Annotated in this window: 55 protein-coding genes, 1 tRNA gene and 1 pseudogene (2 of these 57 cut by a window edge); 31 read left to right on the forward strand and 26 right to left on the reverse strand. The window is 70.3% G+C overall.

Features of this window, described 5'->3' with window-relative positions:
* Together ACTIMO_RS03560 and ACTIMO_RS03565 are read right to left on the reverse strand one after the other, a co-directional pair.
* Positions 1–62, reverse strand: partial view of a GntP family permease gene (locus ACTIMO_RS03560; RefSeq protein WP_055766091.1) — the 5' end (the start) only. It extends 1,339 nt beyond the left edge of the window; 62 of the gene's 1,401 nt are visible here — the first part of the coding sequence; its start codon is at positions 60–62; its stop codon lies beyond the left edge, outside the window.
* Positions 63–95: 33 nt separating this feature from the next.
* Entirely contained in the window at positions 96–614 is a 519-nt protein-coding gene (locus tag ACTIMO_RS03565) for a gluconokinase (protein WP_448181510.1), read from the reverse strand.
* A 221-nt stretch (positions 615–835) separates the two neighbouring features.
* On the opposite strand from ACTIMO_RS03565, the gene ACTIMO_RS03570 reads away from it, so the two are divergent.
* Positions 836–1,555, forward strand: coding sequence for a FadR/GntR family transcriptional regulator (locus ACTIMO_RS03570; RefSeq protein ID WP_055766085.1), 720 nt, complete (start codon positions 836–838; stop codon positions 1,553–1,555).
* 89 nt (positions 1,556–1,644) lie between these two features.
* Here the strand turns inward: ACTIMO_RS03570 and ACTIMO_RS03575 are convergent, their stop codons facing one another.
* Both ACTIMO_RS03575 and ACTIMO_RS03580 read right to left on the reverse strand, forming a co-directional pair.
* Positions 1,645–2,379 carry an ANTAR domain-containing protein gene (locus ACTIMO_RS03575; protein ID WP_448181511.1) on the reverse strand — a complete coding sequence of 245 codons (735 nt, stop codon included), beginning with the start codon at positions 2,377–2,379 and terminating at the stop codon, positions 1,645–1,647.
* A gap of 228 nt (positions 2,380–2,607) precedes the next feature.
* Positions 2,608–3,102, reverse strand: coding sequence for a Dps family protein (locus ACTIMO_RS03580; RefSeq protein ID WP_055766079.1), 495 nt, complete (start codon positions 3,100–3,102; stop codon positions 2,608–2,610).
* Between the two features lie 215 nt (positions 3,103–3,317).
* On the opposite strand from ACTIMO_RS03580, the gene ACTIMO_RS03585 reads away from it, so the two are divergent.
* On the forward strand, positions 3,318–3,857 hold the full coding sequence (locus ACTIMO_RS03585) for an SRPBCC family protein (RefSeq protein WP_321166889.1): 540 nt from the start codon (positions 3,318–3,320) through the stop codon (positions 3,855–3,857).
* Positions 3,858–3,935: 78 nt separating this feature from the next.
* On the opposite strand, the gene pstS is transcribed toward ACTIMO_RS03585, so the two are convergent.
* The 4 genes from pstS to ACTIMO_RS03605 form a co-directional block, all read right to left on the reverse strand.
* The gene (pstS, locus tag ACTIMO_RS03590; RefSeq protein WP_448181512.1) at positions 3,936–5,036 is read right to left on the reverse strand and encodes a phosphate ABC transporter substrate-binding protein PstS; all 1,101 of its coding nucleotides are present in this window, start codon (positions 5,034–5,036) and stop codon (positions 3,936–3,938) included.
* Between the two features lie 100 nt (positions 5,037–5,136).
* Entirely contained in the window at positions 5,137–5,358 is a 222-nt protein-coding gene (locus ACTIMO_RS03595; RefSeq protein WP_055766069.1) for a hypothetical protein, read from the reverse strand.
* 100 nt (positions 5,359–5,458) lie between these two features.
* Positions 5,459–6,256, reverse strand: a complete 798-nt coding sequence (locus ACTIMO_RS03600) for an SDR family oxidoreductase (protein WP_448181513.1) — start codon at positions 6,254–6,256, stop codon at positions 5,459–5,461.
* A gap of 186 nt (positions 6,257–6,442) precedes the next feature.
* Positions 6,443–6,516 (reverse strand) — tRNA-Val (locus tag ACTIMO_RS03605).
* Positions 6,517–6,674: 158 nt separating this feature from the next.
* On the opposite strand from ACTIMO_RS03605, the gene ACTIMO_RS03610 reads away from it, so the two are divergent.
* The 6 genes from ACTIMO_RS03610 to nhaA all read left to right on the forward strand — a co-directional run bounded on the left by ACTIMO_RS03610 (position 6,675) and on the right by nhaA (position 12,075).
* Entirely contained in the window at positions 6,675–6,926 is a 252-nt protein-coding gene (locus tag ACTIMO_RS03610; RefSeq protein WP_055766063.1) for a DUF2630 family protein, read from the forward strand.
* A complete protein-coding gene (locus ACTIMO_RS03615) occupies positions 6,926–7,594 on the forward strand; it encodes a haloacid dehalogenase type II (protein ID WP_448181514.1) in 669 nt (222 codons plus the stop codon). Before ACTIMO_RS03610 ends, ACTIMO_RS03615 begins: the two co-directional genes overlap by 1 nt.
* Positions 7,595–7,661: 67 nt before the next feature.
* The gene (locus ACTIMO_RS03620) at positions 7,662–8,270 is read left to right on the forward strand and encodes a flavodoxin family protein (RefSeq protein WP_448181515.1); all 609 of its coding nucleotides are present in this window, start codon (positions 7,662–7,664) and stop codon (positions 8,268–8,270) included.
* Positions 8,271–8,423: 153 nt separating this feature from the next.
* Positions 8,424–9,806, forward strand: a complete 1,383-nt coding sequence (locus ACTIMO_RS03625; protein WP_055766054.1) for a TrkH family potassium uptake protein — start codon at positions 8,424–8,426, stop codon at positions 9,804–9,806.
* The gene (locus tag ACTIMO_RS03630) at positions 9,799–10,497 is read left to right on the forward strand and encodes a potassium channel family protein (RefSeq protein WP_235498623.1); all 699 of its coding nucleotides are present in this window, start codon (positions 9,799–9,801) and stop codon (positions 10,495–10,497) included. Before ACTIMO_RS03625 ends, ACTIMO_RS03630 begins: the two co-directional genes overlap by 8 nt.
* A 144-nt stretch (positions 10,498–10,641) precedes the next feature.
* Positions 10,642–12,075, forward strand: coding sequence for a Na+/H+ antiporter NhaA (gene nhaA / locus ACTIMO_RS03635; RefSeq protein WP_448181516.1), 1,434 nt, complete (start codon positions 10,642–10,644; stop codon positions 12,073–12,075).
* Between the two features lie 16 nt (positions 12,076–12,091).
* On the opposite strand, the gene ACTIMO_RS03640 is transcribed toward nhaA, so the two are convergent.
* Positions 12,092–12,340, reverse strand: a complete 249-nt coding sequence (locus ACTIMO_RS03640; protein WP_055766047.1) for a hypothetical protein — start codon at positions 12,338–12,340, stop codon at positions 12,092–12,094.
* On the reverse strand, positions 12,340–13,176 hold the full coding sequence (gene ku / locus ACTIMO_RS03645) for a non-homologous end joining protein Ku (protein ID WP_055766044.1): 837 nt from the start codon (positions 13,174–13,176) through the stop codon (positions 12,340–12,342). Before ku ends, ACTIMO_RS03640 begins: the two co-directional genes overlap by 1 nt.
* A gap of 69 nt (positions 13,177–13,245) precedes the next feature.
* Between ku and ACTIMO_RS03650 the strand changes: the two genes are divergently transcribed.
* The 4 genes from ACTIMO_RS03650 (at position 13,246) to ACTIMO_RS03665 (ending at position 19,256) form a co-directional block, all read left to right on the forward strand.
* Positions 13,246–13,734, forward strand: coding sequence for an SRPBCC domain-containing protein (locus ACTIMO_RS03650; RefSeq protein ID WP_055766042.1), 489 nt, complete (start codon positions 13,246–13,248; stop codon positions 13,732–13,734).
* A gap of 82 nt (positions 13,735–13,816) precedes the next feature.
* Complete coding sequence (locus ACTIMO_RS03655; protein WP_448181517.1) at positions 13,817–16,324, forward strand: ATP-dependent DNA ligase; 2,508 nt, start codon at positions 13,817–13,819, stop codon at positions 16,322–16,324.
* A gap of 48 nt (positions 16,325–16,372) precedes the next feature.
* Positions 16,373–18,757, forward strand: a complete 2,385-nt coding sequence (locus tag ACTIMO_RS03660; protein ID WP_448181518.1) for a phosphoketolase family protein — start codon at positions 16,373–16,375, stop codon at positions 18,755–18,757.
* A 34-nt stretch (positions 18,758–18,791) separates the two neighbouring features.
* Entirely contained in the window at positions 18,792–19,256 is a 465-nt protein-coding gene (locus ACTIMO_RS03665) for an SRPBCC family protein (protein ID WP_448181519.1), read from the forward strand.
* A 188-nt stretch (positions 19,257–19,444) separates the two neighbouring features.
* Here the strand turns inward: ACTIMO_RS03665 and ACTIMO_RS03670 are convergent, their stop codons facing one another.
* Complete coding sequence (locus ACTIMO_RS03670) at positions 19,445–20,146, reverse strand: FadR/GntR family transcriptional regulator (RefSeq protein ID WP_448181520.1); 702 nt, start codon at positions 20,144–20,146, stop codon at positions 19,445–19,447.
* 139 nt (positions 20,147–20,285) lie between these two features.
* Between ACTIMO_RS03670 and ACTIMO_RS03675 the strand changes: the two genes are divergently transcribed.
* The 3 genes from ACTIMO_RS03675 to ACTIMO_RS03685 are packed head-to-tail and all read left to right on the forward strand — an operon-like array spanning position 20,286 to position 24,422.
* Positions 20,286–21,650 carry an SLC13 family permease gene (locus ACTIMO_RS03675; protein ID WP_448181521.1) on the forward strand — a complete coding sequence of 455 codons (1,365 nt, stop codon included), beginning with the start codon at positions 20,286–20,288 and terminating at the stop codon, positions 21,648–21,650.
* Between the two features lie 40 nt (positions 21,651–21,690).
* A complete protein-coding gene (locus tag ACTIMO_RS03680) occupies positions 21,691–22,914 on the forward strand; it encodes a CaiB/BaiF CoA transferase family protein (RefSeq protein ID WP_055766024.1) in 1,224 nt (407 codons plus the stop codon).
* A complete protein-coding gene (locus tag ACTIMO_RS03685) occupies positions 22,911–24,422 on the forward strand; it encodes a carboxyl transferase domain-containing protein (RefSeq protein WP_422390966.1) in 1,512 nt (503 codons plus the stop codon). Before ACTIMO_RS03680 ends, ACTIMO_RS03685 begins: the two co-directional genes overlap by 4 nt.
* A gap of 30 nt (positions 24,423–24,452) precedes the next feature.
* On the opposite strand, the gene ACTIMO_RS03690 is transcribed toward ACTIMO_RS03685, so the two are convergent.
* A complete protein-coding gene (locus ACTIMO_RS03690; RefSeq protein WP_055766018.1) occupies positions 24,453–25,562 on the reverse strand; it encodes a GTP pyrophosphokinase in 1,110 nt (369 codons plus the stop codon).
* Between the two features lie 65 nt (positions 25,563–25,627).
* On the opposite strand from ACTIMO_RS03690, the gene ACTIMO_RS03695 reads away from it, so the two are divergent.
* Complete coding sequence (locus ACTIMO_RS03695; protein ID WP_422390967.1) at positions 25,628–26,497, forward strand: alpha/beta hydrolase; 870 nt, start codon at positions 25,628–25,630, stop codon at positions 26,495–26,497.
* 60 nt (positions 26,498–26,557) lie between these two features.
* Here ACTIMO_RS03695 and ACTIMO_RS03700 read toward each other — a convergent pair whose 3' ends face one another.
* The 3 genes from ACTIMO_RS03700 to ACTIMO_RS03710 are packed head-to-tail and all read right to left on the reverse strand — an operon-like array spanning position 26,558 to position 28,966.
* The gene (locus ACTIMO_RS03700; protein WP_422390968.1) at positions 26,558–27,346 is read right to left on the reverse strand and encodes an isocitrate lyase/PEP mutase family protein; all 789 of its coding nucleotides are present in this window, start codon (positions 27,344–27,346) and stop codon (positions 26,558–26,560) included.
* A complete protein-coding gene (locus ACTIMO_RS03705) occupies positions 27,339–27,980 on the reverse strand; it encodes an alpha/beta hydrolase (RefSeq protein WP_422390969.1) in 642 nt (213 codons plus the stop codon). Before ACTIMO_RS03705 ends, ACTIMO_RS03700 begins: the two co-directional genes overlap by 8 nt.
* A gap of 8 nt (positions 27,981–27,988) precedes the next feature.
* The gene (locus ACTIMO_RS03710; protein ID WP_055766010.1) at positions 27,989–28,966 is read right to left on the reverse strand and encodes a ring-cleaving dioxygenase; all 978 of its coding nucleotides are present in this window, start codon (positions 28,964–28,966) and stop codon (positions 27,989–27,991) included.
* 162 nt (positions 28,967–29,128) lie between these two features.
* Here ACTIMO_RS03710 and ACTIMO_RS03715 point away from each other — a divergent pair, with 162 nt between their 5' ends.
* Positions 29,129–29,611 (forward strand): PGPGW domain-containing protein, encoded by a 483-nt coding sequence (locus ACTIMO_RS03715; protein WP_055766007.1) that lies wholly within the window; start codon positions 29,129–29,131, stop codon positions 29,609–29,611.
* A gap of 15 nt (positions 29,612–29,626) precedes the next feature.
* Here the strand turns inward: ACTIMO_RS03715 and ACTIMO_RS03720 are convergent.
* A pseudogene (locus tag ACTIMO_RS03720) lies at positions 29,627–29,683 on the reverse strand (hypothetical protein); the annotation flags it as partial.
* Between the two features lie 105 nt (positions 29,684–29,788).
* Between ACTIMO_RS03720 and ACTIMO_RS03725 the strand changes: the two are divergent.
* The 4 genes from ACTIMO_RS03725 to ACTIMO_RS03740 all read left to right on the forward strand — a co-directional run bounded on the left by ACTIMO_RS03725 (position 29,789) and on the right by ACTIMO_RS03740 (position 33,049).
* Complete coding sequence (locus ACTIMO_RS03725; RefSeq protein ID WP_055766002.1) at positions 29,789–30,709, forward strand: carbohydrate kinase family protein; 921 nt, start codon at positions 29,789–29,791, stop codon at positions 30,707–30,709.
* Positions 30,710–30,755: 46 nt separating this feature from the next.
* Positions 30,756–31,283 carry a YbhB/YbcL family Raf kinase inhibitor-like protein gene (locus ACTIMO_RS03730; protein ID WP_055765999.1) on the forward strand — a complete coding sequence of 176 codons (528 nt, stop codon included), beginning with the start codon at positions 30,756–30,758 and terminating at the stop codon, positions 31,281–31,283.
* A 133-nt stretch (positions 31,284–31,416) separates the two neighbouring features.
* On the forward strand, positions 31,417–32,226 hold the full coding sequence (locus tag ACTIMO_RS03735; protein ID WP_055765996.1) for an HAD family hydrolase: 810 nt from the start codon (positions 31,417–31,419) through the stop codon (positions 32,224–32,226).
* The gene (locus tag ACTIMO_RS03740) at positions 32,204–33,049 is read left to right on the forward strand and encodes a glycerophosphodiester phosphodiesterase family protein (protein WP_448181522.1); all 846 of its coding nucleotides are present in this window, start codon (positions 32,204–32,206) and stop codon (positions 33,047–33,049) included. Before ACTIMO_RS03735 ends, ACTIMO_RS03740 begins: the two co-directional genes overlap by 23 nt.
* Positions 33,050–33,290: 241 nt before the next feature.
* Here ACTIMO_RS03740 and ACTIMO_RS03745 read toward each other — a convergent pair whose 3' ends face one another.
* The 3 genes from ACTIMO_RS03745 to ACTIMO_RS03755 all read right to left on the reverse strand — a co-directional run bounded on the left by ACTIMO_RS03745 (position 33,291) and on the right by ACTIMO_RS03755 (position 37,274).
* Positions 33,291–34,757, reverse strand: coding sequence for a glycoside hydrolase family 43 protein (locus tag ACTIMO_RS03745; RefSeq protein WP_448181523.1), 1,467 nt, complete (start codon positions 34,755–34,757; stop codon positions 33,291–33,293).
* A gap of 158 nt (positions 34,758–34,915) precedes the next feature.
* A complete protein-coding gene (locus tag ACTIMO_RS03750) occupies positions 34,916–35,917 on the reverse strand; it encodes a hypothetical protein (RefSeq protein WP_448181524.1) in 1,002 nt (333 codons plus the stop codon).
* A 28-nt stretch (positions 35,918–35,945) separates the two neighbouring features.
* Positions 35,946–37,274: a uracil-xanthine permease family protein gene (locus ACTIMO_RS03755; RefSeq protein WP_448181525.1), complete on the reverse strand. Its 1,329-nt coding sequence runs from the start codon at positions 37,272–37,274 to the stop codon at positions 35,946–35,948.
* A gap of 97 nt (positions 37,275–37,371) precedes the next feature.
* On the opposite strand from ACTIMO_RS03755, the gene ACTIMO_RS03760 reads away from it, so the two are divergent.
* Both ACTIMO_RS03760 and ACTIMO_RS03765 read left to right on the forward strand, forming a co-directional pair.
* Positions 37,372–38,226, forward strand: a complete 855-nt coding sequence (locus ACTIMO_RS03760; RefSeq protein ID WP_448181526.1) for an SDR family NAD(P)-dependent oxidoreductase — start codon at positions 37,372–37,374, stop codon at positions 38,224–38,226.
* On the forward strand, positions 38,223–39,698 hold the full coding sequence (locus ACTIMO_RS03765) for an aldehyde dehydrogenase family protein (protein WP_448181527.1): 1,476 nt from the start codon (positions 38,223–38,225) through the stop codon (positions 39,696–39,698). The genes ACTIMO_RS03760 and ACTIMO_RS03765 overlap by 4 nt, the downstream gene beginning before the upstream one ends.
* On the opposite strand, the gene pgm is transcribed toward ACTIMO_RS03765, so the two are convergent.
* Positions 39,614–41,245, reverse strand: coding sequence for a phosphoglucomutase (alpha-D-glucose-1,6-bisphosphate-dependent) (gene pgm, locus ACTIMO_RS03770; protein WP_055765987.1), 1,632 nt, complete (start codon positions 41,243–41,245; stop codon positions 39,614–39,616). The two genes, ACTIMO_RS03765 and pgm, sit on opposite strands and share 85 nt — an antisense overlap.
* Before the next feature lie 109 nt (positions 41,246–41,354).
* On the opposite strand from pgm, the gene ACTIMO_RS03775 reads away from it, so the two are divergent.
* Together ACTIMO_RS03775 and ACTIMO_RS03780 are read left to right on the forward strand one after the other, a co-directional pair.
* Complete coding sequence (locus ACTIMO_RS03775; RefSeq protein ID WP_157365700.1) at positions 41,355–41,522, forward strand: hypothetical protein; 168 nt, start codon at positions 41,355–41,357, stop codon at positions 41,520–41,522.
* Between the two features lie 97 nt (positions 41,523–41,619).
* Positions 41,620–42,870, forward strand: a complete 1,251-nt coding sequence (locus ACTIMO_RS03780) for a glycerate kinase (RefSeq protein ID WP_448181528.1) — start codon at positions 41,620–41,622, stop codon at positions 42,868–42,870.
* Here ACTIMO_RS03780 and ACTIMO_RS03785 read toward each other — a convergent pair.
* The 3 genes from ACTIMO_RS03785 to ACTIMO_RS03795 all read right to left on the reverse strand — a co-directional run bounded on the left by ACTIMO_RS03785 (position 42,867) and on the right by ACTIMO_RS03795 (position 47,451).
* Entirely contained in the window at positions 42,867–44,390 is a 1,524-nt protein-coding gene (locus ACTIMO_RS03785) for a long-chain-fatty-acid--CoA ligase (protein WP_448181529.1), read from the reverse strand. The genes ACTIMO_RS03780 and ACTIMO_RS03785 overlap by 4 nt on opposite strands.
* A gap of 145 nt (positions 44,391–44,535) precedes the next feature.
* Positions 44,536–45,999 (reverse strand): peptide MFS transporter, encoded by a 1,464-nt coding sequence (locus tag ACTIMO_RS03790; protein WP_448181530.1) that lies wholly within the window; start codon positions 45,997–45,999, stop codon positions 44,536–44,538.
* Entirely contained in the window at positions 46,000–47,451 is a 1,452-nt protein-coding gene (locus ACTIMO_RS03795; RefSeq protein WP_448181531.1) for an amidase, read from the reverse strand.
* Positions 47,452–47,550: 99 nt separating this feature from the next.
* On the opposite strand from ACTIMO_RS03795, the gene ACTIMO_RS03800 reads away from it, so the two are divergent.
* The 4 genes from ACTIMO_RS03800 to ACTIMO_RS03815 all read left to right on the forward strand — a co-directional run bounded on the left by ACTIMO_RS03800 (position 47,551) and on the right by ACTIMO_RS03815 (position 50,299).
* On the forward strand, positions 47,551–47,877 hold the full coding sequence (locus tag ACTIMO_RS03800) for a rhodanese-like domain-containing protein (protein ID WP_422390979.1): 327 nt from the start codon (positions 47,551–47,553) through the stop codon (positions 47,875–47,877).
* The gene (gene pheA, locus ACTIMO_RS03805) at positions 47,874–48,812 is read left to right on the forward strand and encodes a prephenate dehydratase (RefSeq protein WP_448181532.1); all 939 of its coding nucleotides are present in this window, start codon (positions 47,874–47,876) and stop codon (positions 48,810–48,812) included. The genes ACTIMO_RS03800 and pheA overlap by 4 nt, the downstream gene beginning before the upstream one ends.
* Before the next feature lie 71 nt (positions 48,813–48,883).
* Positions 48,884–49,858 (forward strand): DNA topoisomerase IB, encoded by a 975-nt coding sequence (locus ACTIMO_RS03810; protein ID WP_422390981.1) that lies wholly within the window; start codon positions 48,884–48,886, stop codon positions 49,856–49,858.
* A gap of 93 nt (positions 49,859–49,951) precedes the next feature.
* Complete coding sequence (locus ACTIMO_RS03815; RefSeq protein ID WP_055765965.1) at positions 49,952–50,299, forward strand: hypothetical protein; 348 nt, start codon at positions 49,952–49,954, stop codon at positions 50,297–50,299.
* On the opposite strand, the gene ACTIMO_RS03820 is transcribed toward ACTIMO_RS03815, so the two are convergent.
* Positions 50,296–51,429 carry a diacylglycerol/lipid kinase family protein gene (locus ACTIMO_RS03820; RefSeq protein ID WP_055768932.1) on the reverse strand — a complete coding sequence of 378 codons (1,134 nt, stop codon included), beginning with the start codon at positions 51,427–51,429 and terminating at the stop codon, positions 50,296–50,298. The two genes, ACTIMO_RS03815 and ACTIMO_RS03820, sit on opposite strands and share 4 nt — an antisense overlap.
* Positions 51,430–51,496: 67 nt before the next feature.
* Here ACTIMO_RS03820 and serS point away from each other — a divergent pair, with 67 nt between their 5' ends.
* Both serS and ACTIMO_RS03830 read left to right on the forward strand, forming a co-directional pair.
* Positions 51,497–52,777 (forward strand): serine--tRNA ligase, encoded by a 1,281-nt coding sequence (gene serS / locus ACTIMO_RS03825; RefSeq protein WP_055765961.1) that lies wholly within the window; start codon positions 51,497–51,499, stop codon positions 52,775–52,777.
* 44 nt (positions 52,778–52,821) lie between these two features.
* On the forward strand, positions 52,822–53,658 hold the full coding sequence (locus ACTIMO_RS03830) for an HAD family hydrolase (RefSeq protein WP_055765959.1): 837 nt from the start codon (positions 52,822–52,824) through the stop codon (positions 53,656–53,658).
* Between the two features lie 143 nt (positions 53,659–53,801).
* Here ACTIMO_RS03830 and ACTIMO_RS03835 read toward each other — a convergent pair whose 3' ends face one another.
* Positions 53,802–54,431, reverse strand: a complete 630-nt coding sequence (locus ACTIMO_RS03835) for a hypothetical protein (RefSeq protein ID WP_448181533.1) — start codon at positions 54,429–54,431, stop codon at positions 53,802–53,804.
* 143 nt (positions 54,432–54,574) lie between these two features.
* Positions 54,575–54,842, reverse strand: partial view of an inorganic diphosphatase gene (locus tag ACTIMO_RS03840; RefSeq protein ID WP_055765953.1) — the 3' end only. The gene runs 299 nt beyond the window's last position; 268 of the gene's 567 nt are visible here — the last part of the coding sequence; the start codon falls outside the window, past its right edge; the stop codon is at positions 54,575–54,577.

Genomic DNA, 54,842 nt, shown 5'->3' on the forward strand with positions numbered 1-54,842 from the left:
GCTGCGGCGATCAGGAGGAGTGGACCGGCGGTGAGGCTCTGGGTCCAGCCTTCGATGGGCATGGTGGTTCTCCGTTGAACGGGGTGGGTGGGGGACTAGGTGCTGTGCAGGTCGAGCCGGGTGATGACCTCGGCGACGACCTCGGCGGGCGTGCCGGTGTTCTCGATGCGCACGCCCTGCTCGTCGGGCTCCAAGGGCTCGAGGGTGCTGATCTGCGAGGGCAGGAGCGACTCGGGCATGAAATGGCCGCTCCGCGTCTTCATCCGATCCAGGATCAGGTCGGTGTCGCCGAGGAGGTGCACGAAGCGGACGTCGCCGTCCGCCCCGGTGAGGACGTCACGGTAGGACCGTCGGAGGGCCGAACAGGTCACGACGGTGCTCAGCCCCGCGTGTGCCTGCTCCGTCAGCCATGCCCGCATCGACTCGAGCCACGGCCAGCGGTCCTCGTCGGTGAGCGCGGTGCCCGACGTCATCTTCGTGATGTTCGCTGGTGGGTGGAAATCATCCGCCTCGGCGAAGACCCAGCCGAGCTGTTCGGCCATCCGGGTGGCGATGGTCGTCTTGCCGGATCCGGAGATCCCCATCACGACCACGTGGTTTGGGTGCGCGTCCATACTGACTCCCTCGTCGATGCGGTGCGGTGCGGTGCGGTGCGGTGACCTGCTGTGCGGCTCCGCCGCGGCGAACCCTGGCGAGCCGTGTGCGGCAGGTCACGGCTCCGCGTGGTGCACAGCAAAGGTAACACCTTTGGGCGAGTAAAGGTACTACTTTTGTTCGGTCGTGCGCTCTAGAGTGGGACGACCGGCGGAGCCGCCGGAGCACATCGAGGAGGACCATGACGGCGCAGCCGGTTCCGGCCGGGAGGAACGCGGGTGCGGCGACCGTCCTCACCACCCACATCATCGACGCGCTCGGACAGGACATCACCGACGGCGTGCTGGCCGAGGGCGCCCGACTGACCATCGAGGGTCTCCAGCAGCGGTTCGGCGTCTCCCGCACCGTCGTGCGCGACTGCATGCGGGTCCTGGAATCGATGCACCTGATCGTGCCGAAGCGACGGCTCGGACTCGTGGTCCAGGCTCCGGCGAGCTGGAACGTCTACGACGCCAGGGTGATCCGGTGGCGCCTGAACGGACCGGGCCGCGCCGGCCAGTTCCGCTCGCTGACGCATCTTCGCCGCGCCGTCGAACCCGTGGCGGCAGCGCTCGCGGCAGAGCATGCCTCGTCCGACCAGCGGCTGCGACTCCTGGACCTCGGACGCGACCTGCGCCGCCTCGGCGAGAACGGCGACCTCGAGGAGTTCCTGGCCGTGGACATCGAGTTCCACACGCTCATCCTGGAATCCAGTGGCAACGAGATGTTCCTCGCCCTCCAGGGGGTGATCGCGGAGGTGCTCTCCGGCCGGACGCATCAGGGACTCATGCCGCACCATCCCAAGGAACATGCCCTCCGGACCCACGAGCAGGTGGCCGAGGCGATCAGCAGCGGTCATCCGACCGCGGCTGAGACAGGAATGGCGTCGCTCCTGGCCGAAGTGCGCAGCGCCATCGAGTAGGGCCTCGATCGGGGTCGATTTCGATCGAGACCGATGCGGGCACGAGGTCCGGACAAAAGGACGCCGGACGGGCCTCGGACGGCGGACCCTCACGGGTCGAAGTGGGTCTTCGGTTCCACCTGCCCGATCGAGGCGACCACCGAGGCGGCGATGTCCCGGACCTTCTGGTTGCGGCTGCTGGACACCGCCGTCAGGATGGCGAAGGCCTCCGCCTGGCTGCACCGGTTCTGGGCCATGATGATGCCGATCGCGATGTCGATCGCCGTGCGGGACTTCATCGCGGACTTCAGGTCGGACACGGAATCGGCGTGCTGCGCGAGCCGCACCGCAAGTGTCAGCGCCTTCGAGGTCTGGGCGACGAAGGCCTCGGCCGTCGCGACGTCCTCGGCTGCGAAGCCGCCCCGGTCCGCCGCGTACACGTTCAGCGCGGCACGAGCACCGGATCGGAGGGTGAAGGGCACGGCCAGGATCGAACCGACGCCCCGCCCTGCGGCCTGCGCGAGATAGTCGCTCCACCGTTCGTCGGTGCTTGTATCGGCGACCAGGACGGTCCGCTGCTCGTCGCAGGCCGTGAGGCAGGGCCCTTCACTGAACGAGGCCTGGAGTTCGTCGAGTTCCCGGGCCTGCGCGTTGCTGCTCGCGACGGTGCCGGCATGCTTGTTGCGGAGCAGCGTGATGCCGCACGGGGTCTCGGCGGCTCCTTCGAACAGTCGGGATGCCGCGAACCGCGTGAACTCGCTCAGGAACTCCTCGACGTCGTCGCTGACGAGGAGGAGGTCCTGGAGGTGATCGGTGAGGTTCTGCCCGGCGACCTGGTCGGCCATGGATTCTGATCCCGTTTCGTCCAGCCACCGGGCGGCATGTGCATCGCACCCGTCGAGGGCGTCCGGACGACCTCCGGAACCGAGACACAGCCCCAGGGCATGTGTGATCGGCCTTCTGCTAGACCATTAGTCAGCCTACATAGTACAAGAGGCAGGCCCCCGCGCCCCGACAGGGGAGGGGAGGCACCGATGGGTGCCTCCCCTCCTGACGGGACCGGGTCCTGCGGGTCAGACCGTGGCGTGATCCGTACCGACCGGCGTGACGACCTCGGCGGTGGGTTCCATGTTCTCGGCGTCGACCATCCACGCATACTGCTCGAGCTTGGCGATGAAGCCGTGCAGCAGGTCCGCGGTGGTGGGATCCTCCTCGTCGATCTGGTCGTGCACATCGCGCATCGTCTTCACGGAGGCGTTCAGCATGCGCACCACGAGACCCACGGTGTCCTTCGTGGAGACGAGGCCGGCCGGGAAGGGATCGATCTTGGTACCCTCGGCGACGGCGACGCTGCGTCCGTCGGGAACGGCGTGCAGCGCACGCATGCGCTCCGCCATTTCGTCGGCGAAGGCGCGGGCGTCGTCGATGATCTCGTCCAGCTGCAGGTGGAGGTCGCGGAAGTTCTTGCCGACCACGTTCCAGTGGGCCTGCTTGCCCTGCAGGTGGAGCTCGATGAGGTCGACCAGGACAGCCTGCATGTTGTCTGTGAGGGTGGGTGAAGCCTTCATGAATCCTCCAGTGCTAGAGAAATATCCGCCTCCCGCAGGCGCATCGGACGTGCCGATTCCTGCCGGGTGGACTCCTTTCACACTAGCCCCGCGCGTTGGCCAAATCCAACCGATCTGCCTACGCTAAGGGAACTTACGGTTCGGCCGTGCGCTGTACCCGAAAACGGGTTATGCACGGCCCCCGGAGTCTACGAAGGAGGAACGCTTTGGCTTCAGTGCAGGAATCTATCGACGTAGCAGTACCGGTCAGCACGGCCTACAACCAGTGGACGCAGTTCGAGAGCTTCCCGCAGTTCATGGGGGGCGTCGATTCCATCACGCAGACCTCGGACACCCACACCCACTGGGTGACGAGCATCGGCGGCGTCAAGCGCGAGTTCGACGCGGAGATCACCGAGCAGCACCCGGACGAGCGCGTGGCGTGGAAGAGCACCGACGGCGAGTCCCATGCGGGTGTGGTGACCTTCCACCGCCTCGACGAGAACACCACACGCCTCATGGTGCAGATCGACTGGCACCCGGAGACCTTCACCGAGAAGATCGGTGCGGTGGTCAACGCCGACACCGCGCAGGTGAAGGGTGATCTCAAGCGCTTCAAGGAGTTCATCGAGAAGAGCGGCGGCGAGACCGGCGCATGGCGCGGGGACGTCGAGGCTCCGCCCACCGGCGGGACCACGGACGCGATCCCGGCGAACAGCACGCTGCCGGACACGTCCACGAACGACCCGGATTCGGGCGGCCCGCGCGTCGGCTGATCCGGGAGGACGGCCGCAGGAACTGCGGTGCTGCACGGCGAAAGGGCGGATCCCCCGGGGGTCCGCCCTTTCGTGCGGCTAGGGGATCTCCCCGACCTCGATCGTGGCGATGGCCTCGGTGGCCTGCCGCGACAGCTCGGCCGAGAGCGGGGAGCTCTTCGCGGCCTCGGCGGCCTCGGCCTGGCCCTCCGGACTGACGGCGTACGTCCCGAAGGCGCGCACGACATCGGCGGTGGCCTGGTTCTCGTAGCGGCTGCAGTACACGTGGTACGAGACCAGGACGAGCGGGTAGACACCCGCGGCGGTGGTGGTGCGGTCGAGGTCGAGGGCGACATCGTGGTCGGCCCGGCCCGGGACGCGTGCGGCGAGGTCGACGGCGGCGGCCGCGCCTTCCGCACTCACGGGGACGTAGTCGTCGCCGACCTTCAGCGCCACTCGGCCGAGCGGAGCACCGACGGAGGAGTCGTCGGCGTAGGTCACTGCACCGACGGTCCCGGCGACGGTGCTGACCACGCCGGCGTTGCCCTTGGCGTTCTCGTTGTCGAGTCCCGAGGGCCAGGCGCCGTCCGGCTCGTCGGTCCAGATCCCGGGCACCACGGCGTGCAGGTAGTCCGTGAAGTTCTCGGTGGTCCCGGAGTCGTCGGACCTGCTGACGGCGGAGATCGGCAGGGACGGGAGGGCGACGTCGTTCTGCGCGGCGATCGCCGGATCGTCCCAGGTGGTGATCTCCCCCCGGAAGATCCGTGCCACTGTGTCGGCGTCGAGGTCCAGCTGGGTGATGCCGGGCAGGTTGAAGCCGATGCTGATCGGGGAGACGTAGGCGGGGATGTTGAAGGCTCCTTCCGGACCGCACGCCTCCACGGAGTCCGCGAGCTCCTCGTCGCTCAGGTAGGCGTCGGAGCCGGCGAAGCCGACGGCCCCCGCGAGCAGTGCACCGCGGCCCGCACCCGAGCCGTCCGGGGAGTACTGCACCTGTGCCTTCGGGTAGAGCGTGGCGAAGCCCGAGCGCCAGGCGTCCATCGCCGGTCCCTGCGCGGAGGACCCGGAGGCGGTCACGGCGCCCTGCAGGCTCGCATCCCCACGCTGCGCCGCTGCTTCCTGCTCCGCACCCAGCGGGTAGTCGGAACCGCAGGCGGCCGATCCGACGACGACGGCGACGGCGACGATGGGCAGGGACATGGCGCGGCTTCTCACCGGAGCTACGTTACAGGTGGCGGGAAGGTTGCCCCAAGGTGGACGGCAGGTGGACGGGGAGGTCGACCGCGGCCCTCCCGGGGCGTCAGCCCCGGTGCAGCCGGTAGCCGTCGGCCCGGTGAACGAGTCGTCTTCCGGCGCCGTCATTGAGGTGGATCCAGACGATGGAGGCGTCGTCGGTCCGCATGTCCAGGACGCCGCGGAGCTGGGTGCCCGCCGGGTGGTGCAGGGTGATGCGTTCACCTCGCCTGAAGCCGGACCAGTCCTGGGCCTCGGGCTCGGTGGCGGGGATGGGCGAAGTGTCCATGGCGTGGCCTTTCGGGTGGCGGGATCCCCACGGTAGCCAGGGCCGCTGAACGCGGCATGAACGCACCCTGAAAGTTCTTCCTCCACCTGCCCCTGCGTGGTCAGAGCGTGCGCCACTCCCCGCTGGTGAGGTGTGAACCGGCCTGCGGTCCCATGAGGAGCATCCCGCCGTCCACGACGAACGAGGCGCCGTTGACGTAGCTGGAGGCGCCCGATGCGAGGAAGGCGACGACGTCGGCGATCTCCTCGGGCGCTCCGGGCCGGCCGAGCGGGATACCCGGGCGATCCATGGTGCGGGGGTCCTGGTCCTCGGAATCGTTCATGGGGGTGTTGATCTCGCCCGGCAGCACGGCGTTGGCGGTGATGCCGCGGTCGGCGAGTTCGAGGGCGATGGTCCGGATGAGGCCACCGAGGCCGTGCTTGGAGGCGTCGTACGCGGCTGATCCGACGCGGGGCTGCTCCTGGTGCACGCTCGTGACGGCGATGATGCGCCCGCCCCGCCCGCCGTCGATCATGTGCCGGGCGGCCCGCTGGATGCAGACGAAGGCTCCGTCCAGGTTCGCGCCGAGGGTGCCGCGCCAGGTGTCCCAGTCGGTCTCCATGAACAGGGTGCCGTCGTTGACGCCGGCATTGTTGACGAAGACGTCGAGGCCGCCGAGCTCTCGCGCCAGCTGGTCGACGACGTCCCCGCAGGCAGGTGCATCGGTGGTGTCCAGCTGCGCGACGGCGGCCGTGACGCCCTGCGCCCGGACGAGCCGCGCGGTCTCCTCGGCGCCTTCCTGGTCGGAGTGCCAGGTGACGCCGACGTTGCATCCCGCCGTCGCGAGGGCGACGGCGGTGGCGCGGCCGATCCCCGAGTCGGAGCCGGTGACGATTGCTGAGCTGGGTGTGAAGTTCATGCTCCATCCTCTGCACGGCTGCGGAGGGCCCGCAAGGAGAATCTCCGGGGCGCGGCAGGACACCCGGAATGGTTGCCCGGGGTACTGGGGTGGGGACAGCGAGGTGTTCGCCGGGGACGAACGGGGGTGGATACGCGGAAGACCCGCACCGACGGATCGGTACGGGCCTTCTGCTGGATGTCCTCGTGCCTGCGCGGGGCCTCGATCCCCGGGCCTTCCGCGTGTGAAGCGGATGCTCTACCAGACTGAGCTACACAGGCAATTGGTTCTCCAACAGCTTAGGGCATCGCGGCGTGGCGCCAAATTCCGCCCGGCCCGGCCGCGGCGGCCCGGCGGATGCTGGTCATCGTTCCGGGCCGTCAGTAGCCTGAACAAAAGGCCGGCCGTGCCGGCGCTCCGACCACGAAAGGACTTCACCATGGACGACCAGGACATCCTCCAGCGCATCCAGGCACTCGTGCAGGAGGAGCACGAGCTCCGCGACCAGCCCCAGGACGCCGGTGACGGCGCAGCGCACCAGGACCACGCGACGCGGCTGAAGAAGGTCGAGGAGGACCTGGACCAGTGCTGGGACCTCCTCCGGCAGCGGCGCGCCAAGGCCGACGCCGGGGAGAACCCCGCCGACGCCGATGCCCGGCCCGTCAGCCAGGTGGAGGGGTACCGCCAGTAATGGCCCTGCCCCTCGTGCTGTTCGACGTCAACGGGACCCTCTCCGACATGGGCCGGATGACCCAGCACGTCGAGGAGATCGGAGCGCCGCCGCAGCTGGCGGGGCTGTGGTTCGCCACCGTCCTCCGTGACGGGTTCGCGCTCACGGCGGCGGGGGAGAACCCCGCCTTCCGTGCTGTCGCGGAGGGCGCCCTGCGGGTGGTGCTCGCGGATCAGGTGCTCAACCGGGACGTCGACGACGCCGTGGCCCACATCCTGACCGCGATGCAGCAGCTGCCCGTCCACCCCGACGTCGTCGAGGGCATCCGCGGTCTCGAGGAGGCCGGTCTCGAGCTCGCCACCCTGACCAACGGTGCGGCGGCGACGGCGTCGAACCTGCTCGGGCGCGCCGGTGTCCGGGACGCCTTCTCGGCGGTCCTGTCCGTCGAGGACGGGCCGGGCTGGAAGCCTGCCGCGGGCGCCTACACCCATGCCCTCGCCGCCCTGGGACGGCGCGCGGACGAGGTCGTCCTCGTCGCCGCGCACCCCTGGGACATCGACGGCGCCTCGCGCGCCGGCCTCCGGACCGCCTGGCTGAACCGCGATGCCGCGCACTACCCCTCCGCCATGGTGCCCCCGGATCACGAGGTGACGCAGCTCGCCGATCTGCTGTCGGCCCTCCGCACCTGACACCGGCCTCCCCGCCCGTGGCCGACGCAGCGGCTCGGACCCGGTCCGCATCCTTCGAAGGAGAACCATGAGCGACCTCACCGCATTCGCCCTCGTCTGCAGCCTCACCCCGTCTCCCGAGCCGTCGAGCTCCGACCTCATGGCCCAGCACATCCTGGACCAGTTCGCGGCCCGCGGCATCGGGACCTCGAGCGCCAGGGTGGTCGACCACCACGTGGCGCCGGGAGTCCTGAAGGACATGGGCGACGGCGACGAGTGGCCGGTGCTGCGGGAGAAGATCCTCGCCGCGGACATCCTCGTGCTGTCCACGCCCATCTGGGTGGGGCACCCCTCCAGCCTCGCGCAGCGCGTCATTGAGCGGCTCGATGCGGACATCGCCGAGACGGACGAGGAGGGCCGGCCCGTCATGGCCGGGAAGGTGGCCGTCGTCGCGGTCGTGGGCAACGAGGACGGCGCCCACAAGACGATCGCCGACATGATGCAGGGCCTCAACGACATCGGGTTCTCGCTCCCGTCGCAGGGTTCGACGTACTGGGTGGGCGAGGCGATGCAGGCCGACGACTTCAAGGACCTCGCACACGTGCCCGATGCCGTCGCCATCACGACGGCGGGCGTGGTGCGCAACGCCCAACACCTCGCCACCCTGCTGCGCCGGGAGAACTTCCCGCTCGAGTAGGCGGTATCAAGAACGCGTAAAGAGGCGGGCCGGAGGGACCCGCGTCGGGTTGACTGGGCGACTGGTGCGGAACGTCCGCGGCAGTCCCATGAACCCGGAAGGCCCGAGTATCCCGTGAGGTCGAGCAGAGAGATCCTCAGGGACGCCGCCGCAGTGGTCGCCTCGGGTGCCCGCCCCTTCCTTCGGGGTGCCGCTGCCCGGGCCGCGCAGCTCGCCCCCCGTCATCCGGCCCAGGTGATCGTGCTCGGGTTCGCCGGCGCCGTCCTCGTCGGCACCCTGCTGCTGATGCTGCCGACGTCGAAGGGGGGCGCCGGCGGTGCCACGTTCCTCGAGGCCCTGTTCACCGCGACGTCGGCGGTGTGCGTGACCGGCCTGATCGTCGTGGACACGCCCGTGTACTGGACCGGCGCCGGACACGTCATCATCCTCGCCCTCATCCAGCTGGGCGGTTTCGGCATCATGTCCTTCGCCTCGCTCCTCGGCGTCCTCCTGGCCCGCCGCATGGGTCTCCGGTCCCGGGTGTCTGCGGCTGCGGAGACCCGGAGCGTCGGCTTCGGCGACGTCCGGAACGTGCTCCTCGGCGTCCTGCGCATCACCCTGCTGGTCGAGTTCGTCACCGCCGTGGTGCTCGCCGTGCGGTTCGCGCTCCGCTACGGATACGGCCCGGCCGAGGCGGCGTGGCTGGGGGTCTTCCACTCGGTCTCGGCCTTCAACAACGCCGGGTTCGCCCTCTTCAGCGACAACCTCGTCGGCTATGCCGGGGACCCCTGGATCTGCCTGCCCGTCTGCGCTGCCGTCATCATCGGCGGACTCGGGTTCCCGGTGCTCTTCGAGCTGCGCCGTCACATCAGGTACCCGCGGAGGTGGCACACCACCACCAAGCTCGTCCTGGGCGGCACGGTGATCCTGCTGGTGGTCGGCACCGTCTTCATCACCGCCGTCGAGTGGTCGAATCCGGATACCCTCGGCGCCCTCCGACCCGAGGAACGTCTCCTCGCAGGCTTCTTCCAGTCCACCATGACGCGCACCGCGGGCTTCAACAGCGTGGACTTCGCGCAGCTGAACCCGGTCACGCTGCTCGCGATGGACGTGCTGATGTTCATCGGCGGAGGACCGGCGGGTACGGCCGGTGGCCTGAAGATCACCACCTTCGGCGTGCTGTTCTTCATCCTCTACACCGAGATCAGCGGGGGGACGGCCGTCAACGTGTTCGGCAAGCGCCTGCCACGGTCCACCCACCGCCAGGCCATCTCGATCGTCCTGCTCGCCGTCGGGCTGGTCATCACCGCAACCATGTTCCTCATGCTCACCACCGATTTCGGGTTGGACAGGGTCCTCTTCGAGGTCGTCTCGGCCTTCGCGACGGTGGGCCTGTCGACCGGCATCACCGCGGCCATCCCGCCGGCCGGGCAGGTGGTGCTGATCCTCGTGATGTTCGCCGGCCGCCTCGGGCCGGTCACCCTCGCGTCGGCGCTCGCGCTCCGCTCCAAGCCGCTCTACTTCGAATACCCCAAGGAAAGGCCGCTCATTGGCTAGGCAACGCATCTTCTCCTCCCGGCCCATCGAGGCGATCGCCGCGGCAGAATCCGTCGCCGTGATCGGGCTCGGTCGCTTCGGGGGTGCCCTGGCGCTCGAGCTCGAGGCAGCCGGCACCGAGGTCCTCGGAATCGACGTCGACGAGGACGTGGTGCAGTCCTTCAACGGTCTCCTGACGCACGTGGTGCGGGCGGACACCACCAAGGAGGAGGCGTTGCGCCAGCTCTCCCTGCCGGAGTTCGACCGCGTGGTCGTCGGGATCGGCAGCGACCTCGAGGCGAGCATCCTGACGACGTCGATCCTCCTGCGCTTCGACCGCCCCACCCTGTGGGCGAAGGCCATCAGCGAACCGCACGCGCAGATCCTCTCGCAGCTCGGGGTGGAGCGGGTCATCCGGCCCGAGCACGACATGGGGAAGCGCGTTGCACACCTGGTGCGCGGCACGATGCTCGACTACGTGGAGTTCGAGGACAACTTCGCGATGGTCAAGACCCGTCCGCCGCGGGAGTACTGGGACCGTGAGCTCGGGACCACGGGACTGCGGGCGAAGTACGGCATCACGGTCGTCGCCGTGAAGCGCAAGGGCGGGGCGTGGGACCACACGACGGCGCAGACCACCCTGTACGACGACGACGAGATCATCGTGGCGGGGCCCACGCGCAAGGCGGAACTCTTCAGCGCGCTCCTCTGAGGCGCGGCATCGGGGCCCCGGGCATCCGGCCTCCGGCGGTGACCGGGTGGGCGGTCGGACGAACAACCCGATAGGCTGGTAGCTCTGGTGAGCCGGGAAGTCTGGTCGGCGCTCCCAGGAGCGTGCCCGATCGAAGGACCCCCGGTGAACGACCAGCCAGCTTCCCCGCAGCATCCGGCGCCGCCCGGCAGCCACGTCTTCTCCCGCAGCAGCTACCCGGAACACCTGCGCATCTCGACGATCCTGCGCAAGGAGACGGTCGGCGGGGCACTCCTGCTCCTGGCCACCGTCCTGGCACTGATCCTCGCCAATTCGCCTGCCGCGGACACCTACTTCTCGGTGCGCGACTACAGCTTCGGCTACGAACCCTGGCACCTCCGGCTCAGCGTCGGCACCTGGGCGGCAGACGGCCTGCTCGCGATCTTCTTCTTCCTGGCAGGGCTCGAACTGAAGCGCGAGTTCGTCGCCGGCGACCTCCGGAAGTTCGACCGCGCGATCGTCCCGGTCGCGGCCGCCGCGGGCGGCGTCATCGTCCCCGCACTCGTCTACGTGGCCATCACCGCCACCGCCGGCCCCGAAGCCCTGCGCGGCTGGGCCATCCCCACCGCGACGGACATCGCGTTCGCCGTCGCGGTCCTCGCCGTCGTCGGCTCGTCCCTGCCGAGCTCGCTGCGGATCTTCCTCCTCACGCTCGCCGTCGTGGACGACCTCCTGGCGATCAGCATCATCGCGTTCTTCTACTCGGAGGACATCCAGGCTCCTCCGTTGCTCATCGCCATCGTCCCGCTGGCCCTCTACGCCTTCCTCGCGCAGCGCTTTCCGACGTTCTTCCAGCGCAGGGCCTGGGCGCCCTGGCTCATCCTCCTGCCCCTCGGCTTCGTGGTGTGGGCGCTCGTGCACGAGTCCGGCGTGCACGCCACCGTGGCCGGTGTGCTCCTCGGGTTCGCCATCCCCGTCCTGCCGAAGGGGGCCGGGGTCGGCACGGCCGGAGCGCACGGCGGGGACGCCGTCGAGGTGCGCCCGCTGGCCGGGCACGACGACGACGGGCCGCTCCAGGCGCACGACGTCGCACCGGACGGTCTCGCGGACACCCTCGAGCACCGCATCCGGCCCCTGTCAGCGGGGTTCGCCGTGCCGGTCTTCGCGTTCTTCAGTGCAGGAGTGGCCATCGGGGGCATGGAGGGTCTGGTCAGCGCGATCACGGATCCCATCGCCGTCGGCATCATGGTGGCCCTGGTGATCGGCAAGCCGGTGGGCATCCTGCTCGCCACCGTCGCCGTCACGAAGACCACGAAGGCCAGCCTCGACCCGGACCTGGCGTGGGTGGACATCATCGGCGTCGCGCTCCTCGCGGGCGTCGGCTTCACCGTCTCGCTGCTCATCAGCGAACTGGGGTTCGGGCAGGGCACGCCGGAGGACGACCACGCGAAGGTCGCCATCCTGGCCGGATCCCTCGTCGCGGCGCTCACGGCGGCCGTCCTGCTGCGGCGACGGAACGCCAGGTACCGCGAGATCGAGGAGCAGGACAGGATCGACGCCGATCAGGACGGCGTGCCGGATGTCTACGAGGGGCGCTAGCAGTCCCTGAGCGGCCTCAGGGCTTCCGCCACAGCCAGGACAGCGTCAGGGCACCTGCGCTGCGACGGAAGCCACTCTGCCCGGACACGACCTCGAGGACCGCCCACACCGCGAGGCAGACGGCGCTCGCCGTGCGCAGGCGCTCGCGGTTCTGCTCCTCGAGCGCCATGAACGACGCCGCTCCCAGCAGGGCCCAGCCGAGGATCGGCGCGTTCGGTTTCTGGGCGATGGTCTGGCGTCCGAGGCTGTCGGTGAAGAATCCCATCACGCGCCCTTCTTCCTCGTGGCGGACGCCTTCTTGGCGTCCGCCTTCTTCTCGCGGTTCTTCTCGACGCTGCGGCGGAGGGCCTCCATGAGGTCGAGGACGTTGTCGCCGTCGTCCTCCTCCTCGCTCCTGCCGAAGGTCTCCTCGGTGTCTAGGGTGTCACCCTTCTCGATCTTCGCGTCGATCAGGGTGCGCAACTGGACCTGGTAGTCGTCGGTGAAGTTCTCCGGATCGAAGTCGGTGGAGAAGGAGTCGACGAGTGCTGCGGACATCTCCTTCTCCTTGGCCGAGATGCGGACCTTCTCCTCGAGGGCCGGGAAGGACGCCTCACGCACCTCGTCGTCCCACAGCAGGGTCTGCAGCATCAGGACGTCGCCGCGCACGCGCAGGGCCGCGAGGCGGCTCTTCTGCCGGAGCGAGAACTGCACGATCGCCGTCCGGTCCGTCTCCTGGAGGGTGCGGCGCAGCAGGACGTAGGCCTTGGTGGAGGTGCTGTCGGGCTCGAGGTAGTAGGCGCGGTCCAGCATGATCGGATCGACCTGGTCGCTCGGTACGAACTCCACGACCTCGATCTCACGGCTGCGCTCCACCGGCAGGGACGCGAGGTCCTCGTCGGTCAGCACGACGGTGTGCTCGCCGTCGTCGTACGCCTTGTCGATGTGCTTGAAGTCGACCACCTCGCCGCAGACCTCGCAGCGCCGCTGGTAGCGGATCCGCCCGCCGTCCTTGTCATGCACCTGGTGCAGGGAGATGTCGTGGTCCTCGGTGGCGCTGTACACCTTCACCGGCACGTTGACGAGGCCGAACGCGACCGCACCCTTCCAGATGGCTCTCATGGTCCAAGTGAACACCAAGCAGGCTTACCGGACCAGACCGTGCGGCCCGCCCCCCTCTAGACTTGTGGGGTGACCGAGACCGTAGAGCCCATCGTCAGCAAGACCACCACGGACGACGGCGGGACGGTGCTGCGGCTGGAGTTCCAGTTCGCGTTCCCGCCGACCGTCCTGTGGAAGCACCTGACGGACGAGGGCAAGTTGAAGTACTGGTTCCCCTGCGAGATGGAGTTCGAGCCGAAGAAGGACGAGGAGATCCTCTTCCGGTACGCGGACCAGAAGCCGCTGCGCGGGACGGTGCTGGAAGCCGAACGGCCCTCCGTCCTCGCCTACACGTGGGAGCGGGACACGCTGCGCTGGGAGCTCGCCCGCACCGGCGACAACGGGGCGCAGCTCGTGCTCCTGCTGACTCCGGGCAGCCCCCGCCATGCCGCGACCATGGCCGCCGGCTGGCACCTGACCATCGCCGGGCTCGACGATTTCCTGAACAAGCGCAACCTCGGACAGAACCCGGCGCTGTGGGACGTCTACGTGGAGCGGTACCGCGAGCAGTTCGCGTGACGGACAGGCGTGCGGGGTCCTGCCTGCCCCGTGCTGCTGATTGGTAGTGGAATACCACGGGCATCCGGTCAAGACTGGGTGAATGGCTCCTCCACGCTCCGCACGGCAGCAGACCGTCACCGTGGAAGGGCGCACCCTCCGGCTCTCCAACCTCGACAAGGTGCTCTACCCGGCAACGGGCACCACGAAGGCGGACGTCCTCGCGTACTACGCGGCGGTCGCCCCGCAGGTCATCCATCACGCCGGCCATCGACCGGTCACCCGCAAGCGCTGGGTGCACGGTGTGGGCACTCCCGAGGAACCCGGCCAGGTCTTCTTCCAGAAGAACATCGACGACAACGCGCCCGCCTGGGTGCCGCGGAACGCCATCCAGCACAAGGATCACGTCAACGTCTATCCGATGGTAGACGACCTCGCGACGCTGACCTGGCTGGGACAGATCGCGGCGATCGAGATCCATGTCCCGCAGTGGCGTTTCGGGCCCGACGGCGGGAAGGGCAACGCCGACCGCCTGGTCCTGGACCTCGACCCCGGCCCCGGTGCCGGACTCGCCGAGTGCGCCGAGGTGGCGCTCATGGCCCGCACCATCCTGCAGGACATGGGGCTCGAGCCCTTCCCGGTCACGAGCGGCTCCAAGGGCATCCACCTCTACTGTGCGCTCGACGGACGGCAGACCTCCGAGCAGGTGTCCGCCGTCGCCCACGAACTGGCGCGTGCACTGGAGGCCGACCATCCGGACCTCGCGGTCAGCGACATGAAGAAGGCGCTGCGCGCGGGCAAGGTCCTCGTGGACTGGAGCCAGAACAACGCGAACAAGACCACCGTGAGCCCCTACTCCCTGCGGGGACGGTTCGAGCCGACGGTCGCAGCACCCCGCACCTGGGACGAGATCGAGGGAGCGGGCCTGGACCAGCTGGACTACCGCGAGGTCATGGAGCGCGTCACGCGGCTGGGTGATGTCCTCGCCCCGGCCACCACCGCGCTGCCGGCGCCCGGCGGTGGTGCCGCCGCGCCGCCGTCCGACCGCCTGTCCACCTACCGCGCCATGCGGGACGCCACGAAGACGCCCGAGCCCGTGCCGGACACCGTTGCGCCGGCGGGCGGGAACAGCTTCGTCATCCAGGAGCACCATGCGCGGCGCCTGCACTACGACGTCCGGCTCGAGCGCGACGGCGTCCTGGTCTCCTGGGCCGTCCCGAAGGGACCGCCCCTGACGCCCAGCAGGAACCACCTGGCCGTCCAGACGGAGGACCATCCGCTGGACTACGGCTCCTTCGAGGGGACTATTCCGAAGGGGGAATACGGTGGCGGAGAAGTCACCATCTGGGATGCGGGCACCTATGACCTGGAGAAATGGCGCGACGGCAAGGAGGTCATCTGCACCCTGTACGGCAGGCCGGACGGCGGCCTGGCGCGCGGAGGCACCGCCATCCGCCGGTACGCCCTGATCAACACCGGCGGCGGGGCGAACGGCAAGAGCACCTGGCTCATGCACCTCATGAAGGAGCAGCCCGAGGACGTCCACGCAGCCGCGGAGCGCGGACCGGCGGGCAGTGGCGATGCCGGCGGTCCCGCGGAGCCTGCCGGGTCCACCGGATCCACCGAGTCCACCGGGGCCACCGGGGCCGCCCTGGTCCGGCCGATGCTCGCCACCCTCGGCTCGGAGCACTCGATCCCCGAGCCGGACCAGTGGGCGTACGAGATGAAGTGGGACGGCGTCCGGTGCATCGCCACGATCAGCGGCGGGACCGTCACGCTCACGAGCCGCAACGGCATCGACACGACGGCCACCTACCCGGAACTCGCTGACCTCCCGGAGCTCCTGAGCGCCGGGGATGCGGTGCTCGACGGCGAGATCGTCGCGCTGGACGCCAGGGGCAGGCCCGATTTCGGGCTGCTGCAGACGCGCATGAAACTCACGCGCCGGGCCGAGATCGACGCGGTGCGCACCCGGACCCCCGTGCGGTTCATGCTCTTCGACCTGCTCCGGCTCGACGGCAACGACCTCACCGGACTGCAGTACTGCCAGCGGCGCGAACTGCTCGAGAAGGCCGTCGACGCGGCGGACGACGGCCACGTGCAGGTGCCGCCCGCGATCGACGCCACCCTCGAGGAGGCGGTCGGGGCGAGCCGCCGGCTCGGCCTCGAGGGCATCATGGCCAAGCGCCTCACGAGCGACTACCAGCCCGGGGCACGATCGTCGTCGTGGGTCAAGATCAAGCACCTGCACACGCAGGAGGTCGTCGTGGTGGGCTGGCGGCCGGGCAAGGGCAATCGCGCGTCGAAGGTCGGCTCGCTCCTCGTCGCCGTGCCCGACGGCGTGGACCTGCGCTATGTCGGCCGGGTCGGTTCCGGCCTGACCGAGCGGGACCTCGCGGAGGTCGGTGCACGCCTGAAGAAGCTCGCGCGGAAGACCGCACCGCTGGGCGACGTCCCCGGTGCGGACGCGTCCGACGCCCACTGGGTCCGGCCGTCGCTGGTCGGCGAGGTGCAGTACAGCGAGCACACGGGCACGGGGCGCCTGCGGCACCCCGTGTGGCGTGGCTGGCGACCGGACAAGACGCCGTCCGACGTCGTCGTCGAACTGTGAGGGACCGGGACATGAACGGCCAGGACATGGACAACCAGGGAGGCATACATGGCACATCTTGATATCGGCGGACTGGACGCCTGGTGGCGGGCCGCCAACTACGTCTCGGTGGGTCAGATCTACCTCCGGGACAACGCCCTGCTCACGCGCCCGCTCGTGGGTGAGGACGTTAAGGCGCGGCTGCTGGGCCACTGGGGCACCACCCCCGGACTGAACTTCGTCTACGCGCACCTCAACCGGGTCATCTCGGAGCGGCGGCAGGAGATGCTGTTCGTCACCGGCCCGGGCCACGGCGGACCCGCCAATGTCGCGAACGCGTGGCTCGAGGGGACCTACTCCGAGATCTACAGCACCATCGGCAGCGACGGCGCGGGCCTGAACGCGCTCTTCAAGCAGTTCAGCTATCCCGGCGGCATCCCCTCGCACGCGGCGCCCGAGACCCCCGGCTCCATCCACGAGGGCGGCGAACTCGGGTACAGCCTGGCACACGCCTACGGGGCCGTGTTCGACAACCCCTCGCTGATCGCGGCGGCGGTGGTGGGCGACGGCGAGGCCGAGACGGGACCCCTCGCGACGAGCTGGCACTCGACCAGCTTCGTGGACCCGGCCGTCGACGGGGCCGTCCTGCCGATCCTGCACCTCAACGGGTATAAGATCGCCAACCCCACGGTCCTGGCCCGCATGCCCGAGGAGCAGCTGCGGCAGCTGATGTACGGCTACGGGTACGACCCGCACTTCGTCACGGTCTCTGATCCGCGGGCCACCGAGGCGGCCCACCGCGACTTCGCGGCGGTCCTCGACACGTGCATCGACGAGATCCACGACATCCAGGAGCGGGCACGGACCTCGCCCGCGGGAAGCGGCGCCGGGGCGGCGCGCTGGCCCATGATCGTGCTGCGCTCGCCGAAGGGCTGGACCGGCCCGGCGGAGGTGGACGGCAAGCCCGTCGAGGGGACGTGGCGGGCGCACCAGGTGCCCCTGTCGGAGATCCACGACAACGAGGAGCATCTGCACCAGCTCGAGGAATGGCTGCGGTCCTACGACCCGGGATCCCTGTTCACGGACGAGGGCGGGCTCCGGCCCGAGATCGCCCGCCTGGCTCCGGACGGTGACCTGCGGATGAGCGCGACACCCTACGCGAACGGCGGACGCCTGCTCCGCGACCTCGTGCTGCCGGCCTACGCGGAGCACGCCGTGGAGGTCGCGCACCCCGGTTCCGAGAAGGTGAGCCCCATGATCACGGCGGGGGGTTACCTCCGCGACATCATCGAGCGCAATCCGCACAACTTCCGCCTGTTCGGGCCGGACGAGACGGCGTCGAACCGGTTGTCGGCGGTCTACGAGGTGACGGACAAGGTGTGGCAGCCGCGGATCGAGGACGTCGACGAGCATCTGGCCCGCTCCGGTCGTGTCATGGAGGTCCTCAGCGAGCACCTCTGCCAGGGCTGGCTGGAGGGATACCTCCTCACCGGGCGGCACGGCGTCTTCAGCTGCTACGAGGCCTTCGTGCACATCGTCGACTCGATGTTCAACCAGTACGCGAAATGGCTGGAGATCCACAGGAAGCTCCCCTGGCGGCAGCCCATCGCGTCCTTCACCTACATGCTCTCGAGCCATGTCTGGCAACAGGACCACAACGGGTTCTCCCACCAGGATCCGGGTTTCATCGACCACGTGGTGAACAAGAAAGCGGATGTCATCCGCGTCTACCTGCCACCGGACGCGAACACCATGCTCGCGGTCACGGATCACTGCCTGCAGGCCCGGGACACCATCAACGTGATCGTGACGGGAAAACAGCCCACGCCGACCTGGTTCGGGCCGGAGGAGGCGCGCCTGCACGTGACGCGGGGCATCGGCGTGCTGGACTTCGCGGGCTCGGAGGAGTCCGGGGTGGAGCCCGACGTCGTGTTCGGCTGTGCCGGGGACGTCCCGACCCTCGAGGTGATCGCCGCGGCAGGCCTGCTGACGGCAGGGATACCCGGGCTGAAGATCCGCGTGGTCAACGTCGTCGACCTCATGCGCCTGCAGGACTCCACCGAGCATCCGCACGGCCTGTCCGCACGCGAGTTCGACACCCTGTTCACCACGTCGAAACCGGTCATCTTCGCCTACCACGGCTATCCCTGGCTCATCCACCGGCTCACGTACCGGCGGAACAACCACCCGAACCTGCACGTTCGGGGCTATAAGGAGGAAGGCACGACGACGACGCCGTTCGACATGGCGATGCTGAACCAGATCGACCGGTTCCAGCTGGCCATGGACGTGATCGACCGCGTGCCGACCCTCGGAGCGACCGAAGCGCGGTTCCGCCAGGACCTGCAGGACCAGCGGCAGCGTGCCTGGCAGTACACGCGCGACGCCGGGAAGGACCTGGAGTCCATCACCGGCTGGACGCTCGACGAATCTTCGCCGGACGACGCGAAGTAAAACCCGTCGCCCACAACGAGAAGGAGCACACTGAATGACCGACACGAGCATTTCCGCAACCCGGACCATCGACGCACCCGCCGGCACCATCTTCCATTTCCTGTCCGACCCCGCGCATCACGCGGCCCTCGACGGGTCCGGCATGGTGCAGTCGGACAGCAAGTCCGACCGCATCACCGGCTCCGGGCAGGTGTTCACCATGAACCAGACGTGGGACAAGATGGGGGGCGACTACCAGACGGACAACCACGTGATCGGCTACGACGAGAACAAGCTCCTCGCCTGGAAGACGGCGCCGGCTGGTGAGGAGCCCCCGGGATGGGAGTGGGTCTGGCGCTTCGAGGCGACCGGCCCCGGGTCGACGGACGTCTCGGTCACCTACGACTGGTCCGCGGTCACCGACAAGGAGCTGCTGAAGACCATCGGCTTCCCCGCGGTGTCGCAGGGCGCCCTCGAGGGTACGCTCGCGAATCTCGCGGCGCAGGTCTCCGAGGCCTGATCGTCCCTCCGCACGGACGACGGCGGCCGGTCCCCTTCCGGGGGCCGGCCGCCGTCGCGAGCGGGTCGGCATCGATCGCCCCGAGCGAGCGGCGTCCGCCGGCCCGAGCGGCCCACCGATCCGCCGGGGCAGGATGTCGGCTGGAGGCATCGGTGCGGACCGCGGCCGCTTGCAGCCCGAGGTCTCCGCTATTTCAGCAGCGCGACATCCGAGACGAGCTCGATGTGCCGCTGCATCGCCGCCGCCGCGGCGGCCGCGTCCCGCGCCCGGATGGCATCGGCGATACCCCGGTGTGAGGCGAGCGACTGCTCGGGCCGGCCCGGCTGTGCGAGGGACTCGAGGCGGGTCTCGAGGACCATCTCCCCGATGAACGCCATGAGTTGCGCCATGACCGGGGAGTGCGCCGCGGCCGTGACGGCCTGGTGGAAGAGCTCGTCCCCGTGCGCGCCGCGGTCGCCGTCGTCGATCTCCGCCTGCATGGCCGCCAGGGCGGCGTCGATCGCGGCGAGGTCCGTCTCCGTGCGCCGTTCCGCGGCGAGGGCCGCGAGCTTCACCTCGAGGGTGCTGCGCGCCTCGACGATGTCGGGGAGCCTGCTCCGGTGCTCCCGGAGGCCCTTGATGACGCTGGCCACGCTCGCACGATGCCGCAGGACCGCCCCGGTGCCGTGCTGGACGTCGATCACGCCGAGCACCTCGAGCGCCACGAGCGCCTGCGCGAGGGTGGCGCGGGAGACGCCGAGCCGCTCGGCCAGGTCCCGTTCCGCCGGCAGCAGGTCCCCGGGCTGGAGTCTGGCCGATTCGATGTAGCCCAGGAGCTGTTCGACGAGTTGCTCGTACAGCCGCGGCCGTGCCAGGCGCCCCAGTGGTTGCGGGCTGGCGGCGTCGCTCATTCTGACTCTCCCCGGGGTAGTGGTGCGCTCATGCTACCGGCCAGTGATTGACAGGGACACCCACTCTCCTACAGGCTAGGCCAGTGATCCTGTGCCACAGGTCACATCCCGCCCGTCCGTCGCACGCTGGAGGATCACGATGTCCGCTCCGCTCCTATCGATCATCATCCTCGCGGCGATGTTCCTGATAGCCACCCTGCTCCCGATCAACATGGGGGCCCTCGCCTTCGTCGGAGCCTTCCTGCTGGGAGCCGTCGTCCTCGGCATGGAGACCGACGACATCATGGCCGAGTTCCCCGGCGGCCTGTTCCTCACCCTGGTCGGGGTCACCTACCTGTTCGCGATCGCGCAGAACAACGGCACCATCGACCTGCTCGTCAACGCCGCCGTCAAACTGGTCCGCAACCGCGTGGCGCTCATCCCCTGGGTCATGTTCCTCATCACCGCCGTGATCACGGCGGTGGGGGCGCTCGGCCCGGCCGCCGTCGCCATCATGGCCCCCGTGGCGCTGGGCTTCGCCGCCCGCCACAAGATCTCCCCGCTGCTCATGGGCATGATGGTCGTGCACGGCGCGCAGGCCGGCGGATTCTCGCCCATCGCGGTATACGGCGTGATCGTCAACGACATCGTCGGCGAGTCCGGATTCGAGTCAAGCCCGCTGGCCGTCTTCCTCTCCAGCTTCATCTTCAACCTCCTGATCGCCGTGGTCCTGTTCATCGTCCTCGGCGGCCGCAGCCTCCTGACCTCCCGTATGGGCCAGTTCGTCGAGGAGGCCGCCGAGGCCCGTTTCAGCGCGAGCCCCGGGATGCGCCGGGCGGACGTCGCCTACAAGGGCACGGGCAGCGGCACGTACGGCCCGCGTGATCCCGCGGGCGACGGCGTCGTCGCCACCAAGTCGCGCGAGGACCGCATCTCCCAGCCGATGACCATCCTCGGCCTGATCGCCCTCGCCGTGATCGCCCTCGGATTCAAGGTCGACGTCGGGTTCGTGGCCATCACGATCGCCGTGGTCCTCGCCCTCATCTCGCCGAAAGCCCAGAGCGGAGCGGTCAACAAGATCGCCTGGTCCACCGTGCTGCTCATCTGCGGGATGCTCACCTTCGTCGGCGTCCTGACCGAGGCCGGGACGATCGAGTACGTGTCCGACGGTGTCGCGGGCCTCGGAGCGCCGCTGCTCGCCGCACTCCTCATCTGCTACATCGGGGCCGTGGTCTCCGCCTTCGCGTCGTCGACCGCGATCCTCGCCGCCCTGATCCCGCTGGCCATCCCGTTCCTCGAGACCGGTGCCGTGAGTGCGGTCGGCGTCGTCTGCGCCCTCGCGGTGTCCTCCACGATCGTCGACGTCTCGCCGTTCTCCACCAACGGCGCGCTGGTCCTGGCCAACGCACCGGAGGGGACGGACAAGGACCGCTTCTACAAGCAGATCCTCGGGTACGGCGCGATCGTCGTCGTCGCCGGACCGATCATCGCCTGGCTCGTCCTCGTGGTGCCCGGCTGGCTCTGATCATCGCCGTCCACGTCCCGTCCCCGACCCGGAGGTTCCCATGAGCGCCGACCCAACCACCCACGACGCCGCCGGGCGGGGCGGACCGCTGGCCGGCCGCCTCGTCGTCGATCTCAGCCGGGCCCTCGCCGGACCGCACGCGGGCATGATGCTCGGCGACCTCGGGGCACGCGTCATCAAGGTCGAGACGCCGGGAACCGGCGACGACACCCGGGGCTGGGGCCCGCCCTTCGTCGGTCCCGAGGACGACCGCCAGTCCACCTACTTCCTGTCCTGCAACCGCAACAAGGAGTCCATCGCGCTGGACCTCAAGAGCGACGACGGACGCGGGGTCCTGACGGAACTGCTGCGGCGCGCCGATGTGGTGATCGAGAACTTCCGGACGGGAGTGCTCGACCGTCTGGGGTTCTCGACGGACGCGATGCTCGAGCTCAACCCGGGCCTCGTGATCCTCTCGATCACCGGATTCGGTCATGACGGTCCGGAGGCGAAGCGCAGCGGCTACGACCAGATCGTCCAGGGCGAGGCCGGGCTCATGTCCCTCACGGGGGCGGACCCGGAGAACCCGCAGCGGGTCGGCGTGCCCATCGCCGACCTGCTCTCCGGCATGTACGGGGCGTATGGGGCGGTCGCCGCCCTCCTCGAACGCGAGCGGACGGGCCGTGGCCAGGTGGTGCGCACGTCACTGCTCGCCTCGATCATCGGCGTCCACGCCTTCCAGGGCACGCGGACCACCGTGGCCGGCGAGGTCCCGCAGGCACAGGGCAACCATCATCCGTCGATCGCCCCCTACGGACTCTTCAGCTGCCGCGGCGGCAAGGTGCAGATCAGCGTGGGGAGCGAGAAGCTGTGGGCGGCGTTCACCACGGCCTTCGGCATCGACGCCACCAGGCCGGACTTCGCGACGAATGCGGACCGCGTGGGCCACCGGGACCTCCTGATCGGCGTCATCGAGGACGCCTTCTCCGCCTACGAGGCGGAGCCGCTGCTCGAGAAGCTGAACGCGGCGGGGATCCCCGCAGGGAAGGTCCGCACGCTCGACGAGGTGTACGCGTGGGAGCAGGTCCACTCGCAGGGCCTCCTCACCACCGTGCAGCACCCCGTGCTCGGGGACATCGACCTGCCCGGGGCGCCACTGCGGTTCTTCGACGGACCGGTCGAGACCACGCTCACGGAGCACGCGGCACCGCCACTGCTCGACGGCGACGGCGAGGCGATCCGCGCCTGGCTCGCACGCCCCGTCGCGGAGGACGCACGGGCGTGAGCGGGGAGACCCGACGACCGCATCTCACGGCGCGGGAACTGATCGATGCGGTGCTCGACGCCGGATCCTTCACCTCCTGGGACGCGCCGGTGACGGGACCCCCACCGGGAGCGGGAGCGGGCTACGCGGAGGAGCTGCGGCGGGCGCGCGAGAAGAGCGGCGCGGACGAGTCGGTCCTCACGGGGGAGGGGCTGATCCACGGCCGGCGCGTCGCCGTCATCGTCTCCGAGTTCACCTTCCTCGCCGGGTCGATCGGGAGCGCGGCCGCACACCGCATCACGGCTGCCGTGCAGCGGGCGACGGCGGAGGGCCTGCCGCTGCTCGCGGGTCCCGCTTCGGGCGGGACGCGCATGCAGGAGGGGACCCCCGCGTTCCTCTCGATGGTGGACATCACCGGTGCGGTCCGTGCCCACCGCCAGGCGGGCCTGCCCTACCTCGTCTACCTCCGGCATCCGACGACGGGCGGCGTGATGGCGTCCTGGGGATCGCTCGGTCACGTCACCGTCGCCGAGCCCGGGGCGCTCCTCGGCTTCCTCGGACCGCGCGTGTACGAGGCACTGTACGGCGCCCCGTTCCCGCCGGACGTGCAGACCGCGGAGAACCTGTTCGACAAGGGACTGATCGACGCCGTCGTGCCGCCCGGACAACTCGCGGGCATCGTGGATTCGGCCCTGACCGTGCTGCTCGCGGACTCGTCGGCGGTTCCCGCCGTGCCGTCGACGGCGTCCGTCCGCCCCGGCGCGCAGTCCGCCTGGGAGTCCATCCTCATCTCGCGGAACCGGCGGCGCCCGGATCTCCGCCGCCTGCTCGCCTACGGAGCGCGGGACGTCCTCCCGCTGAACGGCACGGGTCAGGGCGAGAAGGATCCGGGCCTGCTGCTGGCGCTGGCACGCTTCGGCGAGCAGCCCTGCATCGTCCTCGGGCACCAGCGGCCGCGCCGGGAGGGCGAGTCGGCCATGGGTCCGGCGTCGCTCCGGGAAGCGCGCCGCGGCATGAAGCTCGCCGAGGAACTCGGGCTGCCCCTGCTCACGGTCATCGACACCGCCGGCGCCGATCTCTCGAGGGAGGCGGAGGAGGGCGGACTCGCCGGGGAGATCGCGCGGTCCCTCCACGACCTCATCGGCCTCGCCTCACCCTCGGTCTCGGTGCTCCTCGGCCAGGGAGCCGGTGGTGGGGCGCTCGCGCTGCTGCCCGCGGACAGCACCATCGCCGCCCAGCACGCCTGGCTCTCGCCGCTGCCGCCCGAGGGGGCCAGCGCCATCGTCCACCGCACGGTGGACCGTGCTCCCGAGATGGCGGAGGCGCAGGGCGTGAAGGTCGCGGTCCTCGTGGAGCGGGGCGTCGTCGATCACGTGGTGGACGAGCGGCCGGACGCGGCCGAGGAGGGCCGGGCATTCTGCGAGCGGATGGCCAGGGCGATCGAGTACGAGCTCGCGCGGGTCAGGGGCCTGCCCACGGAGGACCGGCTGGGCCGGCGGGCCGGGAAGTACAGGGCAGGGGGCGGCTGACCGTCATCCGACCCCTGCGACGGCAGGGTCCTAACCGCCCGGGTGCTGGGCCCGGTAGATCTCCATCTGGCGGTGCCTGCGCTGCAGGCTGTCGCGGCGGGAGGTGCTCTCGGCATCCTTCGGTTCCGCGGTGAGCTCGATGTGGCGTTCGCCGTAGTGCCACAGCAGCATGTCGTCCAGGAGGCGGTCCGGGCCCGGGGAGTACCGGTGGTCGAGGGCCTTCCGCACCGTCGTGATGGTGTCCGCCTGCAGCAGCGCGACGAGTTCCAGCGTGGTGCGCAGCCCGTGCGCGGCCAGGAGTTCTGCCGCCCACCCCCAGTTGTCGTCCGATTTCCGGTCCACGTGGGGGAGCAGGGTCTGCCAGATGTCACGGATCCGGTTCGGGGTCAGGGGTGCGCTGCCCTCACCGTCCTCGTCCCAGAACCCGGTCACCGTCTCGTAGCGCTCGTGCAGCTCCGCGAACGCGGACTCCACGGTCTCGAGCATGGCCGCCGTGCCGGTGAACTGCCGGTCGAAGTAGGGGCTCCACGCCTTCGGGTTGGAGGCCTTGAAGCGGATGTCGTGCTCGATCTCGGACCAGGCGTGGGCCAGGACCGTGCGGACCTGCACCTCGAAGAGGTAGCTGCCGGCGGCCTTCGTCTCGGGGTCCACGGCCTGCTGGAAGGCCCGCACCACGTCATTGTGGATGGTGCGCATGATGAGGTGGCGGCTCGAGTACCCGTAGGTGCCTGACTCGATGGAGCCGATGTCCTTCTCCCGGTCACCTCGGCAGTCGAACTCGTTGCGCTGGCGCTTGAGCAGGTTCGCGGCGAGGTCCACCTCGTGCGGGAGCGTGGTGATGATCCGCACGCCCACGAGGTCCGTGAGGTTGCGCATCGGATCCGGGAAAACCAGGGTCGGCGGTGCGCCGACCTCGGTGGAGGGCAGGGTGCGCGAGGCCTTGTCGCGGAAGGACTCGACCGTCTTGGTGCGCGCCGTGACGAACAGCGGCTTGAGGTCGGTGCCCTCGAAGATGGCCGCGATGCTGTCCCGCATGGCGGTGGTGACCCGGTCCAGGGCTGGCCGCACGCGTTCGAACTCGCGCGTATGCGCCTCGACCCCGGGCCGCAGCCGCTCGTCGAGATCATCCCATGCGCCCATGCACCATGCCTTTCCGAGGAGAGCCTTCATCGTAGCCAACCCGGCCGACCGTTACGCTGTCGCCTGTGCATCCGGTTGACCCTGTGGGGCGTCGCTCCGTCCTCGCCCTCCTCGCGGCCGCCGCCGCGGGCGTCCTCGCCGCCTGCGGCATCAGGAACGGGCCGAAGATCCCACCGGTCACTGCGCAGCGCTTCGCGTACGGGAGTGATCCGAGCCAGTTCGCCGACCTCTACCTCCCGGCTGACGGTGCCACGGTGACCGGGGTGATCGTCATCATCCACGGCGGATACTGGCGTTCCACCTACGGCGCCGAGCTGGGCGAGCCGCTGGCCCAGGACCTGGTGACCCGCGGCTACGCCTGCTGGAACCTGGAGTACCGCCGCGCGGGCAACGGCGGTGGCTGGCCGGAGACGTTCGACGACGTCGCGGCGGGGATCGACCATCTCGCGGTCGCCGCTTCGGAGCACGGCCTGGACCTGGGCTCCACGACGGCCCTCGGCCACTCCGCCGGCGGCCACCTCGCGGTGTGGGCGGCCGGGCGTGCGGGACTTCCCGCGGGTGCGCCCGGCGCGGGGACACCGACGGTCCCGCTCACCGCCGTCGTCAGCCAGGCCGGGGTGCTCGACCTCGCCGCAGCCCGGGACCTCGGGCTCAGCGACGGCGCCGTCGAGAACCTGCTCGGCGAGCCGGAGGACACGGAGCGCTACCGCCTCGCCGATCCGATGTCGGCGGTCCCGCTTCCCGTGCCCGTGGTCGCCGTCCACGGCAGGAAGGACACCACGGTACCGTCCAGTCAGTCGGAGGCCTATGTCCGGGCGGCGACGGCGGCGGGCGGCACCGCGGACCTCGTCATGGTGCCAGGGGACCACTTCGCGATCATCACGCCGGGCTCAAAGGCGTGGGACGCCGTCGTCGCGCAGCTGCCGCGGACCTGAGGGACGGAAGGACCCCGGCCCGCCGGTGGAGGCGGACCGGGGTCCTGTGGGACCTGCGCCCTAGTTGAGCGGCAGCGTGCCCTCGGGCAGCTGACCGTCGGCGAGCAGCTCGCGCGCGGAGTTCGCGAGGGCGGTCAGCGCGACGCGCTGCGTCCACGGACCGTAGGAGATCCGGGCGACACCGAGCTCCTGCAGGCGTGACGGCGCGAGGCTGCCCGGCACGTTGATGACGCTGAGCCGCTGGGGTCCGAAGGCCTCCACGAGCGTCGTCACGGCGTGCTCGTCAAGGAGCCCGGGCACGAAGACGTTCGTGGCACCGACCGCGAGGTAGGCCTTGCCGCGCTCGACCGCGTCGGCCAGGACCTCGGCAGGGTCGCGGTCGCCGGCCTTCACGAAGGCATCGGTGCGGGCGTTCAGCACGAAGTCGATGCCCTCGGCGCGGCCGGCTGCGATGACGGCTTCCATCTGCGCGACGGCGTCGGCGAGGGGACGCATCTGGTCCTCGATGTTCGCGCCCACGATCCCGACGCCGATCGCCCGGCGGACGGTGTCCCCGGGATCGCCGTACCCCGATTCCAGGTCCGCCGAGACCGGCAGGTCGGTGGCGGCGGCGATCCGGCCGACGGCGGCGATCATCTCCTCCACGGGGATGTTCTCGCCGTCCTCGTAGCCGAGCGAGGCCGCGATGGAGTGGCTGGCCGTCGCCAGGGCCGTGGTTCCCGGGATGTCCGCGATGGTCTTCGCGCTGATCACGTCCCACACGTTGACCACCTGCAGGATCTCGGGGGCGGAGTGCAGGCTGGCGAGTGCTGTGGCCTTGGCGGACAGGGCGCTGGGTGCTTCAGTCATGGGTGACCTTCCGGGTGAGCGAGGTGATCCAGGCGGCTGCGCCGTCGACCTCGGTGGGGTGGATGCCGTGCCCGCCTTCGCGGACGTTCCGGCGTACTTCGGCGCCGCGGCTCTCGAGGATCGATCCCACGCGGACCGCACTGTCCAGGGGCGCCATGGCGTCTGCCGAGCCGTTGAAGAGGGCGATCGACGACCCGGACAGGTCCGTGTCGATGCTGCGTCCCTCCAGCGGGTACATCCCTGAGAACGCGACGGCGTCGGCCACCATTCCCGGGTGGAGCAGGGCCGTGGCGAGCGCGATGTTCGCGCCGTTCGAGAAGCCGACGGCGATGAGCCGGCGGTCCCCGAGCGCGTAGTGCTCGCGGGCCCAGCCGATGAACGCTGCGAGCTCGCCGGCGCGCAGCACGACGTCGTCGACGTCGAAGACCCCTTCGCCGAAGCGGCGGAACCACCGGTTCATGCCGTGTTCCCGGACGGGTCCGCGCGGGGCGAGGTATCCCGCGCCGGGCGCGAGGCGCTCGGCGAGGGGCAGGAGATCGTGTTCCGTGCCGCCCGTTCCGTGCAGGAGCAGCAGCACCGGGGTGTCTGCCGCTCCCTCGTGGAACAGGTGCGGCCAGGTGTGGGTCGTGGTCATGGATCCCCCTACTTGAAGAAGGCCTGGACGGCGGGGTTGTTCTCGCCGGGCACGTCGATCTTCGCGACGGCGTGCGAGATGGCCTCGCGGTTGGGCTCGAGCCACGGCGGGAGCTTGAGGGAGCGTCCCAGTTCCAGCAGCGGTTCGTCGATGTCGAACCCCGGTGTGTCGGTGGCGATCTCCAGCAGCGTCCCCCCGGGTTCGCGGAAGTAGATCGAGGTGAAGTACTGGCGGTCGAGGATGGCCGTCACGCCGTAGCCGCGCTCGGCCAGCTCCTGGCGCCACATCTCCTGCGTCGCCTGGTCGGGAACACGGAAGGCGATGTGGTGGACGGTGCCGCCGGCCACGAGGCCGCGCTCGCCGCGGGTATCGGTGACGACGTCGACGACGGTCCCGGGTTCGCCGTCGTGGGTGCTGAGGCGGTAGCGGCCGTCCTTCTCGGACAGGATCCTCATCCCGAGGTCATGCGTGAGCGTCTCGAGCGTGCCCGTCGGGTCCTGCACGGTCAGGACCGACGAGTGCTGGCCGCGCACGGCGTACTCGGCCGGGACGGACTTCGAGTCCCAGGGATCGCGCGGATCCGCGAGGGAGGAGGCGACGAGGTCGATCTGGAGGCCGTCCGGGTCACGCAGGGAGAGGCGCTCCTCCTCGGACGAGGCCCGCGAGATGGTCGACTCGACGTCGATGGCCTTGAAGTGCTCCTGCCACCAGCCGAGTGTGCCCTGCGGCACGGAGAACGCCGTGGTGGTCGACTGCCCGCTGCCCACGCGTCCGCTGCGGATCCCCTGCCAGGGGAAGAACGTGAGGAGCGAACCGGGCCTGCCGGACTCGTCGCCGTAGTAGAGGTGGTAGGTGCCGGGATCGTCGAAGTTGACGGTCTTCTTGACCAGCCGCAGCCCCAGCCCCCTGATGTAGAAGTCGATGTTCTTCTGCGGGTCACCGGCGATCGCGGTGACGTGGTGAAGGCCTTCGGTTCGAGCAGTCACACTGTCCTCCTTGGTTCGGGCCGGTCGACGTGCGCCGGTATGTCCATGCAAACGCATGTATCTCGCCGATTGTTCCCGTGCTGTTCGCCCGGCGGGGGTGGTGCCGGTTAGGCAGCCTGCTGTCCGTCGTCAGTGCCCAGCTACCTGTGTCATCCTGTGTCCATGGCAGCGAAAGAGCGGGTCCCGGGCTGGGTCCGCCGCACCGTGATCGAGGTGGTCGGCTGGACCCTCGTGGTACTCGGGATCGCCGCGCTCGTCCTGCCCGGGCCGGGTCTGCTGCTCCTCGCCGCGGGCCTCGCCGTCCTGTCGCAGCAGTACCACTGGGCTCGCCGCTACCTGAAGCCGCTGAAGGCCAACGCGTTCCACGCCGCAGCGCTGGGCGTGAAGACCATCCCCCGCATCGCGGCCAGCTGCGCCAGTGCCCTCGTGATCATGAGCCTCGGCATCGTGTGGATCCTTCAGGTCCCCGTCCCGGGATGGTGGTTCTTCGAGGACAAGTGGTGGCTGTTCGGTGGATCGGGGACGGGCATCAGCCTCGTCGTGTCCTCCGTGATCGCCCTCGCGCTCATCGCCTACAGCGTGCGGCGGTTCCGCGGGAAGCCGGTCCCGGCGACCCAGCGGGTCCTGCGGGCCAGGACGGACTAGCCCCACCGAGGAGCCGCCGTAGGAGATGAAGGGCAGCGGTGCGCCGATCACCGGCCTCATCCCCGTGACCACGGCGATGTTCCAGGGTGCCAAGGATCAGGGGCCGGGTCCGGGAGGTTCCACGGGTGATTCAGGAACTCCGGGCAGTGGGCATGCCGTGGCTGGTACGTTGAACCCGTGCTCACCGTGATCGGGGAAACCCTCATCGACGAAGTCGTCAGCGACACCGCCTCCATGCGCGCGCACGTCGGCGGCAGTCCGATGAACGTGGCCGTGGGCCTCGCCCGGCTCGGTCACCCCGCCCAGTTCGTGGGGCGATTCGGCGACGACGAGTACGGGCGGATGATCCAGCAGCACCTCCGCGACAACTCGGTGCCCTTCCCTGTCGGCCCGGATGCCCACCCCACCAGCGTCGCCACCGCCCGGCTCGATCCGGCGGGCGGTGCATCCTACGACTTCCAGCTCATCTGGGACCTGCCGGGACTCGCGGACCGGAAGGACAGCCTGCTCGACGGGACGAGCCTGCTGCACACCGGCTCCATCGCCACGATGCTCGCGCCCGGGGCCACGGACGTCCTGGCACTGGTCACCGCGGCGCACCCGCTGGTCACGGTCACCTACGACCCCAACTGCAGGCCGACCATCATCCGCGACGCCGTCGTCGCGCGCGAGCAGGCCGAGACCTTCGTGGCGCTCGCCGACGTCGTGAAGGCGTCCGACGAGGACCTCGCCTGGCTCTATCCCGGCCGGACGCCCGAGGCATCGGCCCGGGCCTGGCTGGAGACCGGCGCCGCCGTCGTCGTCGTGACCCGGGGCTCGAAGGGACCGTGGGGCGTGTGCCGCGCCGGCGAGGTCTCGGTGCCGGCGCCGTCGACGAGCGTGGTGGACAGCGTGGGCGCGGGGGATTCCTTCATGGCGGCGCTGCTCGGGGCGCTCGTGGACCTCGAGCTCGACGGCGCCCATCGCCGGGACGAGCTGCGACGAATGAACCTCGGGCAGCTCACCGGCATGCTGCAGTACGCGGCGCGGGCCGCTGCGATCACCGTGTCGCGAGCGGGCGCCAACCCGCCGTCGCGGCACGAGATGGCGCAGCCCTGAGCCGGAGGCGGCCCCCTACCCGACCGATCACCAGAGGAGCACAGCGATGACCCGCGACCCGTACGCAGACCTTCCGCAGATCCCCGAGTTCGAGCTCACGAGCGAGGACATCACGCACGACGCGCCCCTCGACGCGGCGCAGGCATCCGGCATGATGGGCGCAGGCGGCGAGGACCGGTCCCCGCAGCTCAGCTGGAGCGGCTTCCCCGACGGCACGAAGAGCTTCGCCGTCACCGTCTACGATCCCGACGCCCCGACCGCCAGCGGTTTCTGGCACTGGGCAGTGGCCAACCTGCCCCTGAGCACTACCTTCCTCCCGGCCGGTGCCGGCACGGACGGATCCGGCCTGCTGCCCGAGGGCGCCGTGCAGTTGCGGAACGACGGCGGGTTCGCCGGCTTCGTGGGTGCCGCACCTCCTGCCGGGCACGGTCCGCACCACTACCACGTGGTGGTGCACGCGGTGGACGTCGAGACGCTCGAGATCGCCGCCGACGCGACGCCGGCGTACCTCGGCTTCACCCTGTTCTCGCACGCCATCGGTCGTGCCCGGCTGGTCGGCACGTTCGAGCAGTAGCAGCCGTCCTTCCCGAGGAGCGGGGACGACGCCGGGAGCGGCCGTCCCGTCCGTCGGGCGCCACCCCGTCGAACGGCCGGGGATGGGCCCCTTCCGCGCCGGTAGGGTGGGAGCAGAACCGAAGGAGTCACCGATGCGCCTCGTGGCGAGCGATATGGACGGTACCGTCGTGGGGAACGACGGCAGAATGAGCGAACGCACCATCCGGGCGTTCCGGGCCTGCGCGGAGTCCGGCGTCGACGTCGTCTTCGTGACGGGGCGGCCGCCCCGGTGGCTGCAGCCCCTCAAGGACCAGCTCGGTCACACGGGGACCGTGATCTGCTCGAACGGCGCGCTCACCTACGATCTCGAGGGCGAGTGCGTCCTCGAGGCGACCCTGCTGGACCCGGAGGACATCTACGCCGCGCGGGACATCATCCGCGGGCTCTTCCCCGCCGCGACCTTCGCCGCGGAGACCGTCGCCGGCTTCAAGGTGGAGACGGGCTTCGCGGACGAGGCCACCTCGGAGCTCCTCGGCGGTATCACCGCCCAGCCCTTCGAGGAGTCGCTGCCGGGCGAGCAGATCGTGAAGTTCCTGGCCCGCGAGAAGGACATCTCACCGGACGCCTTCCTCGCCGCAGTCCGGCCTGCCGTCGCCCACCTGGTCTCGACGACGCACTCCGCGCCTACCGTCGCCCTGCTCGAGATGGCCGTACCCGAGATCAATAAGTCCGTCACGCTCGCCCGGTACGCGGCCGAGCGCGGCATCGACGCGGCGGACGTCGTCGCGTTCGGGGACATGCCCAACGACATCCAGATGCTCGACTGGGCAGGGTCCGGCTATGCCATGGCCTCCGGGCACCCGGATGCGCTGGCGGCGGCCAACCTGGTGGCACCACCGTTCGACGAGGACGGCGTGGCCCAGGTGCTGGAGGAGAGGCTTGCGGCACTCCGGACGGCCTGAGACCCGCCGCTACCCCTACCTCGACACTCCGCCCGGACCCTCCGGACGGCCCCGGCCGATCGCCCTCTCGCATCGCGGCTTCGCGCCCGACGGCGGCGAGAACACGCTCGCTGCCTTCGAGCGGTCCGTCGCCCTGGGATTCGCCCACCTCGAGATCGACGTCCGGGCGTCGCGGGACGGCGTGGTCATGGTCTTCCACGACGAGCACCTGGACCGGGTGACCGGCGCCCACGGGCCGATCGCGGACCGCACGGCCGAGGAGCTCCGGCAGCTCCAGGTCCAGGGACACGGGTGCATCCCCGCGCTCGAGGAGGTCCTCGCGCGCTGGCCGCAGCTCCGCCTGAACATCGACGTCAAGAGCGACGACTGCATCCGCCCCCTCGCCGAGCTCGTCGATCGCCTGGACGCCCACGACCGCATCCTCGTGGCGTCCTTCTCCGACCGCCGCCGCCGGCGTGTGCTGCGGCTCCTCGCCAGGCCGACGGCGTCCTCCGCGGGCATGCTCGTGAATGTGCTGGTGAAGCTGCTGGCGCCGGTCGGGCTCGTCGGGATGGTCGCGCGCCGTGCCGGGGTGCAGGCGCTCCAGGTCCCGGGGACCTACCGGGGCATCCGCGTGGTGACCCGCCGGTTCGTCGCGGCGTGCCACGCCGCCGGCCTGCAGGTGCATGTCTGGACGATCAACGGTCGGGAGGACATGGACCGGCTGCTGGACCTCGGCGTCGACGGGCTGGTGTCCGATGCCGCCGACGTCCTCGCCGCCTGCCTGGATGCCCGCTCCTCGTGGCCGCCGGCCGCGACAGCGCCCGACGCCGGGCTCCCGTAGCAGCCCGACCCGAGAGCCACCGTGGCTGCTGCACCTTCCGTCGCAGCGCACGTCCGGCGGGTGCGGGAGCGCAGGACGCGCTGACCCTCCGGGAGGTAAGGGGGCGACATGCGGGAGCCCGGTCGCGGCCACTCCCGCAACCGGGCTCCCTCGGTATCGGTGCATCAGCGGGGTATCGCGCCCACCGCCGATGCACCGAGCCTGGTGCCTGCGGCGCCCGTCGCGCGGGCGCCGCAGGAGTCTAGGTTCGGCCCTTGCCGGGCTTTGCGTCGACGCTCAGTTCCACGGGCTCGGTGGTGGCCGTTCCATGGGCGTTCGAGAAGGTCGCCCGGAACAGGCGTCCGTCGTCGGCGGTGCGCGCCTTCTTCACCTCGGCCGTCGAGGTGTAGGTGCCGTCGTCGTCGCGTTCCGCGCGCTGCGTGACGTCCGCCGGCTGCCACGTCACGCCGTCGTCGTCGGAGCTCTCCCAGACGGCCACCGGTTCGGGCGTGCCCACCGCGCTCGCCGTGAGCCGGGCCTTGTGGCCGTCGCGCACGGTGACGTCGACCGGCAGGGATGCGAGCTCCGGTACCTCGACGGTCTGATCCACCGTGGGCCAGCCGTCCTCCCAGCCCATCTTCTGCAGCCCGAGCGTCGGGATGTAGGGTGCCGCCGCGTTGTTCCGGTCGTAGTAGTGGAAGGCGAGGTAGTCCTCGAACACGGACTGGCCGCCGAGTCCGTTCATGGCGCCGTGCGATTCCATCAGGATGGTGCCACCCCCGCCGGCCATGTCCCGGCCCTCCCTGTCCAGGTAGGGCCCCGTGATGGACTCCGAGCGGCCCACGGCGATCTTGTAGGTGGAGTCGGCCCCACGGCAGCAGAAGTCGAAAGAGGTGAAGAGGTAGTAGTAGCCGTCGCGGTGCGTGATGTACGGCGCTTCGATCGGGTTGCCGGGGATGAAGCGATCCGCGAGGTTGACCGTCTGCGACTGCCAGTCCTCCACGGGCTTGCCGCTCGGCCACTCGAGCGGGACCAGGAAGATGCCGTACCAGAAGGAGCCGATGGACATGAAGGGCTTGCCGTCGGCGTCCTCGATGATCCCCGCGTCGATGGCGTTGAAGGTCTTGTCCGGGTTGGCGGGATCGAGTCCCTCCACCGGCGAATCGACCACGAGGCCCTGGTCCACCCACTCGTAGTCCGGGTTCTCGGGGTCGAGGGTGGTGTTCGTCGCCAGGGCGGTGAGGGAGTTGTTCCCGCCGAACTGTGACGCCGAGTAGTACAGGTAGAAGGTGCCGTCGTTCTCGTAGATCTCCGGAGCCCACAGGTTCTCCGGGAGCACACCGCCTGCGTAGCGCTCGTCGATCCAGGCCGGGATCTCGTCCCACACCGTGCCGCGGTACTCCCAGGTGGTGCCCTCATCCTTCGAGGACCACATCTGAATGGTGCCGCCGTTCTCGCGGGCCAGCAGGCCGGTGGAGTAGACGTACCAGGTGCCGTCCTCGTCGATGATCAGGGCGGGGTCGTGGATGGGGGAGGTCTCACCGACCACGGACTTGCCGCCCACGAGGTCATCGAGGCTGCCCGCGGCCGACTGCCGGGTGAGCGAGGCGGGGGCGGGAGGATCTTCGGGGCCTGCGGAGGCGGGCATCGCGGCGCCGGCCAGGGCGAGCGCCAGAACGGCGACGATACTGGCGGGGCGCGACCAGAGTGCGGGACGTGACGCCATCATCACGTGGTCCTTTCGACGGGGAGAGGACGAGCCCGACGGTCCGCGGCCCGTTTACATCGTTGTCTACATCGTTGTAGAACAGTGCCACGAGCTGGTGCTGGCAGTCAAGGATCCAATGCTAAGGACGGGAGGGAGCGGCCCCTCCTCCTGTCCGCTGATCAGGTCGTGAGGACCGGGTCCGTCAGCGTCCGCAGGTAATGGAGTGCGGCGGGGGCATAGGCGCGCATCGAGTCGTCGTCGGCGTACACGAGCAGGCGGAGCCAGGAACCGTAGCGATGCACGCGGCCCAGTCTGAGCGCGGGTTCGACGGCGGTGCGCAGCTCGGACAGGGGGGCGTAGGACGTCCAGTGGTCGAGGTACGCATCGATGACGGCGAGGATCCGGGGGTCGTCCGCCGTCGTGCTCCACTGCTCCCGCATCTGCGTGACGGGGACCAGCAGGGCACTGAAGGGATGCGCCCAGTAGGCGTCCGCGAAGTCGAAGAACCGCAGGGGGTCGGTACTGGATCCGGGCAGGAAGCAGTTCCTCGCGTGCAGGTCGTTGTGGTCTAGGGAGAGCGGGACGCCGACGCCGCGCAGTACCTCGACCGCCTCCTCGATGGCGGGCAGCCGGCGCACGACGTCGTCGGCCTCCTCCGGTCCGAGGTACAGGGGGTGTTCGGGCGGCAGGCCGGTGTGGAGGAGGAGCTGGTTCTCCACGAAGTTCGAGGCGACGTCCGGGTTCATGACGACGAGGCCCGCCTGGGACAGCCGCTCCCCGTGCGGGGCGACAGCCTGCTGGAGGCCCGCGAAGTCACCGGTGATCCGTGCCCACACGGACGCGTCGTCGGACCCGACGCTGTCCAGCGTGGCCCCGTGGTCGGCCGTCAGCAGCCAACCGCGTGACGGTTCGATGGCGAGGGGCGCCGCCACGTGGTCCGGGGCCAGTTCGCCGAGGAGCGACATGATGGAGGCCTCCGCGAACTGGCCGAGGTTGTTCTCCTTGAACCACAGCCTGCCGTGGTCGGTGGGTACGGTCAGCTGGGTGGACCAGAACCGGATGCGCGGCTGCTCCGTGGGCCCGAGGCGCGTGACGCCGAAGGACCCGAGGACGAGGTCGATCCACTGGTCCGCCTGCTGCCGCCATTCCGGCGAGGCCCAGACGGCACGCGAATTGTTCATGCCTGTGATTCTGCCATCCGGTGCGGGTTCAGCCGAGCTTGGAGGGCCTGCTGCCGTGGTCGCGCGATTCGAGCTCCTCCGGCCCGGCGACGTGCTCGCTACCGCGCACCCGGGCGATCGCCGTCATGCCGTGGAAGATGATGAGCGCCGCAGCGGTTCCCAGGGCGATGCCCGCGAAGGTGAGGTCCCCCATGACCCAGGTGAAGTCGGCGATCCCGATCACGAGGGCGACCCCGGCCGTGGAGAGGTTGATCGGGTTGGAGAAGTCCACGCGGTTCTGCACCCAGATGCGGACCCCGAGGATGCCGATCATCCCGTACAGCACCACACCGGCGCCGCCGAGGACTCCGGGCGGCACGGTGGCGATGAGCGCCCCGAACTTGGGGAACAGGCTGAGGAGGATCGCGACGACCCCCGCCACCCAGTAGGCCGCCGTCGAGTAGACGCGTGATGCCGCCATCACGCCGATGTTCTCGGCGTACGTGGTGGTGCCGGAGCCGCCACCTGCTCCGGCGATCATCGTGGCGAGGCCGTCCGCCATGAGGGCCCGGCCGGTCATCGGGTCGAGGTCCCGGTCCGTCATGGCGGCCACGGACTTCACGTGGCCGATGTTCTCCGCGACGAGCACGAGCACCACGGGGATGAACAGTCCGACGACGGACAGGTGGAACTCGGGCGCCGCGAAGTCGGGGAGACCGACCCACGCGGCGTCGTTGATCGCCGCGAGGTCCACCTCACCCCGGAGGAGGGCGACGGCGTACCCGGCGAGGACGCCGACCAGGATGGAGAGCCGCCCCAGGATGCCCTTGAAGAGGACCGTCACGAGGAGGATGGCGATCACGGTGACGAGCGCCGTGACGGGCGCCTGCTCGAAGCTGGCCTTCGCCGTCGGCGCGAGGTTCAATCCGATCAGGGCCACGATGGCGCCCGTGACGATCGGCGGCATGGCCACCTGGATCCAGCGCGCCCCCGCGGTGTGCACGATGAACCCGATGATCGCCAGTGCGGCACCGGCCATGATGATCCCGCCCAGCGCCCCGGCGGGCCCGTGCTGCGACTGCGCCGCGGCGATGGGCGCGATGAACGCGAAGCTCGAGCCGAGGTAGCTCGGTATGCGGTTCGCGGTGATGACGAGGAACAGGAGGGTGCCGATGCCCGAGAACAGCAGGGTGGTGGACGGCGGGAAACCTGTGATCAGCGGCACCAGGAACGTCGCGCCGAACATCGCGACCACGTGCTGCGCGCCGATGCCGACGGTCCGGGGCCAGGAGAGGCGCTCGTCGGGAGCGACGAAGCCGCCGGGGGTGACGTTCCTGCCGTCCCGGTGCAGGGTCCAGCCGATACCTCGTGTGCTCATGGGGGTGCCTTCCGGGTGGGTCGGGGGTTCCGGCAAATCCTATCGGCAGCGCGTGACGGGGGTGTTACGTTGCTTGTCAGCGAGCAAAGGGGCAGACATGGCATTCACGGTCCGCGGACGCACCGTGCTGGTCACGGGTGCAGGCATGGGCATGGGCAGGCTGTATGCCGAGCGGGCCGCGCGGGAGGGGGCGGGCGCCGTCGTGCTGTGGGACATCGATGCACGGGCGCTCGAGGACGTGGTGGCGCACCTCGCCCCGCACGGCGCCACCGTCCACAGCTACGTGGTGGACGTCGGATCCGTGGAGTCGATCCGGGCAGCGGCCGCCGCGGTCCTGAACGACGTCGGTGTCCCCGACGTCCTGGTCAACAACGCCGGGATCGTGCGCGGCGCGTACTTCTGGGAGCACGACCACCTCGCGGACATCGACCTGACCCTGCGCGTCAACGCCGCCGGTCCCATGCACGTCGCACGGGCCTTCCTGCCGGCGATGATCGGGCAGGGACGTGCAGGTAGGATCCTGAACGTGGCATCGGCGTCCGGCACCCTGTCCGTCCCGCGGATGAGCGTCTACGCGGCGTCCAAGTGGGCCGTGATCGGCTGGAGCGATTCACTGCGCCTCGAGCTGCGGGCCGCGCGCCATCCCATCGCCGTCACCACCCTGATTCCCAGCTACATCAGGACCGGCATGTTCGAGGGTGCCCGAGGCCCGTTCATGACCCCGCTCATGGAGCCGGAGTACGTGGTGGACCGGGCCTGGAACGGCATGCTCGGCGGACGCGCCCGGGTCCAGCTGCCCTGGACCGTGCAGCTCGCGGGCACGCTCCGCGCTGTGCTGCCGCAACCCGTCTGGGACGTCGTCGCGGGCCGCGTCCTCAGGATCTACAGCTCCATGGACCACTTCACCGGGCGCCAGGACGGCCCCGCCTCCGAGACGAAGGACACGCCATGAACGCCACTGCACTCCTCGACGGCCGACGCCGGTACTTCGACACCGGTGCCACACGGCCCGCGACCTGGCGGCGCGGGCAGCTCGAGGCCCTCCGCCGCCTTCTCGTCGACCGCGAGGAGGACTTCACGGCCGCCCTCGAGGCGGACCTCGGCAAGAGCCGCACGGAGGCGTTCCTCTCGGAGATCGCCGTCGTGCGGGCCGAACTGGACTTCGCCCTCAAGCACCTCGACCGGTGGATGGCGCCGGAGAAGATCCCCGTGCCGGGCGGCCTGCGCCCCGGGCGCGCGTGGACGCAGGCGCGCCCGCTCGGGGTCGTGCTGATCATCGGGCCGTGGAACTATCCGCTGCAGCTGGTCCTGGCCCCCCTGGTCGGTGCGCTCGCGGCGGGCAACACGGCGGTGCTGAAACCCAGTGAACTGGCCACCGCGACCTCCGCCGTGCTCTCCCGCCTCGTGCCGCTGTACCTCGATGCCGAAGCGGTGTCCGTGGTGGAGGGCGGGGTGGAGGCCAGTACCGATCTCCTCGCGCAGCCCTTCGACCACGTGTTCTACACGGGGGGCGAGCGGGTGGGGAAGATCGTGATGAAGGCCGCTGCGGAACACCTCACGCCCGTCACGCTCGAGCTCGGCGGGAAGTCCCCGGCCGTCGTCGTCGGCGGCGACCTGCGCGCTGCGGCGAGGCGTATCGCCTACGGCAAATTCATGAATGCGGCGCAGACGTGCGTGGCTCCCGACTACATCCTGACCACGCCGGCCGCGGCCCCGGCCCTGGCCGACGCCCTGGGCGATGCGATCCGGGACTTCTACGGCAAGGATCCGCGGATGTCGGGGGACTACGGCCGCATCATCAACGAGCACCACTTCGACAGGATCGTCGGGCTCCTCGACGGCGGGAGGGTCGTCTCCGGCGGCCGCCACGACCGCGCCGATCGGTACATCGAGCCCACGGTGCTGCGGGACGTTGATCCGGCGTCACCGCTCATGCAGGAGGAGATCTTCGGCCCGCTGCTGCCCATCCTCGAGGTGGAGGACCTCCAGGCCGCGATCCGCTTCATCGGTGCACGACCCCACCCGCTGGCCGCCTACCTCTTCAGCGATCGCGACGATCACCTGGCGGCGTTCACCCAGCAGGTCCAGGCAGGCGGGCTGGGGCACAATGTCTGCACCATCCAGCTCGCGGTCCCCGGCCTGCCCTTTCGGTGGCGTCGGAGCCAGCGGCACGGGCAGCTACCACGGCCGGCAGTCCTTCGTGACCTTCAGCCACCTGCAGCCCGTGTTCTCGAAGCCGTCGGGACTGGACACCCTGCGCCTCGCCTACCCACCCTTCGGGCCGGTCAAGCGGGCCCTGCTGCGCCGGCTCCTCTAGGGCCGGCGCAGGGCCCGCCGGGTCAGCTGATGACGCCGTCCACGAGGGCCTTCGCCTCGGCCTGGACCTGCTTGAGGTGCTCCTCGCCGCGGAAGGACTCGGCGTAGATCTTGTAGACGTCCTCCGTCCCGGACGGGCGGGCCGCGAACCAGGCGTTCTCCGTGGTCACCTTCAGGCCGCCCACGGGGGCACCGTTGCCGGGCGCCTCCGTCAGGCGGGCGGTGATCTCCTCGCCCGCGAGGGTCGTGGCAGTGACGTCCGACGGCGAGAGCTTGCCGAGGGCGGCCTTCTGCTCGCGCGTCGCTGCGGCGTCGATGCGCGCGTAGACCGGCGCGCCGAAGCGTTCGGTCAGCGCGCCGTAGTGCTGTGACGGCGTCTTCCCCGTCACGGCAGTGATCTCCGAGGCGAGCAGCGCCAGCAGGATGCCGTCCTTGTCCGTGCTCCACGGTGACCCGTCGAGGCGCAGGAAGGACGCTCCGGCGGACTCCTCGCCGCCGAACGCCAGTTCTCCGCTGAGCAGGCCGGGGACGAACCACTTGAAGCCCACCGGGACCTCCTGCAGCACGCGGCCGAGATCGGCGGCGACACGGTCGATGATCGAGGACGAGACGAGGGTCTTGCCGATCACGGCGTCGGGACGCCAGTTGGGCCGGTTCGCGTACAGGTACTGGATGGCGACGGCGAGGTAGTGGTTGGGGTTCATGAGTCCGGCGTCGGGGGTGACGATGCCGTGGCGGTCGGCATCGGCGTCGTTCCCCGTCGCGATGTCGAACGTGTCCGCCTGCTTGATGAGCGAGGCCATGGCGTACGGGGAGGAGCAGTCCATCCGGATCTTCTCGTCCCAGTCGAGCGTCATGAACGCCCACTGGGGGTCGACCGTCGGGTTGACCACGGTGAGGTTCAGGTTGTGGCGCTCGCCGATCGCGCCCCAGTAGTCCACGGCGGCGCCGCCCATGGGATCGGCGCCGATGTGCACGTTCGCGGAGCGGATGGCGTCGAGATCCAGGACCGAGGGGAGGTCGTCGACGTAGTGCTGCAGGAAGTCGTAGGTGCTGATGCCCTCGGCGGTCCGCGCCTGGGCGATGGGCATGCGCCGGACATCGCGGAGGCCGCCCTCGAGGAGGTCGTTGGCGCGGTTCGCGATCCACGTGGTGGCATCGGAGTCGGCGGGGCCTCCGTGCGGTGGGTTGTACTTGAAACCGCCGTCGGCCGGGGGATTGTGCGAGGGGGTGATGACGATCCCGTCGGCCTGCTCCGTGCGCGTCGCGTTGTACCTGAGGATGGCGTGCGAGACGGCCGGGGTGGGGGTGTAGGCGCCGCGGGCGTCGACGAGGACGGCCACGTGGTTGGCCGCGAGGACCTCGAGGGCCGTGTTCTGCGCGGGCTCGGACAGCGCATGGGTGTCCTTGCCCATGAACAGGGGCCCGGTGATCCCCTGCCCCGCGCGGTACTCGACGATCGCCTGCGTGATCGCCGCGATGTGCCCCTCGTTGAAGGAGGACTTGAGGGAGGACCCGCGGTGCCCGGAGGTCCCGAAGGCCACGCGCTGCGCGGGGTCCCCGAGATCGGGTTCGACGTCGAAGTACGCGTCGAGCAGTTTGGTCACGTCGACGAGGTCGGAGGGGAGGGCCACTGTGCCCGCTCGGTTAGCCATGGCCCCAGCATCTCAAAGAACGCGGCCGATTACACCCGGTGTCGCTGATCGTCAGTAAGCTGAGGATCAGCACCCGGCCAGGGTGGAGACGCGAACGGAAGGAAGCACCATGAGCGACGGTCCCAGCGACACCCCCACCGGCGATCCCGAGGAGCAGGGCGCCGAGAAGGCCGGCAACCTCGACGAGCAGCTCGCCGGTGGTTACGGCGGACCAGGCACGGAGGACGAGGTGGCCCCGGACTTCGAGGCGGACAACGGCAGCGGTCCCACCGGCTGACGCCGATGGGGGCGGCGACGCCCGGAGCCGTGTGACCGCGCCGGACGGCGGCCGACATGGTCCGACGCGTCGCAGGGCCCGCGGTTAGGGTGGACGGGTGATCACGCCCGCGCAGCCCCGCCCGCTCAGGATCGTCCTCGCTCCCGACTCCCTCAAGGGCAGCCTCCCCGCAGCGGAGGCTGCCCTCGCCATGTCGCGGGGCGTCACCTCCGCCGCGGCCCGTCTCGGACACCCGGCGCCCGACTTCGTCCTCGCCCCCCTCGCCGACGGTGGGGAGGGGACACTGGACGCGCTGCTCGCGGCCTGGGGCGTCGAGCCCCGGACGGTCGCCTGCCATGACGCCGCCGGCCGGGCCCGCGCCGCCCGGTACGGCATCACCACCGGGGGAAGCGGCTCCACTGCCGCGGATGGCGCTGCCGGTGCCGCGGACGACGCAGCGGATGATGCGGTGCGCGGTGTCCTCGAGGCCGCCGAGGCCAACGGCCTGCCCCTGGTCGCGGACCTGCCGCTGGATGCCCTGACGGCCACGAGCTTCGGGGTGGGCGAGATCGCGGCGGCACTACTCTGCGACGGGGCGGAGGAGATCCTGCTGTGCATCGGCGGCTCCGCGACCACCGACGGCGGCACGGGACTCCTCTCCGCCCTCGGCGCACGTTTCCTCGACGCGGACGGCGACCCCCTCCCGCCCGGCGGCGGCGCACTGGCGGCCCTCGCCTCGATCGAGCTGGACGGACTCCATCCGCGGGCCCGCGCTGCACGGTGGCGCATCGCCGTCGACGTGGACAACCCCCTGTGCGGGCCCCGCGGTGCCGCAGCGGTCTTCGGGCCGCAGAAGGGCGCGTCGCCGGACGACGTCGCCGTGCTCGACCACGGCCTGGCGCACCTTGCACGCATCCTGCGCGATCTGACGGGCGTCGACGTGCTGGAGCTGCCCGGCGCCGGGGCGGCCGGGGGACTGCCCGCCGTGCTCGTGGCGCTGCTCGGCGCGGAGATCGTCCCGGGGTCCGCGCTGGTCGCGGACGCCGTCGGCCTCGGGGCCGCTCTCGCCGACGCCGACCTCGTGCTGACCGGGGAGGGTTCCTTCGATGCGCAGTCCCTCGGCGGCAAGGTGGTCCAGGCCGTCGTCGCGAACGCCCCGGCCGGCTGCGCCGTCGTCGCGATCGCGGGACGGGTTCAGCTCACGCCCGCGGAGGTCCAGGACGCCGGGCTGGCGGCGGCCTTCTCCCTGGCGACGGGTCCGGTGCGGCTCGAGGAGCTGATGCAGGACGCCGGGGCGCTCATGGAGGGGGCCGCCGCGCACGTGTACGGCGTGTTCGGTGCGGCGCGGACCGCCGCGGCGCGGAGCTAGACCGAGATCTCCCGCTTCAGGATCTTGCCGGTGGGGCCCTTCGGCAGGGCGTCCACGAGCACCACCCGGCGCGGGTACTTGTAGGCCGCGACGCGCTCCTTCGCGAACTCGACGACCTCCGCGGCGAGGGCCTCCTTCGCGGCGTCGTCGGCCGGGGCGTACCCGGCCTTGAGACCGATCACGGCGACGATCTCCTCGCCGTGCAGCGGGTCGGGCACGCCGATCACGGCGGCCTCGGCGACGGCGGGGTGCTCGTAGAGCACTTCCTCGATCTCGCGCGGATAGACGTTGTACCCGCCACGGAGGATCACGTCCTTCTTGCGGTCGACGATGAACAGCAGGCCGTCCTCGTCGACGCGGGCGAGGTCCCCGGTGCGGAACCAGCCGTCCGGGATGGCCGCGGAGGTCGCGTCCGGATTCTTCCAGTAGCCCTTCATGACGCAGTGGCCGCGCACGGCGATCTCGCCCACCTCGCCCTGCGGCAGCTCGGCGCCGTCGGGATCGATGATGCGCACGTCCACACCCTCGACCGGGGTGCCGATGGAGCCGGGCTTGCGCAACGCACCCACGCGGTTGAAGCTGACGATCGGCGACGTCTCGGACAGCCCGTACCCCTCGAGGAGATCGGCCTTGAACACGCGCTCGAACTCGTGCAGCACCTCGACGGGCAGGGCCGAGCCGCCGGAGACGGCGACCCGCACGGAGGAGAGGTCGGTGTCCTGGACCGCCGGATGCCGCAGCATCGCGATGTACATGGTGGGCACGCCCTCGAAGATGGTGACGCGGTCCCGGGCGATGATCTCCAGCGCCTTGCCGGGTTCGAAGCGCGGCAGCAGCGTGACCGTCGCGCCGGTCAGCACGGCGGCGTTCAGGGCGCAGGTCTGGCCGAAGATGTGGAAGAACGGCAGGCCGCCGAACAGCACCTCGCCCTCGGCCGTGCCCATCAGGTCGCGGGAGATCTCGGTGTTCCGCGAGAGGTTGGTGTGCGAGAGCGTCGCGCCCTTCGGCCGTCCCGTGGTCCCCGAGGTGTAGAGGACGACGGCGGTGTCCTCGCCGTCGAGGTCGACGACGCCGGGGGTGGGCTCGGCCGCGGAGACGCTCTGCATGAAGGCACCGCTGTCCACGGTGACCACCGTGACCTCGTCGCCGCGCTCCGTTCCCGATGCCTCCGCCCCGGACTGCGCCTCCGCGATGATGCCCTCCCAGGCGAAGACCAGCCGGGCCCCCGAGTCCGTCAGGTGGTAGGCGACCTCGCGTCCCTTGAGCAGCGGGTTCAGCGGCACGACGACGGCCCCGACGCGCAGGATGCCGTAGTAGACGAAGGCCATCTGAGGGATGTTCGGCATGATCAGGGCGACGCGGTCACCGCGCCGGACACCATGGCCGGAGAGGAGGGTCGCGACCTTCTGGCTGAGTACTTCGAGGGCTCCGAAGGTGACTTCGACGTCGTCGAGCTTGATGGCCACCGCCGCGGGGCTCCTCGTTGCGGTGGCGACAAGATTGTTGGCGAGGTTCGACACGCGATCTCCTTTGATCCTTCGACGACTGCCGGGCCGGCCGCACGCCGCACGTACGGTGTCCGTTCCGGTGCTCCCGGTACGGATGTTACCGGTGGGTAGAAGTCTGTGGGATCAGGGGCGGCCGCGCAACAGGGCCCGCCGGAGCCTAGCGGACGCCGCTCATGGCCTTCCGGATGGCGGGTGCTCCTGCGAGGAGGGCGCCGCCGAGCACGATCGCCGTGATGCCGCTGAAGGCGAAGTAGGGCACCTCGGTCTCCTCGGAGTAGAACCCGGCGAGGATGCCGGACACCGTGGTCCCGAGGGAGATGGACAGGAAGAAGAGGGCCAGCATCTGCGTGCGGAACGCCTCGGGCGCGAGCTTGGTGGTCACGGACAGGCCGATCGGGGAGATGAACAGCTCCGCCCAGGTGAACAGCAGGAGGATCGCGGCGAGCCCGAGCAGCGGCGTGCTGTTCGGTCCACCACCGGCGAAGGGGATGAAGGAGAGGAACGCCAGGCCCATCACCATGAGTCCGCAGGAGAACTTCACGGGCGACGACGGCTGGCGACTCCCGAGGCGCGTCCACAGGGCCGCGAACACACCGGCGAAGACGATGATGAAGACGGGGTTGATCGACTGCACCATGCCCGGCGGCATCTCCCAGCCGAAGAGATCCCGGTCCAGGCGGCTCTCGGAGTACAGGGCGACGACGGTGAACTGCTGCTGGAACAGCGACCAGAAGGCAGCGCTCGCGACGAAGAGCGGCATGAAGGAGTAGACGCGGCGCCGCTCCACGGCGGTGACCTTGCGGCTGAGCAGGATCACCGCGAAATAGGCGACGGTCGCGACGATGGCGGCGAAGGCCATCACGTCGGCGAGGTTCTCCGCGTTCAGGAGGCCTGTGCTCACGACCACGCCCAGGAGCACGAGGACGGCGGCGGTGATGATGATCCAGCGGCGGTACTCGGCACGCGGGAGGGGATTCTCGACCTCGTGCGCGGTGGCCGGCAGGTTCTTCCGGGCGAGCGCGTACTGCACGAGGCCCGCGGCCATGCCGACCGCCGCGAGGCCGAAGCCCACATGGAACCCGTAGGCGTCCCACGCCAGATTGGTGAGCAGCGGTCCCACGAGGGCACCGATGTTGATGCCCATGTAGAAGATGGAGAAGCCCGCGTCGCGGCGGTCGTCGCCGGGCGCGTACAGCGTGCCGACGAGTGACGACGCGTTCGCCTTCAGGCCGCCCGAGCCCACGCCTACCAAGACCAGCCCGACGGCGAGGCCCACGACACCGGGGAGCAGCGCGAGGGCGATGTGCCCGCCCATGATGATGATCGCCGAGACGAAGAGCACGCGCTCGGAGCCGAAGACGCGGTCGGCGAGCCAGGCGCCCAGGATGGTGGAGAGGTAGACCCCGCCGCCGTAGGCCCCGACGAGTCCTGCAGCAGTCACCTCGTCGAAGCCGAGGCCACCCTCGGCGAGCGTGTAGGTCATGTAGTAGAGCAGCAGCGCCTGCATGCCGTAGAAGGAGAACCGCTCCCACAGCTCCACGCTGAACAGGTTCGCCAGCATGCGCGGGTGTCCGAGGAAGGTCGACCCGCCGGTGCGGGCGGTGCGCTGGGAAGTGCTCATCTACTCCATGGTGCCACTGGCCATGAGAGCTGGGAAATCACCATCGGCATACCGCACGGCCTCGATCTGTGCCGTTGCGGCGAGCAGCTGCGCCTCCTCACCGGGCCGCCCGATGAGCTGCACGCTCATGGACAGGCCGTCCGGCAGGCGGAGCGTGGGGACCGTCACCGCAGGCAGGCCGCAGACGTTCACCATGGAGGTGTAGGGGGAGTAGCGGCACTGGCGGAGGTAGTCGGTGTCGCCGTCGGCGTCGGTGTACCACCCGATCGGACGCGGTGTCGTCGCCACGGCGGGAGTCAGGATCATGTCGTAGTCGGAGTACTGGCGGATCGTCTCGTGCTCGAACTGCCGCAGCACGTCGACGGCGGCCGCCAGGTCCGCGGCGCTGCGGCCCAGCGCGCGGCGGCGGAGCACGCGGGTGATGTCCGTCAGCCGGTCCTCGCGGTCCGCGGGGAGGGGGGCGGTGGCCAGTCCCGCGGTCCACACCAGCTGGAAGGCGTCGTGGTAGCGGCGGTCGTAGGTCAGGGCGGTCTCGACGACGTCGTGTCCGGCCCGCTGCAGCATCCCGATACCGGCGTGGAGCGCGTCGGTCGCGGCACTGTCCAGCCCGAGGTCGCCCAGGACGTCGCCGGCTCCGGCGAAGGGGGAGGCGGTGCTGACGCCGATCCTGAAGCGCCCTTCCGCCCGCAGCGCCGCGTCGAGGAAGGAGCCGGGATAGCGGGAGGCGGCGCTGGTGGGCCGGTAGTTCGGTTCCTGGACCAGGACATCGAGGAGCAGCCCGGCATCCGCGGCCGTATGGGCGAGGGGACCGGCGACCACCAGCTGTCCGAGGTCCGCCTGCGCCGATCCCGAGGGCACCCGGCCACGGTTCGGCTTGAGCCCGACGAGACCGGTGGCCGCCGCGGGGATGCGGACGGAACCGCCGCCGTCGGTCCCGGGCGCGAAGGGGACCATGCGCGCGGCGACGGCGGCCGCACTCCCGCCGCTCGATCCTGCGGGGCTGAGCCGGGGGTCCAGGGGATTGCGGGCCGGCGGGGCGATGCGGTTCTCGCTGTAGCAGCTCAGACCGAACTCCGGGACCTGCGTCTTGCCGAGGCTGATGGCGCCGGCCCGCCGGAGGACGGACGCCAGCGGCGCATCCTTCTCGGCGACGGCGTGATCGAGGGCGGCCGTGCCCAGCGTGGTCCGGACACCGGCGACGTCGGTGAGGTCCTTGTGGGCGATCGGCACGCCGTGCAGCGGCCCGAGAGCGACGCCCGAGGCGTGCAGCCGGTCGGCGTGGTCGGCGGCGCGCAGCGCGTCGTCGTGCGTGACCGTGACGAACGAGCCGAGGTCCGGATTCAGGGCGTCGATGCGCCGGAGGAAATGCTCGGTCACCTCCCGGGCACTGACGGCGCCGCGGGCGAGCGCGTCACGGAGCGTGAGGGCGGGCAGGTCGTGCAGTTCGCTCATGGGCACTCCAGGGAAGGCGGGGATCCTCCCACTATAGGAGCCGGCCCGCAGGGGTCCGTAGCAATGGCGTCCCCTGCCGGTGCGTGGAAAGGTAGGCGCATGAGCGATCTCCAGAACGTACCGGTGACGGCAGTGCCCAGCGACGCGCGCATCCTCGATGTCCGTGAGGACTACGAGTGGGAGGCGGGCCACGTGGACGGCGCCGTCCACATCCCGCTCGATCAGCTGCCCGCGCGGTTCGGCGAGCTGGATCCCGACGAGGACCTGCATGTCATCTGCCGTGCCGGCGGGCGCTCGCAGCGCGCTGCGGAGTGGCTCGAGGGCAACGGCTACACGGCGATCAACGTGAGCGGCGGCATGGGTGCCTGGGCCGACGCCGGCAAGCCGATGGTCTCCGAGACGGGCAGCGAGCCCGCGGTCCTGTGACGCAGCCGTCCTCGTACACCTACCTGGGGCCTGAGGGTACCTTCACCGAGGCCGCACTCCTGCAGGTGCCGGGAGCCGGAGAGTCACGCCGCGTACCGGCGTCCACCGTTGCGGCGGCGCTCGACGCCGTCCGGTCGAAGGCGGTGGACGCCGCGATGGTGCCCATCGAGAACTCGGTCGAGGGAGGTGTCAGCGCGACGCTGGACGCCATCGCGGTCGGCGATCCCCTACGGATCCTGCGTGAGGAACTCGTGCCCATCACCTTCGTGCTCGCCGCGCGGGCCGGAACCGCACTCGGGGCCGTCCGGCGGATCGCGACCCACGGGCACGCCTGGGCGCAGTGCCGTGCCTGGGTGGACGCCACCATCGCCGATGCGGAATACTTCCCGTCGTCGTCGACCGCCGCTGCCGCCTACGGGCTCGTCGACGGTGACGACTCCTATGACGGTGCCATCTGTTCGCCCCTCGTGGCCCAGCGGCTCGGGCTGGCCGTGCTCGCGGAGGACATCGGGGACGTGGCCGACGCCGTCACGCGGTTCGTGCTCGTCGGCCGACCGGACGCGCTCCCGCCCCGGACCGGGGCGGACAAGACCACGCTGGTGATACCGCTTCCCGAGGACCACCCCGGGGCGCTGATGCAGATCCTCGACCAGTTCGCCGCGCGCGGGGTCAATCTCAGCCGGATCGAATCGCGGCCCACCGGGCAGTTCCTCGGCGACTACTTCTTCAGCGTGGACGCGGACGGCCATGTGGAGGACGCGCGGGTGGCGGACGCGCTCAAGGGCCTGCACCGGATCAGCCCGGGCCTCCGCTTCCTCGGGTCCTACGCGCGGGCCGATCACCGGACCCCCGCCGTCGAGCGCCACACCTCGGATGACGCCTTCGCGTCGGCGGACCACTGGCTCGGGGGGATCCTCGGGGGCCGACCGAGGTAGGCGCGTTCCTGCGGCCCATTACACAGTAGGCTTACCATCGACGGTCCCCCACTCGAAGGCTGGTTCTCCTGATGGCTCGATTGCGCCGCAGCAACACGCGCAGGCCCGGTATCTCCCGCCGCCGGCACGGCAAGGGTTTCAGCTACCGTGCGCCCAGCGGCGAGCTGCTGCAGGACCGCGCCGAGCTCGAGCGGATCAAGGAGCTCGTGATCCCGCCGGCCTGGAAGGACGTGTGGATCGCGCCGTACCCGAACGGGCACGTCCAGGCGATCGGCACGGACGATGCCGGACGGCGCCAGTACATGTACCACCCGGCCTGGCGGGAGCAGAAGGACCGCGAGAAGTTCGACCGCGCACTCGATTTCGGCGCGAAGCTGCCGAGCGCCCGTCGCGCCATCACGCAGCACCTGCGGAGCGACGGCGTAAGCCGGGAGCGGGCCTTCGCAGCAGCCCTGCGGATCGTCGACTCCGGTGCGCTCAGGATCGGCTCCGCGCAGTACGCGGAGACCAACGGATCCTTCGGGGTGACCACGCTGCTGGTGGAGCACTGCACCATCGACGGCGGCCTGATCGTCTTCGACTTCCCCGGCAAGAGCGGCCAGCACTGGGACACGCGCCTCGAGGACGAGGACCTGGCCGAGGCGCTGCGGCCCATGGTGGAGCGTGAGGAGGCCGACACGGTCCTGGCCTACCAGTCGGAGAACGGCGTGTGGCACCACGTGGACGGCTCCCAGCTCAACGAATTCCTCCGCCAGGTCACGGGCGGCCCCTTCACCGCGAAGGACTTCCGGACCTGGCAGGCCACGGTCGTCGCCGCGATGGCACTCGCGAAGGAGGACCTCGGGGCGACCACCCGGACGGCCCGCCAGAAGGCGGTGAGCGCCACCATGAAGGCTGTGGCGGAGCACCTCGGCAACACGCCGACGGTTGCCCGCACCTCCTACGTGGACCCGCGGCTCGTGGACCGCTTCATGAGCGGTGAGGTCATCCCCATCGGTACCTACTCGGCCTCGGAGAAGGCCGTGCAGGAGCTGCTGCGCGACTGAGCGCACCAGCGCCCGTTTCAAACCATCCCGTCGGTCAGTACGCTGGCACCGGGCGCCCAACGAGGAGCGCATCCTTCGACGAAAGGCAGCATCATGACCGAGAACGCCCATGGTGGACACATCGTGAACCCCAACGAGGGTGACGGCTCGACGTCGGATCCCAACTGGCAGGGTGACATCGGGGACCAGGGTAACGACCTGCGCTTCGCCGAGGAGCAGGCCCTGATCAACGAGCAGGCCGATCGCGCCGACCGCGATCCCTCGGAGGCCGTCGCGGCCGCCGAGCAGGAGGGCCACTACACGAGCACCGAGCCGGCAGGAGCCTCCGGCGGATACACGTCGTCCCAGGACGCCGCGGAGGAGGGCGAGTACACCGACAAGGACAAGCCCCTCGTCGACGCGCCCGAGGGCCAGGGCGAGTACACGGACCGCGAGCGCTAGGAGCGGCGCAGCAGCCGCCGCCACCCTTTCTGGAAGTCGGTGAGCGGCAGCACGGAGGACCCCGATGGTCCGGGAGCCGGAGCAGGCACCCGGACCATCAGCGCGTCCGGGTCCACCCGTGCCGTCACCGACGTCGTCGAGCCGGAGGCATCGCCGTCCAGCTGGGTCGCGATCGGTTCCGCGGACCACACGGTCACCTCACGGGCGCGGTAGTAGCTGATCACCGGCGTCGCCCCGCGGTGTCGCAGCAGGATCTTCGCGGCCATCAGCGTCCAGCCGATCAGGCTGCGGGGGCTGAGGACCACCACGTCGAGGTAGCCGTCGTCGATCATGGCATCCGGCACGAAGTCCACGCCCGCCGGCAGCTTCCCGCAGTTCGCCACGAGCAGGCTGCGCACCTTGCGGCTCTGCGGCGGCTGGCCGTCGAGGCTGATGGAGATCCGACGGCGGCGCCCGGGGAGGTGGCGTACGCCCGCCTCGCTGTAGGCGAGCCAGCCCAGCTTGTCCTTCAGGTCCTGCTTCGCGTCCGCCACCACGCTGGCGTCGAATCCCACCCCGCCCATGACGAGGAACGGGTGCTCGGAACTCGTGTGCGTGCGGTCGTTGCGCAGGATGATCCGTGCGGCGTCGATGCGCCGCTCGTAGCCGTGCAGCGCGATCCGCAGGCACCCGGCGATGTCGTGGTACGGCAGCCCGAGGTTCCGCACCAGCAGGTTGCCGGTACCGAGGGGCAGCAGCCCCAGCGCCGCGGGCCGGTGGGCGAGGGCCTGTGCGACGGCGCGCACGGTGCCGTCGCCGCCCGCGGCGATGACGAGGTCGGCGCCCGCGTCGAGGGCCCGCTGCGCCTGCCCCGTGCCCGGGTCCTCGACGGTGGTCTCGAGGATCAGCGGCCGCTCCCAGCCCGCATCGGAGCAGGCCTGTTCCACGAGTTCGCGGGTCACCCCGGCCTGCAGCTTGGTCGGGTTGAGGACGAGGGCCACGCGCTGCGGACCCACGGGCGCCGGCACCGGCTCGTGCACCGAGGCCGTGGGGGTCCGGGTCTGCTGCAGCCGACGCACGGACCAGTAGGTCTGCACGGAGGCGACGGCGGCGGAAGCCGCGGCGGTCCCGGCGAGGAGTTTGCGGCGCATGGTCATCCACAATAGCGGCGAGGCCGGGCGATCCGTGGCCGGCGGGGGTTTGGGTAGTCTTGACGCTGTGATCGACGTCAACGACCTCCGCCTGAATCCCGAGCAGTTCCGAGCATCGCAGCGCGCACGCAGGGCGGACGAGTCGCTGGTCGACGCGGTCCTCGCGGCGGATGCGCGGCGCCGTGAGTCGGTCACCGCCTACGAGACGCTCCGCGCCGAGCAGAACGCCTTCGGCAAGCGCGTCGCCCAGGCCAAGGGTGAGGAGAAGCAGGCCCTCCTCGCGGAGGTCAAGCAGCTCGCCACGGCCGTGAAGGCCGCCTCCGCGACCTCCGAGGAAGCCAAGGCCGAGCAGGAGGCGCTGCTGCGGAAGCTGCCGAACCTCGTGCAGGACGGCGTCCCCGAGGGCGGCGAGGACGACTACGTGGTGCTCAGGACGGTCGGCACCCCGAGGGATTTCGCGGCCGACGGGTTCGAGCCCCGGGACCACCTCGAGATCGGCGAGCTGATCGGTGCCATCGACATGGAGCGCGGCGCCAAGGTCTCCGGGTCACGCTTCTACTTCCTGAAGGGTGTCGGTGCCCGGCTCGAGATCGCGCTGCTGCGCATGGCCCTGGACCAGGCCATGGACGCCGGGTTCACGCCGATGATCACGCCCACGCTCGTCCGTCCCGAGACCATGCAGGGGACGGGCTTCGACATAGCGCACGACGCCGAGATCTACCGGCTGGAGGAGGACGACCTCTACCTCGTCGGGACCTCGGAGGTCGCGCTCGCCGGGTATCACTCCGACGAGATCATCGATCTCGGTGCGGGGCCCGTCCGGTACGCGGGCTGGTCCTCCTGCTACCGGCGCGAGGCCGGCTCGCACGGCAAGGACACCCGCGGGATCATCCGCGTGCACCAGTTCAACAAGGTGGAGATGTTCACGTACACGACCGTCGAGGAAGCCGCGGCGGAGCACGAGCGGATGCTGGCCTGGGAGGAGCAGATGCTCGCCAAGGTCGAACTGCCCTACCGCGTCATCGACACCGCTGCGGGTGACCTCGGCATGTCCGCCGCCCGCAAGTTCGACTGCGAGGCGTGGGTCCCCACGCAGGGCGACTACCGGGAACTGACCTCCACCTCGAACTGCACCACCTTCCAGGCCCGCCGCCTGAACATCCGCGAGCGCCCGGAGGGGGAGGGCCAGAAGGGGACCCGCGCCGTCGCGACCCTCAACGGCACGCTCGCGACGACGCGCTGGATCGTCGCCATCCTCGAGCACCACCAGAACCCCGACGGCTCGGTCACGGTCCCGGCGGCGCTGCGTCCCTACATGAACGGTTTGGAAACCCTCCCGGTCCTGTGAGGATTCTCCTACCCCGGTGTCGGTGCGGTCTGGTTCACTGAATCATGAGCACTTTGACCGGTGCCGGCATCGATGACCGGCAGGAGAACCGCACACACCACCTGATCGCCCTGGACGTCGACGGCACCCTCGTGGACCACGAGGGAGCCATGACGGAGGAGGTGCGGGACGCCACCCGGGCCGTCATCGACGCCGGGCACGAGGTCATCATCGCCACCGGCAGGTCCCTCGGGGCCACCCTGCCGGTCATCCGGCTCCTGGGGATCACGCGTGGCTACGCCGTCTGTTCCAACGGAGGCGTGACCCTGAGGGTCGACGCGACCCTGGACCAGGGCTTCGAGGTCCTCGACCGCGTGACCTTCGACCCGAGGCCCGCGCTCACGGCACTGCGGGAACGGCTGCCCTCCGCGAAATATGCGCTGGAGGACGACCGCGGACGGTTCCTCTCCACCGAGAGCTTCCAGGACGCGAGCTTCGGCTCGGAGGCCGAGAGCGTGGGCTTCGAGGAGATGCTCGGGAGCCGGGCGGTCCGCGTGGTGGTCTTCAGCACGGACAGCTCGGCCGAGGAGTTCGGGGCCGCCGTCGCATCCATCGGCCTCCATGGCGTCACCTACTCGGTCGGCTGGACCGCATGGCTGGACATCGCGGCCTCGGGCGTCACGAAAGCCACCGCGCTCGAGGTGCTGCGCCGCCGCCTCGGCACGGATCCCGCCATGACGGTCGCCGTCGGCGACGGCCGGAACGACATCGAGATGCTGCAGTGGGCGGGGCGCGGCGTCGCGATGGGCCAGGCACCCGACGAGGTGAGGTCGGCCGCATCCGAGGTGACGGGCAGCGTGTACGACGACGGCGCCGCGAAGGTCCTCCGCTCGCTCGTCTGACCTGTCGTGGACGCACGGGGGGACGACGGCCGCTCGACGGTCCTGTGCCTGCCAGCCCGTCGTCGCCGAACCGTGCGCTGCCCGGGGCCGGCGGCCGCCGTCGCCGGTCGGGGCGGCGGACCGGGGAATAGAGCCCGAGGGCTTCAGTAGGCCAGGCTCGCCTCGGGCAGGGATGCAGGACCGTACACGAGGTCGAGCAGGCGCGCGGCGGCGGGCCGGGTGGCCCACTCCTCCATCCAGTGTGAACGGACCACGGCGCGGCTGACGGCCTGCGCGGTGATGCCGAGCTCCTGCGCGACGTACTTCTGCTGTCCGCGGGCTCCGGGTGTCAGGAGATCGAGGACTGCCCATTCCGCGTCGGTGCGCGTGTGGACGATCTGCCCGAGGAGGCGCAGCACGGCCTCGGCCTCCGCGGCGATCCCGGCGTCGGGTCCCTCCACGGCCAGGGGGATCCGCTCGCCGGTCTTCATCGCCCGGTTGACCGCGCGTCGCGCGTACACCAGCCCGTAGCCCTGACCGTCGACGATGCGCTCGGGCAGCGGAGGCGTGAGGCCGCCGACCCCGAGGCCGACGTGCCACCGCCGGTAGCGGAGGGCCCGGAGCGCCGCGTCGACCGCCGTCGTCGCGTCCTCGACGACACCCTGCACCTCGTCCCCGACGGTGCGCTGGAAGGGGACGACCGTGGGCAGGTAGCGCAGGGCCCGCAGGAGGTCGCCCACCATGTCGCCGACATCCCGCGAGTCGCGCTGGTTGATCGTGAGGACGTAGTGCATGGCTCCAGTATGGCGGCTCAGGAGAACGGACAACCGAACGCGGTTGTATGCCGGCGCGGGAATAGAAGAAGCCCCCGCCGGCGGGATGCGCTGGCGGGGGCTTCGTCGGTACGGGGCACGGGCCCGGAGGGTGGGGCAGGGGCCTAGCGTCCCTCAGGCGTCTCGGTCGCGTTCTTCGCTTCGACATCGACGGCGCGGCCCTGCGGCTCGTCCTGGGCGCTCGCGTCGCCGGCCTCCTGGAAGCGCCGCAGTGATGCCTCGATCTCGGCCTCGGCCGCCTCCCGGCCGGCCCAATCGGCGGCCTCGACCCACTTGCCGGGCTCCAGGTCCTTGTACTTGGTGAAGAAGTGCTTGATCTCGTCGAGCAGGAAGTCCGAGACGTCGGACAGCTCCTTGATGTCGTCGAACCGC

Source organism: Arthrobacter sp. CP30 (assembly GCF_053470025.1).

Excerpts from the sequence above, each read along its gene's own strand:
- ACTIMO_RS03565 (WP_448181510.1), bottom strand. The coding sequence starts at position 614 with ATGGACGCGCACCCAAACCACGTGGTCGTGATGGGGATCTCCGGATCC.
- ACTIMO_RS03570 (WP_055766085.1), top strand. The coding sequence starts at position 836 with ATGACGGCGCAGCCGGTTCCGGCCGGGAGGAACGCGGGTGCGGCGACC.
- ACTIMO_RS03575 (WP_448181511.1), bottom strand. The coding sequence starts at position 2,379 with ATGGCCGACCAGGTCGCCGGGCAGAACCTCACCGATCACCTCCAGGAC.
- ACTIMO_RS03580 (WP_055766079.1), bottom strand. The coding sequence starts at position 3,102 with ATGAAGGCTTCACCCACCCTCACAGACAACATGCAGGCTGTCCTGGTC.
- pstS (WP_448181512.1), bottom strand. The coding sequence starts at position 5,036 with ATGTCCCTGCCCATCGTCGCCGTCGCCGTCGTCGTCGGATCGGCCGCC.
- ACTIMO_RS03595 (WP_055766069.1), bottom strand. The coding sequence starts at position 5,358 with ATGGACACTTCGCCCATCCCCGCCACCGAGCCCGAGGCCCAGGACTGG.
- ACTIMO_RS03600 (WP_448181513.1), bottom strand. The coding sequence starts at position 6,256 with ATGAACTTCACACCCAGCTCAGCAATCGTCACCGGCTCCGACTCGGGG.
- ACTIMO_RS03610 (WP_055766063.1), top strand. The coding sequence starts at position 6,675 with ATGGACGACCAGGACATCCTCCAGCGCATCCAGGCACTCGTGCAGGAG.
- ACTIMO_RS03615 (WP_448181514.1), top strand. The coding sequence starts at position 6,926 with ATGGCCCTGCCCCTCGTGCTGTTCGACGTCAACGGGACCCTCTCCGAC.
- ACTIMO_RS03620 (WP_448181515.1), top strand. The coding sequence starts at position 7,662 with ATGAGCGACCTCACCGCATTCGCCCTCGTCTGCAGCCTCACCCCGTCT.
- ACTIMO_RS03640 (WP_055766047.1), bottom strand. The coding sequence starts at position 12,340 with ATGGGATTCTTCACCGACAGCCTCGGACGCCAGACCATCGCCCAGAAA.
- ku (WP_055766044.1), bottom strand. The coding sequence starts at position 13,176 with ATGAGAGCCATCTGGAAGGGTGCGGTCGCGTTCGGCCTCGTCAACGTG.
- ACTIMO_RS03655 (WP_448181517.1), top strand. The coding sequence starts at position 13,817 with ATGGCTCCTCCACGCTCCGCACGGCAGCAGACCGTCACCGTGGAAGGG.
- ACTIMO_RS03660 (WP_448181518.1), top strand. The coding sequence starts at position 16,373 with ATGGCACATCTTGATATCGGCGGACTGGACGCCTGGTGGCGGGCCGCC.
- ACTIMO_RS03665 (WP_448181519.1), top strand. The coding sequence starts at position 18,792 with ATGACCGACACGAGCATTTCCGCAACCCGGACCATCGACGCACCCGCC.
- ACTIMO_RS03670 (WP_448181520.1), bottom strand. The coding sequence starts at position 20,146 with ATGAGCGACGCCGCCAGCCCGCAACCACTGGGGCGCCTGGCACGGCCG.
- ACTIMO_RS03675 (WP_448181521.1), top strand. The coding sequence starts at position 20,286 with ATGTCCGCTCCGCTCCTATCGATCATCATCCTCGCGGCGATGTTCCTG.
- ACTIMO_RS03680 (WP_055766024.1), top strand. The coding sequence starts at position 21,691 with ATGAGCGCCGACCCAACCACCCACGACGCCGCCGGGCGGGGCGGACCG.
- ACTIMO_RS03690 (WP_055766018.1), bottom strand. The coding sequence starts at position 25,562 with ATGGGCGCATGGGATGATCTCGACGAGCGGCTGCGGCCCGGGGTCGAG.
- ACTIMO_RS03700 (WP_422390968.1), bottom strand. The coding sequence starts at position 27,346 with ATGACTGAAGCACCCAGCGCCCTGTCCGCCAAGGCCACAGCACTCGCC.
- ACTIMO_RS03705 (WP_422390969.1), bottom strand. The coding sequence starts at position 27,980 with ATGACCACGACCCACACCTGGCCGCACCTGTTCCACGAGGGAGCGGCA.
- ACTIMO_RS03715 (WP_055766007.1), top strand. The coding sequence starts at position 29,129 with ATGGCAGCGAAAGAGCGGGTCCCGGGCTGGGTCCGCCGCACCGTGATC.
- ACTIMO_RS03730 (WP_055765999.1), top strand. The coding sequence starts at position 30,756 with ATGACCCGCGACCCGTACGCAGACCTTCCGCAGATCCCCGAGTTCGAG.
- ACTIMO_RS03735 (WP_055765996.1), top strand. The coding sequence starts at position 31,417 with ATGCGCCTCGTGGCGAGCGATATGGACGGTACCGTCGTGGGGAACGAC.
- ACTIMO_RS03745 (WP_448181523.1), bottom strand. The coding sequence starts at position 34,757 with ATGATGGCGTCACGTCCCGCACTCTGGTCGCGCCCCGCCAGTATCGTC.
- ACTIMO_RS03750 (WP_448181524.1), bottom strand. The coding sequence starts at position 35,917 with ATGAACAATTCGCGTGCCGTCTGGGCCTCGCCGGAATGGCGGCAGCAG.
- ACTIMO_RS03755 (WP_448181525.1), bottom strand. The coding sequence starts at position 37,274 with ATGAGCACACGAGGTATCGGCTGGACCCTGCACCGGGACGGCAGGAAC.
- ACTIMO_RS03760 (WP_448181526.1), top strand. The coding sequence starts at position 37,372 with ATGGCATTCACGGTCCGCGGACGCACCGTGCTGGTCACGGGTGCAGGC.
- ACTIMO_RS03765 (WP_448181527.1), top strand. The coding sequence starts at position 38,223 with ATGAACGCCACTGCACTCCTCGACGGCCGACGCCGGTACTTCGACACC.
- pgm (WP_055765987.1), bottom strand. The coding sequence starts at position 41,245 with ATGGCTAACCGAGCGGGCACAGTGGCCCTCCCCTCCGACCTCGTCGAC.
- ACTIMO_RS03775 (WP_157365700.1), top strand. The coding sequence starts at position 41,355 with ATGAGCGACGGTCCCAGCGACACCCCCACCGGCGATCCCGAGGAGCAG.
- ACTIMO_RS03790 (WP_448181530.1), bottom strand. The coding sequence starts at position 45,999 with ATGAGCACTTCCCAGCGCACCGCCCGCACCGGCGGGTCGACCTTCCTC.
- ACTIMO_RS03795 (WP_448181531.1), bottom strand. The coding sequence starts at position 47,451 with ATGAGCGAACTGCACGACCTGCCCGCCCTCACGCTCCGTGACGCGCTC.
- ACTIMO_RS03800 (WP_422390979.1), top strand. The coding sequence starts at position 47,551 with ATGAGCGATCTCCAGAACGTACCGGTGACGGCAGTGCCCAGCGACGCG.
- ACTIMO_RS03810 (WP_422390981.1), top strand. The coding sequence starts at position 48,884 with ATGGCTCGATTGCGCCGCAGCAACACGCGCAGGCCCGGTATCTCCCGC.
- ACTIMO_RS03815 (WP_055765965.1), top strand. The coding sequence starts at position 49,952 with ATGACCGAGAACGCCCATGGTGGACACATCGTGAACCCCAACGAGGGT.
- ACTIMO_RS03820 (WP_055768932.1), bottom strand. The coding sequence starts at position 51,429 with ATGCGCCGCAAACTCCTCGCCGGGACCGCCGCGGCTTCCGCCGCCGTC.
- ACTIMO_RS03830 (WP_055765959.1), top strand. The coding sequence starts at position 52,822 with ATGAGCACTTTGACCGGTGCCGGCATCGATGACCGGCAGGAGAACCGC.
- ACTIMO_RS03835 (WP_448181533.1), bottom strand. The coding sequence starts at position 54,431 with ATGCACTACGTCCTCACGATCAACCAGCGCGACTCGCGGGATGTCGGC.